Below are 57,671 nucleotides of genomic sequence, written 5' to 3' on the forward strand. Positions count from 1 at the left end.
CGGATCGGCGCTCCAGCGGGAAGTACTGGATGGAGACCAGGTCGAACGCGCCTGCCGGGGGCGGCGTGGCGGTCAGGTCGCCGTGCTTCCACGCCACGCGACCCGCGACGTCCGCGCCCGCCGCGGCGGCGCGGCTCAGCGCGGTGTGCGAGATGTCGACCGCGGTGACCCGCCAGCCGCGCCGGGCCAGCCAGAGCGCGTCGCCGCCCTCACCGCACCCCACGTCGAGGGCCTGTCCCGGCGGCAGGTCGGCGACCTCGGTGACGAGCACCCCGTTGGGCGCACCGCTGAAGAGCCGCTCGCGGCTGCGGTACATCTGTTCCCAGAACTGCACACCGGTGTGTCGGGCCATCGTGACCACCTCCACCGCCAACCTGCCCACTCCCCGCGCCGGAAGGCGAACATCTTTGCCGGATCAGCAAGACGCGGGCTCCTACAACATCCCCGCCGCGCGGAAGAGCCGGTCGTAGATCTCCCGGACGACCTGCTGCTTGCGCGCGTTGTAGTCCATGACGCTCCCCCCGCCGGGCACCGCCGCCCGCTTCGCCCGCTCGTAGCGGGCGCGGTCGTCGGGGTGCGCGCGCAACCAGTCGCGGAACATGCGGTGCCGGATGGCCTCCGGGCAGTCCGGGCCGAACACGTGCAGGTTCACCCTCGGCTCGGTGAGCCGCAGGCACCGGTGCTGGTGGAAGGACGGTTCCCGGATGACCAGGAAGTAGCCGAGGCGTTCGAGCGCGGGGACGTAGGACCGCTCGTCACGGGGGTCGGCGACGGTGAGGTCGATGTCGATGACGTCCTTGGCCGCCAGCCCTTCCACGGAGGTCGAGCCGATGTGCTCGACGTCGAGGGCCGCCTCGCCCAGTGCCGCGCGGATCCGCGCCGACAGGGCTCGGTAGCGGCGTGGCCACTCGGGGTCGTACGGGACGATGGTGACCGTCTCGGGCCCCGGCGGCCCGTTGACCCAGGGGCTCTCGGACGGGTCGGCGTCGTGGTGCCGGGTGATCTCCTCGAAGCTGGGCACCGTCGAAAGGTAGCGAGCCCCGGCGGGGGTGTCGACGTGGTGACCGCGGCCCGCTCAGCCCCGCAGGGCGACCCGCGCGATGTCCCGCCACAGCGCCGGGTCCACCGCTGCGGGCCGCACCGACTCCAGCGCCGCCCGCAGCGCCTGCTTGGCCGCGGCCAGCCGATCCCGGTCCCCCGCGAGGTCCACCGCCTGCACCCGCAGCAGGTGGCAGCGCAGCTGGTCCTCCAGCTCCAGCGCGCCGGTGGCCAGCGCGGCGTCCGCGGCCGACCAGCAGAGCTCCGGCTGCCGCCGGTGCAGCGCCAGCTCGGCGCGCACCGCCTCGGCCCTGGCCGCGATCCGCGGCCACCGGTTCCCGGAGACGGCCCTCACCCGTTCCAGGGCCCGCTCGGCTCCCCCGGTGTCCGGCTCGGGCAGGCGCAGGCCGATCGCCGCGGCGGTCAGCAGCACCTGGCTGCGCAGGAGCCCGCCGCAGTCCTGCTGGTCCAGCAGCTCGAGCGCCTTGGTGATCGACGCGTGGGCCCGCGCGCTGTCGCCCAGCCGCTCGGTCACGGCGGCGCGCGCCCACCACGCGCTGATCGCCAAGCGCCCGCCCCCCGCCACCTCCAGCGCCTCGTCCAGCTGCTCCAGCGCCTGCTCGGCCTCGGCCGCGCGACCGCTGCGGGCGGCGTGGCAGCACAGCGCGACCAGCGCCCGCAGCCGGACGCGCCACCGGTCCGCGATGTCGGTGCTCTCGGAGAGCTCGACCGCGGTGCGCGCGGCGCGCACCGCCTCGGCGCTCAGGCCCAGCTCCCACAGGACCTGGGCGCGCTGCACCTCGACGACGACGTCCACCGCCGGGCCCGGCGACCAGCCCGCGCGCAGCTCGTCCAGCGCCGCCAACGCCTCCGCCGGGTCCGACACGCACATGATCAGCACCGCCCGCAGCCAGCGCACCGACCAGGCGAACAGCGGCGGGTCCTCCTTGGGCTCGATCGCGTCGAGCAGCTCGACGGCCCGCCGGGGCTCGCCCTCGCGGTAGGCCAGCGCCACCTCGCACCAGCGCAGCGCGGCCTGCTCGGTGGACGCGGAGCGGGTCTCGCCGGTCAGCTCGCGCGGGTCGACCTGGAGCACCTCGGCCAGCCGGGCGATCACCGACGGTGACGGCAACCGGTCCCCGGACTCCAACCGGGAGACGTAGCTCATCGACACGCCGGGGCCCGCCAGGTCCTTCTGCGCCAGACCCCGCCGCTGCCGGACCGCGCGCAAGCGCGACCCGAATGGGGACCCCACCGCGCCGCTCCCCGCGTCGGACTTGTTTCCCCCTTTCGGGGCCTCAGCGTCGTTCCGCAAAACTCTGACCAATCGACCGGTGTCCCACGTGCCCGTGGAGAGTATCCACGGCGCGTGAGCCGCGGCCAAGTCTCCGGCTCAATTGGTCGCGGAGATGCGCGCGGGTGCCGCCCCGACGGAACCGCCGCGCACCGCGGGAATCCGGTTGCTTTTCCGACCGATTGCCGCGCAATGCGTCGCGGAATTGCGCGACTCGGCCGGAGCCGATCGCGCCGCCCGCGCTGGGCGGGCGGCGCGATCTCCCGGTCCGGGGTCGCCGGACCGGCGCGGCAACCGCCTGGCGGTCACCGGGGCGGTTCACACCCCGGACACCGCCATCGCCGGGAGTCCTCTGTGGAGCGTCGCGCTACTTGATGAATTCGGGCGATACCTTGGGCGGCCACTCGCCGGGGCTGAGCACACCCGCCGAGTACGCGCGGGACACCAGGGAGGCCCGGTTGGGCACCTTGAACTTCTTCAGCATCGTGCCGACGTGGTACTCCACGCCCTGCTTGCTCAAGTAGAGCTGGACGGCCAGCTTGACGGTGGGCATGCCCGCGGCCACGCCCTCCAGGATGCGGGCGTCCAGCTCGGTCAGGATGCGCCGCCGCTCGTTGCCGGGAGCCGCGTCCGACGACTCGTCCCACCGCAGGGTGACCACGAGGGTGGAAACCATGGGGCCGTGGTCGTGCACGGCGACGGCGGTCAGCGTGCCGGGCACCAACCGGTCGTCCGCGCCCAGGCCCACCACCCGTTCCACGACGCGATCCCGCTTGCCCTGGATCAGCCTGACGAACTGCCTGCGCAGGTTCGCGTGGCCGCCGCGGTGCAGGAAGTCGAGCAGGTTGCGGCCGACCGGGTCGCGCTGCCCGGCCAGGTCGCGGACGAACCGCTGGTTGGCCTCCAGCACGTGCAGCCCGAGGTCGACCACGGCGGCGGCGTCGAGCCGCTCGAACAGCGAGCGGTAGGCCGCCGCGTGCCTGCCCGCGGTCTGGCGGGCGGGCACGTCCACCACGCCACCGTGAGCCGGGGCGATCGCGGCAGTGGTCACAGCGACACCATCCCTTGTGGAGTAGCCGTCGGAAAGCGGGTGCGGCGACGGAGAACGCGATCGGAGTTCACCCGTTGCGGTGCGTCACCGCGTGGTGACAACACTAAGAATGGACTAGACCTTCGTCAACGAGGGAGCGGCCGATCCGAATTAACCTTGCGGTGGTCCCGCACCGGTGGTTCGGTCGACCCGCCGCGGAGGTGCGGAGCGCGGTTCGGTGCGGCTCGTCCCCCGACGACGGGCACCCACGACCCGAGTTCGACCGATCGCCCCACCTGCGCGAACGGCGAGAGGAGCGGGACACCGCACCGCAGTTCCCAACACCCGCGCGCGGCGCCGGGGTACGGACCGCAACACGAGCCGAAACAGCGGACCGCCTTTTCCCAGTTTAATCGTGATATGGATCACAGACAATTGTTCGGGTGTTGCCCGTCGGCTACCCGCGCGATGAATTGCCCGCAGCGCGGGGATCAGCCGAGCAGAGCGGACTTGAGTTCCGCCCGCCCGGACAGGCTCAGCTTCCGGTAGACGTTGGTCAGGTGCTTCTCCACCGCGCGGGAGCTCACCCCCAGCTCCTCGGCGACCGCCTGGTTGGTCCGGCCCGCGGCGGCCAGCTCGGCGACCCTGCGCTCGGCGCGGGTGAGCACCAGCCCCGGCTGCGGCTCGCCGTCGGTGGCCGGGTCGACCAGCCACGACGCGCCGCACTCCAGGGCCAGCGCGCGACCGCGGCGCGCGTGCCGCGGCGCGTCGGCGGACCGCAGCCGACCGAGCAAGCGGCCCAGCTGCAGGTGAGCGCGCGCCAGCTCCAGCCGGTTCTCCGACTCCTCCAGCACGTCCAGCGCGTCGCGGGTGAGCCGCACACCCGCGTCACCCGCGCGGAGCGCGCCCTGCACCCGCAGCGCCCGGCCGACGCCCACCGGCGCACCCCACGTCCGGGCGGCGTCCAGCTCGGCCTCCGCCAGCTCCAGCGCCGCGGCGGCGCTGCCCAACCGGTGCCGCACCTCGGCCGCCCTGACCCGCCACGGCAGCACCAGCGGATTGCGCCAGCCCGCCCGTTCGAGCTGCCGCCCGCAGTCCAGGAACCGCTCCAGCGCCATCGGCAACTCACCTCTGACCGCCGCGCGCACCCCGTGCAGGTACTGGTCCAGCGCGCGCAGCGCCGGGTGGTCCACGCGGTCCGCGCACAGCCCCGTGATCCGCTCGGCCAACTGCAGGTCCGGCAGCTCCAACGCGGCCATGGCCAGCAGGACACCCGAGGTGGTGACCGCGTCGAACCAGCGGCTGCCCATCGCGGTGATGCTCGCCTCGGCCACCGACTCGGCCTCGACCAACCGTCCCGCGCCCATCAGCGCGAGGGCGCGGTCGACCTCGGCGACCGCCAGCGCGACCGGGTCGCGGTGGCGCCGGGCCTGGTGCAGCGCGGCGTCCAGCCAGGGGGTGGCCGCCTCGGCCCGGTCGGCCAGGGTCAACGCGCTGATCACGATGGGCAGCGAGCTGTGCAGGTGCACGGGTTCGGGGGACTCCAGCCGCAGCAGTTGGTGCCCCAGCCCGGCGATCCGGTCGCTGGACTCCCGGCCGGTCAGCGCGGCCGCGTGCAGCAGCGCGGCCAGCAGTTCGCGCCCGGCCGGGGTGCGCAGGCAGCCCTGGTGGTCCAGCCCGTGCAGCCGGTGCGCCGCGGCGAGCAGGTCGCGCGCGTCGGAGTCGTCGAGGTAGCGCAGTCTCGCCTCCAGCCGCAGCGCCAGCTCCCGGTCCACGCCGACCAGCCGCTCGACCTCGCCCAGCGCGGTCGCCACGTCGCGGACGACCTCGGAGACCGCCAGCGGTGCCGCGCCCAGCGTGCTCGGCGCCAGGCGCACCAGCGCGGCGGCGCGCTCGGGAGCGGTGCGCAGCAGGGACACCGCCTCCAGCACGTGCCGCACCGACGCGGAGGTGTCCACCGCGCGTTCCACCGCCGCCAGCTCCACCAGCAGCTCGGCGCGCTCACCGCTGTCGGCGGAGGCGTCCAGCAGGGCGCGGCGCAGGTAGCGCGCGGCGAGTTCGTGCTCGCCCCGCTGCGCGGCCGACTCCGCCGCGGCGCGCAGCACGTCCACCGCCCACAGCTGCTGCGGCGACGACACGGCCAGCAGGTGCGCGGCCACGGCCTCCGCCGGGTAGCCGCCGCGGTGCAGCAGGGCGGCGGCCGCGGTGTGCAGCCGCTCCCCCTCAGCCGCGGTGGTCAGCTCCTCGATCGCGTCGCGCACCACGGGGTGGGTGAACTCCGGCGTCGTGCTCGTGGTGATGAGCCCCTGCCTGGCCAACGACCGCGCGATCTCCCGGCAGGCGATCGGGTCCAGGCCCGCGAGCGAGCCGACCAGCTCCATGTCCGGCGCGTCGCCGAGGAAGCACAGCGCCTCGGCGAAGGCGCGCACCGGGGCGGGCTGGCCGCGCAGGCGGGCCAGCAACCGGTTGCGCAGCGGAGCCGGGCGGCAGGCGCGCACCGCGTCGGCGGCCCGGTCGCCCGGCTGGTACCCAGCCAGGGTCAGGTCGGTCAGGATGGACCGCAGCAGCAACGGGTTGCCGCCGGAGACCGCGGAGCACTCCTGGTCGAACCGCTCGCCTCCCGGTTCGCCGAACCACTGGCGCACCAGCTCGCGCACCGCCGCGGCGGACAACCCGCCCGGCCGCAGCACGCCCAGGGCGCCGCCGACCGCGTTGCGCACCAGCGGCCGCTCGCTGTCCGCGTCGCCGTCGCGGACCACGACCACCGCCAGCACGCCCAGCCCGTCGAGTCGGTTGAACAAGTACCCCAGGCAGCGCAACGACTCCTCGTCGGCCCACTGGAGGTCGTCGACCAGCACCACCACCGGTTGCCGCCCGCTGAGCACCGACAGCAGGCGTCGCAGGCCGTGCAGCAGCGCGTGCTCGACGGGGATCGGCGACTCGGTGTCGCAGGCAGGCTCGCCGCCCCCGACCAGCGGGCGGACGCAGTCGGCCACCTCCCCCAGCACCCGCGCGCGGACCCGCTCGGGCAGCGCGGCGACAGCGGGTTCGAACACTTGGCGGACCACGCCGAAGGAGAACTCCCGCTCCGCCACCGAGGCCGTGGCTCGCAACACGCTCGCCCCCGCCGCCGTGGCGTCGTCGGCCACCGCCCGCAGCAGCGCGGTCTTGCCGATCCCCAGCGGACCGCTGACCACCAGCAGCGAGCCATCGCCCGCCGCGGCGGCCCGCAGCGCCTCGCCGATGCGGGCCAGTTCGGTTTCACGGTCCAGCAGCACGGTCAGCTCTCCTCCCGACCGCCGGGGGCGCACCCGCTCCCGGCACCGCGGCCCACCCGCGCGAGCGGCGCAGCCGCGCACGCCGCGTCGACGCCATCAGCCCCGCTCCGCCACGTCCGGCAGCACCACGTCCGGCAGCACCGCGGGCAGACCGGCCCGCCCGCGAATCCCCAGCTTCCGATAAGCCGAGGTCAGGTGCAGTTCAACGGTCCGCCGGGTCACCCCCAGCGCGCCCGCGATCTCCGGGTTGGCCAGACCGCTCGCGGCCAGTTCGACCGCCCTGGTCTCGGCGGGCGAGAGCCCCGCCCGCGCGAGGACCGCGTCGTTCCGGTGGTGCTCGACCGGCCGCGCCCCGCGCGTCCGCAGGCTGTCGACCGCGCGGGCGAGGGGTCGCGCACCGCAGTCGCGCGTGGTGCGCGCGGCTTGCTCCAGCAGCGGCGCGGCTTCCGCCGCGTTCCCCCGCTCGCGCAGCACCCGCGCCGCGGCCAACTGGGCCCTGGCGTGCAGCAGTCGCGCGGGCGAGTCGCGCAGCACCCGCTCCGCCCGCAGCATCCGCGACTGCGCCTCGGCCCGGTCCCCGGACAGGCTTCCCGCGGTCAAGTCGACCGCGCCGAGCACCGTAGGCGTGCCCCAGGCGGTGGCGGCCCGCGTCTCCTCGGCCAGCAGGGCGCGCGCTCCTCCCGCGTCGCCCAACGCGTCCAGCGCCAGGGCCGCGCGGGCGCGCCAGCCGATCAGCGCCGGGTTGTCCCAGCGCTTGCCCGCCAGCCTGCGCCCGCACTCCTGCAGATCGCGCAGCGCGCCCCGCGGGTCGCCCGCCGCCAACCGCACCTGCCCTCGCGCGTACAGCAGCGGCGCCCAGGCGATGCCCCGCTCGGCGGCCACCGGCAGTTCGGTGGCCAGCACCCGGCGCGCGTCGGTGATCCGCCCGCGCTCCAACGCCACCAAGGCCCGACAGGCCAGCCACAGGGGCTGGGGCAGCACCGCCCACGACGCGGTCGGCAGCTCGGCCCGCGCCTGGTCCAGGCAGCCGTCCGCCTCGTCCAGCCGCCCCGCGCGCAGGGCCAGCCAGGCCAGCCCCAGCAGTGCCGCCGCGGCGGCCACCCGGACGCCCCGGCGGCGGGCGTCCACCAGCACCGCGGTCAACCCGGCCGCCGCCTCGTCCGCCTCGTCGGCCAGCACCAGGGCGGCGCACGCGCTCAGCCGAGGCAGTACCAGCGGCTGGTCGGCGGGTGGCGCGGCCAGCGCCGCCCTGGCCAGGGCGCGGGTGCGGTCCAGGTCGACGCCCGCCACGGCCAGCCGCCACGCCGCGACGCCCGCGCCCACCGGGTCGTCGGGCAGCTCCTGCCGCCGCAGCGCCAGCTCTTCGCCGTCCACCAGCACGGTCGCCACGAACGCGTGCAGCGCGGACAGCTCGGGGTGCCCCGGCTGGTCCTTCGCGGACCTCCCGGTCAGGCGGCCCGCGAGCAGGCGCCGCACGGTCGCCAGATCACCGCGCAGCGCCAGCAGGTCAGCGGCCCGCGCCCGGTCCGGCCCGCCCCACCCGCCGGTGATGATGCGGACCAGCGTGCGGTCACTGCCCTCGGGCCGGTGGCGCGCCTGCGCCAGCGCGAGGTCGAACAGCAGCCGCAGCCGCTCACCGGGCGACGCGGGTTCGCGCAGGGCGCGCTCCAGCAGCGTGGCGGCCTCGGCGTCGCGGCCCGCGGCCAGTGCCCGGCGCGCGGCGCGGTGCAGCACGCCCGGTGCCCAGGACGACCCCACCGCGGGAGCGCCGAGCAGGATGCGCCCCACCACCTGGTCCGGTGCGGCGATCCGGTGCGCCAGTTCGGCGGCCGAGGCGTGCAACGCCCTGCGTGCCCACACCGCCATGCCCGCCAACGCGCGCTCCGCGACGACCGGGTCGGCCGGGCGCATCCGCTCCTGGCCGACCGCGAGACCCGCGGTGCGCAGCTGGTCGGCTTCCTCACGGCGGACACTGCCCGCGATCGAGCGGACGAAGCGCAGCTCCAAGTCGTCGCCGACGACGGCGAGCGCGCGCAGCAGGTCCAGCGCGGACCCGCGCAGTCCGTCGAGCACCGCGTCCAGCCGCCCGGTCCGGTGTTCCGCGACCAGTGCGGCGAACCGGTCGACGCCCGACGCCACGGGCTCGCCCCCGTCCGCGAACTCCCGCAGAGCGGGCACCAGCACGCCGGGCCTGCCCCCGGTCGCCGCCGCGGCGGCACGTACGAACTCGTCGTCGGGCGCGGTCCCGCACACCGCCCGGCACAGCAGGCGCACCCCGTCCTCCGACAGCGGGAGCGGCCTGAGCACGGCGCAGTCCTCGGGCGGGAGCGCCTCCTCGTCGGCCGGGTCGGGCCGCGACCCGTCCGTCGCGACGGCCACCACCAGCGGTGCGTGGTGCAACCGCCGCAGCAGCATCCGCAGCAGCGCGTCGGACTCCGGGTCGACCCACTGCGCGTCGTCCACCACCACGACCAGTGGCCTGCGCCGCGCCGCGGCGAGCAGGACCTGGCACAGCCGGGGCAAGTCGGCGCGATCCGCGGTGCTCCAGCCGTCCGGGTCGGCATCCGGCAGGGCGCTGAACAACTGGGCCGCGACCCCGAACCGGACGTCGGACTCGGGGAGGCGCGCACGGGCCGCTACCACCACCGCGCCCACCCGGTCGGCCTCGGTGACGACCTCCGCCAGCAGGCGGCTGCGCCCGACACCGGGTTCGCCGCGCACCACGACCGCGTGCGACCGCCCCGCCCCGAGCATCCGCACCACCGCGTCGAGCACTCCGCGCTCCGAGTCGCGCTCGACGAGTTCGCCGGAGTCCCGGACCGCCCGCGCACAGGCACCCGCCCCTCTCGTCATGACCGCTCCTCGGGTCTCTCGCTACCGGGGCAGGTCGCAGCGCTCACGGGCCAGCGCGGCGGGCAGCTCGGCCCGGCCGCAGACGCCGAGCTTGCGGTAGACGCTGCTCAGGTGCACCTCCACGGTCCGGAGCGTGACGAACAGGGTTTCGGCGATCTCGCGGTTGGTGCTGCCCGCCGCGGCCATCATCGCCACGCGGCGCTCACTGCCGGTCAGGGTGTCCACGCGGGCTCCGGTGATCGGTCGCATCCGGCCCCCCGCCCGGACCAGCAGCTCGCGCGCCCGCGTCGCGGCCACCGCGGAGCCGCACCTGGTGGCCAGGTCGACCGCCCGGCGCAGGTGCTCGCGCGCCGCGCGGGCGTCTCCCCGGCACAGCAGCTCCCAGCCCAGCCGCTGCTCCGCGCGCTGGTGGTCGTAGCGGGCCGAGGACCCCTCCAGCACGCGGACGGCCTCCTCCAGCAGTTCCACCGCCTCGCCGCGGTCGACCGCGGCCCGTGCCAGCAGGGCCAACCCGCGGGCGCGCGGCACGTCCCAACCGCGCACCAGCTGCTCGCCGTGCTCGACCAGCTCCACGGCCTCGCCCGCGCGGCCCGCGTCGGCCAGCAGCAGCGCCGCCTCGGCCCACCACGGCACGAACAGCGGGTTGGCCACGCCCGCCTCGGCCAGGCTGCGGCCGCACCGCCGCAGCTCGGCCAGCGCGCCCTCCACGTCGCCGAGGTGGCTGCGCACCAGCGCCCGCGCCATGCGGTAGTGGTGGTTCTCCACCACGAAGTCGTCCATGCGCGGTCGCACGAGGCGGGACAGCACCCCCTCGGCGCGCGCCGGGTTGCCGCGGTGCGCCAGGGAGATCGCGACCTCCACCACGGGTTGCACCACGTTGCCGTGCCAGGACTCCTGCTCGGCGATCTCCAGCGCCACCTGCGCGTCCGCGCCGGACTCCACGAAGTCGCCCGCGTTGCGCAGCAGCACCGCCCTGGTGCCCAGGGCCAGGCAGTAGCTCCACACCTCGGCGTGCGCGCGGCTGCGGGTGAGCAGCTTGTCCACCGCGACCAGCCCGGCGGGCACCTCGCCCGCCAGGTCCAGCACGAAGGTCGAGGCCAGCGCGGTCCACCCGCCCAGCGCGCCGTCGTCCAGCAGCACGGCGCGGTTGACCCGCTCCACGGCCAGCGCGGGCGACTCGCCCGCCAGCGCCCCGGCCACCGCCATCATGGCCAGCAGCTGGCGCTCCGCCGGGGTGTCGCCCGCGGGTTCGGCCATCGCGCGCACCCGCTCGCGCACCAGCGGCAGGGTCCGCTTCTCGTCCAGGCCCGCGATCAGGAACGCGGAGCGGACGTGGGTGAGCAGCTCCCGGTCCGCCGCGGCGCAGTCCGCACCCAGCTCGGCGGGGAGCGCGTCCAGCACCTCGCCCAGCACCTCGACCGCCTCGGGCGAGCGCTGCACGGCCAGCGCGGTCATGCCGAACCGCACGGCGGCACGGGCGCGCGCCCGCAGGTCCTCGGCGGTCTCCAGCGCGGTGCGCAGGTGCTCCAGCGCGGCGGCCGGGTCGGTCTGGCCCAGCAGCGCGGCCAGCTGCAACCGCAGGTCGACGTCTCGGGGTTCCGCGTTGACCAGCGGGGTCAGGTAGCGGATGGCGGCTTCGGGGGCGCCGCGCCGCTGGGCGTCGGCCGCCGCGGCGGCCAGCGCGGTGAGCATCCACGGCTCGTGCGGCCGGGGCAGCAGCAACAGCTGCGCGGCCACCTCCTCGGCGGGCCTGCCCGCGTCGTTGAGCAGCCGCGCCGCCCGGTCCCGCAGCCGGTCGCGCGCGGGTGGCCGCAGGTCGTCCAGCAGCGAGGTGCGGACCAGGTCGTGCGCTACCTCGCGGCCGTCCTCGGCCAGGATGTCGTTGCGCCGCAACAGGTCCAGCACCGCACCGGCGGTGTGCACCGGGACTCCGGACAGCGCGGCGACCAGGTCCGCGTCGGTGCGCTCCAACACCGCGACCGCACGAGCCACCCGGCGCACGTGCTCGGGCTGTCCGGCCAGCCAGCCCGCCACCAGGGTGCCGACCACATTGCGACCGATCCGCGCCAGGACCGGCAGCGCCTCGTCGGTGGGCCTCAGGCCCAGCCTGCGCACCTCGCCCAGCAACCGGGCCAGCACCAGCGGGTTGCCGCCGGAGATGCGCCCGCAGGCGGCCAGGAAGTCCGCGCTGGGCGGGCCGTCCGACTCTTGGTGGACCACCTGCGAGACCCCGTCCCCGTCCAGCGGCGGCAGGGTCAGCAGCAGGCCGTCGTCACCGGTGAGGACGTCGCCCAGCAACGGGGTCACCGGGCGGGCGGTCGGGGCGCGGGCGGTGAGCAGGACGCACAGCGGCATCCCCTCGGTGCGCCGCAGCAGGTAGCCCAGCCAGTGTAGGGATCGCTCGTCGGCCCACTGCACGTCGTCGACGGCCAGCACCAGCGGCGCTTCGGTCATCAGGTTGACCGCCAGCCAGTACAGGCCGTGCAGCAGGGAGTGGGTGCGGGAGGTGTCCGGCGACGGCCCGTCGCCGCCCGCGTCCAGCAGGGCGGGCAGCGCCCAGCGGGCCCCGGAGCGCAGCACCGGTGCGCTGCTGGCGTCCGGCGAGGTCAGCCCCAGCGGTCCGACCAGTTCGCGGACCACTCCGTAGGGGGTGCCCGCGTCGATCTCGTGGCACCTGGACCGCAGCACGGTCGCACTCGCGGGCGCGGCGCCCGCCAGTGCCGCGTGCAGCAGGCTGGTCTTGCCGATACCGGCGGGCCCCTGGATCAGCACCACTTGGCGGGAACCCGCGCACGCCGCTTCGAGGCGTTCCTTCACCACCGCCAGTTCGCGTGCGCGACCGATGAGGGAGTCAACGAACCCTGTGGATTCACCGATGCCCCTCGGCACCCAAGATCACCCCATGCCGGATGTTGTCCGTCGACTCGACATGACTGCGCATGACAAGTTGTCATGTAGCGTGCGGGATAGTAGCCCTCACACCTTGGCGTGTGAAGTGCCGATCAGTCCCCGACAGCGCAGGACATCTCCGCCGATGCCTTTCGCCGACAGTTCCACCGCCTTGTCGTGACGTCATCTTCCGCTTTCACCGGTCCACTGATGCCCGCACAGCGCATTGCCCACGCCTACCTCCTCTTCATTACACGCACCTCGCCGCCCGCGCGAGCACGACCGGCCCGCGACGCCGCGCAACGGCCCGAACGGGCAGCAAGAGGACACTCACGGACCAAGAAACGGGCAGTTCCGGCACGTCAGCCGACACCGGACAGGAGCTTGAGACGCACATCACAGGCACTGCGCGCGTACTCGACGGGCGGACCGCCCGCACCGGGGGGCGCGCAGGCGGAAGACGGACGGCCACCGCACGCCGCAGCGCGGCACACCGGGCAAATGCCGAATGACCTGGAGGTGTCGATCGTGAAACCGGACCCGCCGCCGCGAACACCATCCACGGGCTGCCCCCTCTACCACAACCGCGAGGAGCCGACGATTCTCCCGTAGGCGATGTCCGCACCGGATCACCGAAGAGGTCAGCCTCGCTTGACACCTCGTAGGCCGCACTTCCGCAGGTCCGGTAAATGAACCTACCCTGAGTCAGGCGCGTTACCGGCCGAAGTACCGCTCAGCCCTGTGAAGAATGCGGCGAACACTCAGCGGAGCGCGAACCGACAGGATTTCGACAGCATTGGCCCCGCTGGACGGGCCGTGACCGGGGCGGAGCCGCACCGCCGCCACGGGCGGGTGCGGTCACAGCCTCGGGTCCACCGGCTCGGACTCCAGCGCCAGAACCGCGAACACGCACTCGTGCACCCGCCACAGCGGCTCGCCGCGCGCGAGCCGCTCCAGCGCCTCCAGCCCCAGCGCGTGCTCCCGCAGCGCCAAGGACCGCTTCGCCCCCAGCGCGCGCCCGCGCAGCCGCTCCAGGTTCTCCGGCTCGGTGTAGTCCGGTCCGTAGATGATCCGCAGGTACTCCCGCCCGCGCACCTTCACCGCGGGCTGCACCGGACGGCGTCCGTCCCGGACCAGGTTCGCCAACGGCTTGACGACCATGCCCTCCCCGCCGTCCGCCGTCAGCGACTCCCACCACCGGACGCCCGCGGCGACCTGCTCCTCGTCGGTCGTGTCGACCACGAGGTACCAGGTCCTGGAGAACAGCTCGCCCGCCAACCGCCCCAACACCTCCAGGTGCCACAGGTGGTCCCGGTCGTGGAACGTCCGTCCCCGAGCGGCCAGCAGCTGGAACGGCGCGATGCGCACCCCCTCCAGCCCGTCGGTCGGCCAGCAGTAGCGCTGGTATGCCGCCCGGTAGCGCGTCGCGTTGGTCAGCCGGGAAGCAGTGCGCGCCAGCAGCCGCGCGACATCGACACCGCGACCGGCTGCGGCGCCCAAGGTGTCGACCGCGGCGGTGAGCGCCCCGGTGGCGGCCGCTCCGACCGCCGCGTACTGCTCCTTGATCAGCCCTGTCGCCTTGGCGTTCCACGGCATCAGCTCGGTGTCGAGCAGCAGCCAGTCGGTGTCGAACTCCTGCCACAGACCGGCCGAGGAGACCGCCTCGCGGACGCGGGCGAGCAGCTGCTCGCCCAGCGGCGGGTCGAAGAACGCCCGCCCGGTGCGGGTGTGGACGACGCCGGAGTCCCTGGTCACGTGCACCACCGCGCGGGAGCCCATGTGCTTCTCCTGGCAGATCACCTGGCGCACACCGGCATCGCGGTACTCCGCGAACGCGTCCTCCGGGTGCTCCAGCACGTCCGGACGGCGCGAAGTCGCGGTCGGAGGCATGGTCGGCGGCAGGTAGAGCAGCCGTCGCGGGTCGACCGCGAAGCGGCTCATCACCTCCAGGGCGGACGCGGCCTGCTCGGGCCGCACGGTGACGCGGCCGCGGTACGCGGTCTCGATGGTGCGGCGACCGGTGACGTCGGTCAGCTCCAGCACGTCGGCCTCGCGCTCGGGCTCCGCCGCCGCCAGCGGGCGCACCGGCTCGTACCAGGTCTCGCGCGCGGGCACGGACACGACCTCGCGCTCGGGGTAGCGCAGCGCGGTCAGCTTGCCGCCGAACACCACACCGGTGTCCAGGCACATGGTGTTGTTGACCCACTCCGCTTCCGGGGTCGGCGTGTGCCCGTAGAGAACGGTCGCCCTGCCCCGGTACTCGGTGGCCCACGGGTAGCGCACCGGCAAGCCGTACTCGTCGGTCTCGCCGGTGGTGTCGCCGTACAGGGCGAAGTCGCGCACCCGACCGGAGGCGCGGCCGTGGTAGCGCTCCGGCAGGCCCGCGTGCGCGATCACCAGGTCGCCGCCGTCGAGCACGTAGTGGGCGACCAGGTCGTCGCAGAACCGCTCGACGCGCTCGCGGAACTCGGCGGGTTCGGCGGCCAGTTGCGCCAAGGACTCGGCCAGGCCGTGCTTGACCTGCACGTCGCGGCCGCGCAGCGCGCGCACCAGCTTCTGCTCGTGGTTGCCGCACACCGCGAACGCGTGCCCGGCCTCGACCATGCCCATGACCAGGCGCAGCACACCGGGGGTGTCGGGACCGCGGTCGACGAGGTCGCCGACGAACGCGGCACGCCTGCCGCCCGGCGGGACGGCGTCGACCGGGCGGCCCGCCTCGTCGCGCACCAACCGGTATCCCAGCGCGACGAGCAGGTCTTCGAGTTCGGCGCGGCAGCCGTGCACGTCGCCGATGACGTCGAACGGCCCCTTCTCGTGGCGGAGGTCGTTGCGCAGCCTCTCGGTGACGATCCGAGCGCTGTCCACTTCGGACGCACCGCGCAGGACGTGCACGCGGCGGAAGCCCTCCCGGCCGAGGGACTTCACCGACTTGCGCAGCGCGGTCCGCTGCCTGCGCACGACGTGCGCGCCGAAGTCGCGGTCCGGGCGCGCGGCGTTGCGCGCCAGGCACACCTCTTCGGGCACGTCCAGCACGATCGCCACCGGCAGCACGTCGTGGTGGCGTGCCAGCTCGACCAGCTGCGCGCGGTCTCCCCGCTGCACGTTGGTCGCGTCGACGACCGTGGTGCGCCCCGCGTCGAGCCGCTTGCCCGCTACGAAGTACAGCGCCTCGAACGCCGCGGCCGAGGCCGACTGGTCGTTCTCGTCGTCGGCCACCAGTCCGCGGAAGAAATCGCTGGAGAGCACCTGCGTCGGGGCGAAGTGCTCGCGCGCGAAGGTGGACTTGCCCGAGCCGGACGCGCCGATCAGCACCACCAGGCAGAAGTCCGGGATCTTGAGCTCCATCAGGCGTCCTCCCTGGTGAACACGGCCAGCTGGGTCGGCGCGCCGCGATCGGGGTCCTCCGGCCCGACGGGCAGGTGCCGCACGGTGTAGCCGCGGCGGTCGCCCACCTCCCGCGCCCAGTCGCCGAACTGCGCGCGGGTCCACTCGAAGCGGTGGTCCGGGTGCCGCAACCCGCCTGTCGGCAGGGTCTCGAACAGCGCGTTGTACTCGACGTTCGGCGTGGTCACCAGCACTACGCGGGGGCGTGCGACGGCGAAGACCGAGTGCTCCAGCGCGGGCAGCCGCATCGGGTCCAGGTGCTCGACGACCTCCATCAGCACGGCGGCGTCGAAGCCCTTCAACTCGGCGTCGGCGTAGGTCAGCGAGGACTGGCGCAGCGTGATCCGCGCGCGCAGGCGCTCGGGCATCCGGTCCAGGCGCAGCGCGCGGGCGGCCTCCCGCAGCGCCTTGGTCGACACGTCCACACCGCAGATCTCGGTGAACTCGGGCACGGCCAGCAGGTCGCGCAGCAGCGCCCCGCCGCCGCAGCCCAGGTCCAGCACGCGGCGGGCGCCCGCTTCCCCCAGCTGCGCGAGGACCACCGCACGGCGCTGGGCGGCCAGCGAGATCCTGGGCTCGGCGAGCGCGTTGTCCAGCTCCTCCGGCTCGACCTCCTCCAGCTCGGCCAGCCGCGAGAGCGCGGACTCCACCAGCGGCTTGTGGCGGGCCAGGTAGCGGGTGGTGATCAGCTCGCGGTCCGGGTGTCCGGCCAGCCAGCCCTCCCCCGCGCGCAGCAGCTTGTCCACCTCGTCCTGGGCGACCCAGTAGTGCTTGCTGCCGTCGAGGACGGGCAGCAGCACATAGAGGTGCTTGAGGGCGTCGGCCAGCCGGTGGGTGCCGGTGAGGGTGACGTCGGCGTAGCGCGAGTCGCCCCCCTCGTCCAGCGGGATCGGCCGGATGCCGACCTCCCACCCCAGCGGCGTGAACAACCGCTCGACCAGCCGGTGCGGCAGCACCGGCACCCCGACCCGCAGCGGGATGGGCGTGGCGGCCAGGTCCTGGTGGCTCCTGCTGCGGCCGTTCATCGCGGTGCGGAACACCGAGCCCAGCGCGACGGTGAACAACGAGCCCGCCACGTACGGCCGATCGTTGACGTAGTGGGTCAGCGTGCTGCCAGGACCTCGCACGAGCGCCACCGGGTCGACTTCGAGCAGGAGCGCGACGGTGCACTCCTCCTCGTCCGCGCGCGGGTAGAACACGTGCGCGGTGCCCGACGAGGTCGTGAACGACTGCGCCCGGTCGGGGTGCTTGTGCAGCAGGTGGCCGAGGTCGGTCGCGGGCCGGTGGGTCGTGGTCAGCGTGAGCAGCACCGCTGGATTGTCACCGACCGGGCCGTCCGACGCGCCCGATTTACCACCGCGAGGACGGGGACGATCCATCGACCGCGAATGCGCAACGGCCCGACAATCCGCCCCCGGAGAAATCCGGAACGACCCGGACCGGACCGCGCCAGCAACTCGCCGCGGTGACCGGACCGACACCACCATGGGGGTGCCACCGGGCGCGGTAGGCCGGGAGTGTCCGCCGAAATCGGTTCCCCTCACCCGAAAGCGCACTGGCTCCACCCCTGGTGGCCACTCCGCGCTCAGCCGTCACCCCTCCAGACCCTTGGCTTCCCGGGCACCCTGTTAAATGATTTCCCAGCAATTCGACCAGTTCCGGAGAACAGCTTCCACCGGAGCACCGGCAACCGCTTTCCGGAACACTTCCGCCTTTCCACCACCATCCGGACGAGAACGTTCATTGGGGAGGACTCATGTCCCACCGCTCCTCGTGGCGAAGATCCGCGGCCGCCACCGCGGTCGCGCTGGCGACGTGGGCCGCGACGGTGGCCGCGGTCACGGCGCCACCGGCCGCGGCCCAGGTCGACCCCGCCGACGTCGAGGTCACGCTCGGCCCCGGCGCGAGCACCGGGGTGACCAAGACGGTCACCACCCCGCAGGTGCCGCCCAACCCGGACCTGGTGTTCCTGGCCGACACCACCGGCAGCATGGGCGGCGCCATCGCCGACGTCCGGGACAACGCCGCCGCCGTGACCGGAGAGGTGCTCGCCGCCCAGCCCAGCGCGCAGTTCGCGGTGGCCGAGTACCGCGACGCGGGTGACCCCTTCGTCTTCCGGGTCAACCAGGGGCTGACCGGGGACACCGCGGCCGTGCAGAGCGGTATCGACGCCTGGGTGGCGGCCGGTGGCGGGGACTTCCCGGAAGCGGCCATCAACGCCCTGTTCGAGATCGGCAGCGGCGCCATCGCGTTCCGCCCGGACGGCACCAGGATCGTCGCCTGGTTCGGCGACGCGCCCTCGCACGACCCCAGCCAGGGCCACTCGCTGGCCGACGCGATCGCCGCGCTGCAGGACGCGGGCATCCGCGTCATCGCGGTCAACATGGGGCCCTCCGGCGGCGGGATCGACACCGGCGGGCAGGCCACGGCCATCGTGGACGCGACCGGGGGCGTGCTGCTGAACAACGTGCCCGCCGACCAGGTGGCGCAGGCCATCCTGGACGGCATCCGCGCCGTCCAGGTCACCGTCACGCCCACGATCACGGCGTGCGACCCCCAACTGGCCCTCGGCTTCACCCCGGCCACCCGGACCGTTGACAGCGGTGAGAACGCGGTCTTCGCGGAGTCGATCGCGGTGGACCCGAACGCCCCGGCGGGCACTTACCACTGCACGGTCGACTTCCTGGTGGACGGCACCTCGCGCGGGTTCGTCGAGCACACCACGGTGCACGTGCCCGGTCTGACCATCGACGACGTGGTGGTCGCCGAGAGCGACGCGGGAACGACGCCCGCGACCTTCACCGTGAGCCTGGACCGGCCCAGCCCCGCCCCCGTGACGGTGGGCTTCGCCACCGCCGACGGCACCGCGATACAACCCGCGGACTACGCGCAGACCAACGGGTCGGTGACCTTCGCCCCGGGGGAGACCACCAAGCAGGTGACCGTGCCGGTCAACGGCGACGTGGTGGACGAGCCGGACGAGACGTTCACCGTGGTGCTGTCCGCGGCCGCAGGCGCGGCGATCTCCGACGCGACCGGCGTGGGCACGATCGTCGACGACGACCGCGACGGCGTGTTCTCCTGCCGGGCCAGCGCGCTGAACCTGGTCGGCGCCGAGCCCGCGGTGGCCAACCCGGACAACGTGCCGTGCGAGGACGACGCCAAGGCGGTGGCGCAGGTCGGCCTCAACGCCGGGCTGCTGTCCGTCGGCGCGCGGGTGCTGTCGGCCACCACCGACCAGACGCCGGACGACCTGGCCTCCGCGCCGCCCGCCGCGGGCGACAACGCCACCGCGACGGCCAAGGTGGACAAGACCACGATCAGCACCCTGGGGTTGACCATCGAGCTGGGCGTGATCGAGTCCGAGGCGGTGGCCCGGTGCGCTTCCGGTGGGGGCGGGTTGGTGCCGCAGTTCTCCGGCGCCTCCAGCATCGCCTCCCTGAAGATCAACGGGGTGCCGACCGCGGTCGGCACGGCCCCGGTCACCATCCCGCTGGTGATCGGCTCGCTGCGGCTCAACAGCACCGAGACCACCGCCACCTCGGTGACCCAGCGGGCCGTGGTGCTGGACACCCCGCTCACCGACGTGGTCATCGGTGAGGCGCACGCGGACGTCCACGGCACGGGCGCTCACCCGAGCGGCAACCCCTGCGTGGGCTGACGCCCGCGTCGGGACGTGGGGGCGGGCCGACGCGGCCCGCCCCCGCTTCGCGCGCGACGGGTGGACAGCGGGTCAGTCCAGCAGCAGGTCCGCCGCGGTCAGCCGACGGCCGGGCAGCGCGTCGGGGGGCGCGTCCGGACGCGCTCGCAGACCCTCCAGCACGAGGGCCAGGGCGCGGCCCGTGGCCAACTGCGCGGTCGAGTCGGCCATCGTCTGCGGCTGGCGCAGCAGCAGTGCGTAGACGATGGCCACGTCACTGGCGCTCACGTCCGTGCGCAGCGAGCCCTCGGCCTGGGCGGTGCCCACGATGGTCTCGAAGGCGGTGAGCAGCGCGCTGCGCAGTTCGCGGAGGACCGGATCCCCGTGGAGGGTCTTCCGAACCGTCGGGGAGAGCATCGACAGCCGGACGCTCAGCCCCAGTTCGGTCGAATGGCTCAGCAGCCGGACCAGGGCGCTCCAGCCGGTGGGCTCCTCGACCGCCGCGGCTCGCGCGTACGCCAGCGCGTCGGCCATGTTGTCCCGCACCACGGCCCTGATCAGCGCATCGCGGTCGGGGAAGCGGCGGTAGAGGGTGCCGACGCCGACCTCGGCGCGGCGCGCGATCTCCTCCATCGGCACGTCCGGGCCGCGCTCGGCGAACATCTTCTTGGCGGCGCCGATGATCTGGTCCCGGTTGCGGCGCGCGTCGGCGCGCAGCGGTGTGTCGTCCGACGCTGAGAGATCCGCGGTCACCGGGGAATTGTCGCATTCACGGATAAGTGGACGGACAGCTTCCGGATCAGTACCGTGGGTGAAGCGGAATGATCTCCTCCACATGCCTCCGGAAGGTCGTGCCATGACCCGAGCCGTCGACCACCGCGCGCTGAACTTCCCGGCTCAGCGGACCTGCCCCTACGCCCCGCCCCGCGAGTACGCGGAGCTGCGCGAGCACTCCCCGGTCCACCGGATCGAGCTGCCCAACGGCTCCTCCGCGTGGCTGATCACCCGGCACGAGCACGTCCGCGCCGTGCTGGCCGACACCCGGTTCAGCTCCGACCGCGGCAAACCGGGGTTCCCGTCGCTGCTGGCCGGGCAGGCGAGGACGAACCTGAGCGGGTACCCCATGATGATCTCGATGGACCCGCCCGAGCACAGCGCCGCGCGCCGCGCGGTGCTGGGCGAGTTCACCGTGCGGCGGATGCAGGCGCTGCAACCCCGCATCCAGCGGATCGTGGACGACTGCCTCGACGCCATGCTGGCCGGACCCCGCCCCGCGGACCTGGTGACCGCGCTGTCGCTGCCCGTCCCCTCGCTGGTGATCTGCGAACTGCTCGGCGTCCCCTACGCCGACCACGACTTCTTCCAGGTGCACACCACCTCCCTGGTCCGGCTGAGCACGCCGCCGGAAGAGCGCAGCCGCTCCATGGGCGAACTCACGGCGTACCTGAGCGAGCTGGTCAGCGCCAAGCAGGCCGAGCCGGGTGACGACCTGCTCGGCAGGCAGGTGCTCAAGCAGCGCGAGAACGGCACCGAGGACCACGGCGCACTGGTGGGCTTGGCGTTCCTGCTGCTCCTCGCCGGCCACGAGACGACCGCGAACATGATCTCGCTGGGCACGCTGATCCTGCTGGAGAACCCCGCCGCGCTCGCCGCCGTCCGGGACGACCCCGCGCTCACCCCCGGCGCGGTGGAGGAGCTGCTGCGCTACCTGACCATCGTGGAGAACGCGACCTCCAGGGTCGCCACCACCGACATCGAGGTCGGCGGCACCCTCATCCGGGCGGGCGAGGGCGTGATCTGCCTGGGGCACACGGCTGACCACGACCCCGAGGTGTTCGCCGAGCCGGAGCGGTTCGACATCGCGCGCGGCGCGCGCCACCACGTCGCGTTCGGCTTCGGCCCGCACCAGTGCCTGGGGCAGAACCTGGCGCGGCTGGAGCTGCAGGTCGTGTTCGACACCCTGCTGCGCCGCGTGCCGACGCTCGCGCTCGCCACGCCGTCGGACCAGCTGCCGTTCAAGGACGACGCCAGCGTCTACGGCCTGTACGCGCTCCCGGTGACCTGGTAGGGGGCGCGGATGAGGATCATCGCGGACACCGGCCGGTGCGTCGGGGCGGGCCAGTGCGTCCTGGCCGAGCCGACCGCGTTCGACCAGGACGAGCAGGACGGCACGGTCGTGGTGCTCACCGAGCACGTGGCGGGCGAGGCGTTGACCAGGACCCGCCAGGCGGTTCAGCTCTGCCCGAGCGGGGCGCTGTCGCTGGCCGAGGACTGAGGCGGCCCCGCCGTCGCGCGCCGCGTGCTGGGATCCACCGCTGTGGACGACCGGCGGCGGGTGCTCATCGTGGCTTACGACGACGCGCAGGTCCTCGACATCACCTGCCCCAGCGGCGCTCTGGACATCGCCAACCGGTACGGCGCGGCGCCTCCGTACGCCATCGAGCTGGGCCCCCTCGGCAGGCGCGCGGCGCGCAGCTCCACCGGGATCGCGCTGGCGGCCGGGTGCGGGCTGGAGGGGGTGACCGGGCGGCTTGACACGCTGGTCGTCGTGGGCGGCGCGGGTGCGGAGGACGCGGCGGCGGACCAGCGGCTGACACCGCGGGTGCGGCGGCTGGCCGCGCGGAGCAGGCGCGTCGCGTCGGTCCGCACCGGCCTGCCGACCAGGCCCAGATCAGCGTCTTCCCGGCCGCGCCGCCACCGGGTGACCGGCTGGTCCGGGACCTGGCGGGCCACATCGCCGGGCACCTGGCCGAGGACCTGGCGCCCGCCGCGCTGGCGGGGGATGCGATCGCCCGCCGCTGCGGGTTCGGGTCGGCCCAAGTCCTGCGGCGGGGTCTCCGCGGGCATCGACATGGCGCTGCACCTGGCCTCGCTGATCGCCGGGGACACCACGGCGGAGGCGATCCGGCTGGCCGTCGAGTACGACCCGCGCCCGCCGTTCGACTCCGGTGACGCCACCCGCGCCACGCCCGAGCTCAAGGAGCTGGCGCTGCGGCTGCCGGCCGAGTCCCAGGTGTGACACGGCCGCTCACGGCGCACCGGCCTCCGGTCCCGCTTCGCCGGTGCCGACCGGAAATGTGGTCGACAATGCAGGTGCCCCGGCCCGCCGGACCGGTTTTCCGGGAGATCCGAATACCGCCGCGACTGGCGTTGTCCCGAAATCCCCTCCTGCCCACCGCGTGGCACCACCGGTGCGGGCGCACCCCGCGCGAGCAGCAGGAACAGGGCGGACACCCCTCTCCGCGCTGGGTTCGCCCTTTCCCGCGGTCGCTCACGGCACACTCCTCCGAGTGGTTTCCGGCTGCCCTTCCGCGTGAACCGATCCGGTCCTGTTGAACCGCCCCGGACCGGGGGGTACCTTTGCCGCAGATCCTCTTCCACGTCACCGGTGCGCAGAGGTGCGCGCAGAACCACCCGTGTTTCTCCCCCATTCCGGCAGGCGTTGTGGTGCCCCGGTGGCCATCGGGTTGCCCTGGCCGCACCGGGGTAGCCGAGGGGCGACCAGGCGAAGGGAGGCCCACCATGACCGGACCGCAGCAGGAGGACGGTGGCGTCGAGCGCGGTGACGCCGAGGAGTCCAGCGGTGTGCCGCTGACCGAGACCGAGCGAGAGGTCTCGCAGCGCCCGCCGAGCGACAGCCCGGACCCGGACGACCAGTCGTCGGGCTGATGCCCCGTGGAGCACCCCGTGCGGGACTGCCCTCCCCCTGCGGTCGAGCGGGAGGAGTCCTGGCACGGGGTGTTCCGGCGCATCATCGACGACACCCACGTGGCGACCGCCGACGACCTGTCCGACGTTGTCGACCGGGCCGTCGCCAAACTCGGGCTGATGGTGCAGCTGTACCTGACCGACCTGCCCCAGCGGCGCCTGCACCCGGTGCGCGCCGAGACGGGCCCCTCGCAGGTGATCGACTCCACCACCGCGGGCCGCGCCTACCGGACGGTCGAGATCGTGCCGGGGCGCCCGTTCCTCGGGCGGTCGTGCCTGTGGCTGCCGATGCTCAACGGGGCCGAGCGCCTTGGCGTGGCGCACGTCGTGCTGCCCGAGGGCGCCGACCCCAACCACCCCGTGGTGCGGCAGCAGTGCTGGACGCTGGCCGGGGTGCTGGGCCACCTGGTCATGAGCAAGCTGCACTACAGCGACCTGTTCCACGTCGTGCGGCGGACCAGGCCGCTGACGGTGGCCGCGGAGCTGCTGTGGCAGATGCTGCCCCCGCAGACCTTCGCCAGCGACCGCTTGGCCGTGGCCGCGCTGCTGGAGCCCTACGACGAGGTCGGCGGTGACGGCTACGACTACGCCGTGGACGACCACCGCGCGTACGTGGCGATCTTCGACTCGATGGGCCACGACATGCTGGCGGGCCTGACCACCGCGGTGGCGCTGGCGGCCACCCGCAACGCCCGCCGTCAGGGCTTGGGGCTGCTGGAGGCCGCCGGGTTGGCCGACCGGTCCATCCACGTCCAGAGCAGCCGGGCGTCGCGGATGCCGTTCGCCACCGCCGTGCTCGCCGAACTGGACCTCGACACCGGGCAGCTGTGCTACCTGGTGGCCGGGCACCCGCCGCCGGTGCTGCTGCGCCGGGGCCGCGTGGTCAAGACGCTGCACGGGTACCTGCGCCCGCCGCTGGGCCTGGGGCACCTGGTCGACGAGGAACCGAAGCTGGGCCGGGAGCAGCTCCAACCCGGCGACCGGGTGCTGTTCCACAGCGACGGCGTGATCGAGGCGCGCAGCCCCGACGGCGAGCTGTTCGGCGTGGAACGGCTGGTGGACCTGACCGAGCGCAACGAGGCGGCGGGGCTGCCGCCGCCGGAGACGCTGCGCAGGGTGGGCCACGCCGTGCTGGAGCACCAGGACGGCCGCCTGCAGGACGACGCCACGCTGGTCCTGCTGGAGTGGTCCGACGGAGTGCGCACGCGACTGCCTCAGGTGTGACCGTACGGGCGCTAGGCGCGACCGGTGCCCTGTGGTCAACTGGCTTGCACACCTGCCCACAAAACCGAACAAGAAAAGACACCCAGCGTCCATCCGCACCAGGAGGCAACGATGCCCCTGCGCATCTCCCGACGCCTGCTCCCCCTGCTCGTGACCGCGGTGGCGGCCGCCGCGGCGCTCGTCGCGGCGCAGCCGTCCTTACCCGCCACCGCGGCCCCCGGCAGCCCCGCGGCCACGCCCCCGTTGGGCTGGAACTCCTGGAACACCTTCGGCTGCAACATCAACGAAGCGCTGGTCCGCGAGATGGCCGACACCATGGTCAGCTCGGGCATGAAGGCTGCGGGCTACCAGTACGTGGTGATCGACGACTGCTGGTTCAACCCCCAGCGCGACCCCGACGGCACGCTGCAGGGCGACCCGGTCCGCTTCCCCAGCGGCATGAAGGCCATGGGCGACTACATCCACAGCCGCGGCCTGAAGTTCGGCATCTACCAGGTGCCCACCGAGAAGACCTGCGCCCAGCGCGGCGGCGCCTACCCCGGCTCGACCGGCAGCGTGGGCCACGAGGAGCAGGACGCCCGGCAGTTCGCCGCGTGGGGGGTGGACTACCTCAAGTACGACTGGTGCTCCCCGGAGGGTTCGCTGGAGGAGCAGGTCGCCCGGTTCACGCTGATGCGGGACGCGCTGCGGGCCACCGGCAGGCAGATCGTCTACAGCATCAACCCCAACAGCTACCACGCCATCGCGGGCGCGGACTACAACTGGGGCGAGGTCGCCGACCTCTGGCGCACCACCGAGGACCTGCTCGACATCTGGCAGAACGGCAACGTCAACAGCTACCCGATGGGCGTGGGCAACGTCGTCGACATCAACGCGCCGCGCACCGCGCAGGCCGGGCCGGGGCACTGGCCGGACCCGGACATGCTGGTGGTGGGCAGGCCGGGGCTGACGCTGACCGAGTCCCGCGCGCACTTCGCGCTGTGGGCGCTGATGGCCGCGCCGCTGATGGCGGGCAACGACCCGCGCTCGATGTCGGCCGAGATCAGCGCGGTGCTGCGCAACCCGCTGCTGCTGGAGGTCAACCAGGACCGGCTGGGCGCGGGCGGCAGGCGGGTGCGCGACGACGGCGCGACCGAGGTCTTCGCCAAGCCGCTGGCCGACGGCTCGGTCGCGGTGGGCCTGTTCAACCGGGGCGACTCGGCCACCCGCGTGGCCACCACGGCGGCCGAGGTCGGCCTGCGCGGCGACCGCTTCGACCTGGTCGACCTGTGGACCGGTGCGGGCTCGGCCACCACCGGCGCGATCTCCGCCGACGTGCCCGCGCACGGCGTGGCCGCGTTCCGGGTGCGCGGCGGCAGCCCGATCACGGGCACCACCTCGCAGCTGCGCGGCGTCGGGTCCACCCGGTGCGCCGTGGTGGAGGCCGCGTCCACCGCGCCGGGCGCGGGCCTGGTGCTGTGGGGCTGCCACCCGGCCGCCAACCAGTTGTGGACCAGCTGGCCGAACGGCGAGCTGCGGATCTTCGGCGACAAGTGCCTGGACGCCCACGACCAGGGCACCGCGCCGGGCACGCGGGTGGTCACCTGGCCCTGCAACGGGCAAGCCAACCAGCGGTGGCGGCTCAACGACGACGGCACGATCACCGGCGCGCAGTCCGGTCTGTGCCTGGACGTCGAGGGCGCCGCCACCGCCAACGGGTCACGGCTGATCCTGTGGACCTGCCACGGCGGGTCGAACCAGCGGTGGACCCGGCTGTGAGCAGCCCGCGGCGGCGGGGGTGCCCCGCCGCCGCGGCTTCGCACGTCACAGCGCGGGCAGGTACCCCGGTGCGCGCCGGGCTCGCGCGATCCGCTCGAAGGCCGCCGCGCAGCCGAGGACCCGTGCGTCGGCGCCCTCGCCCGCCATGAACGACACACCGATCGGCAGCGGTCCGGCGAACCCGGCGGGAACCGTGGCGTTCGGGTAGCCCGCCACCGCGGCGGGCGTCGAGGAGTCCACCTCGTAGGCGTCGCCGTCGGCGTAGTCGGTCCTCCACGCCGGGCTGTTGGTCGGCGCCATGATCACGTCGAGCTCGTGCGCCGCCAGCGTCTCGTCGATGGACGCGCGGGCCAGCGCGGTCGCGGTCTCCCGCTGCCGCCGGTAGGCCGGGTCGGTGACCGGCGGCGCGACCGCCGCCAGCTCGAACAGCTCCTGGCCGAACCTGCTCAGCTCCACCGGGTCGCGCTCGTTGAACGAGATCAGCTCGGCCAGCGCGCGCGGGGCGCCGGGACGGGTGCGCAGGTAGCGCTCCAGGTCGTGCTTGAACTCGGTGATCAGCGCCGGGAACTCGGCCGCCTCGACCGCGACCTGGTGGGGCAGGGCGACTTCGACCACCGCCGCGCCCGCGCGGCGCAGCACTCGCACTGCGGAGTGCACCACGCGGTCGACGTCGGCGTCCGCGCCCGCCTTGCGCCACACGCCGACCCGCGCGCCGCGCAGCGCGTCCGGGCGCAGCCCCGAGGCGTAGTCGGTGCCCTCGACGTCCAGCGCCGACATCAGGATCGCGGCGTCGACCACGTTGCGCGCCACCGGGCCCGCGGTGTCCTGCCACGCCGAGACCGGCACGATCCCGTCGCCGCTGACCCGGCCGAGCGTCGGCTTGAAGCCCACCACGCCGCTGTGGCCGGAGGGGCACACGATCGAACCGTCGGTCTCGGTGCCCACGGCGACCTGGGCCAGCGACGCGGCCACGGCCGCGGCCGAGCCGGACGAGGAGCCGCACGGGTTGCGGTCGAGCGCGTGCGGGTTGTTGGTCTGGCCGCCCACGCCGGACCAGCCCGAGGTGGAGCGGGTGGACCGGAAGTTGGCCCACTCCGACAGGTTGGTCTTGCCCAGCAGCACCGCGCCCGCCTCGCGCAGCCGGGTCACCAGCGCCGCGTCGCGCGTGGGCGGCACGCGCAGGGCGCGCGAACCAGCGGTGCTCGCCAGACCTTCGGTGTCGATGTTGTCCTTGACCAGCACCGGGATGCCGTCCAGCGGACCGAGGGCGCGGCCGTGCGCGCGACGCCGGTCGCTCTCGGCGGCTTGGCGCAGTGCGCTGGGATCGATCGCCAGCACGGCCCGGACCCTGCGGTCGACGGTGGCGATCCGGTGCAGGTAGGCCAGGGTCAGCCGGACGGAGGTGAGCCCGCCGGACGCCATCCGCCGCGCCAGCCACGGGATGGTGGCCGCGTCGAGGTCGGAACCGAGCTGCCCGGTGGGGTGCCCGGCGGGCGGGACCGGCTGGTGCGACGGGCCGGTCGGGGGCGTGCGGCGGGAGTGCATCCGTCCAGCCCAGCCGCGCGGGCACGCCCGGTCAAGCTCCTGTGCGCCCGGTCTCGTCGCAGTCGGGGTGCAGGCCGGGGCCGTGGTCCGGGTCGGGCACCGGGGCGATGGGGGTGGGGCTGAGGGCGGTGTCGTCCTCGCCCTCCTCCAGCAGCGTCGCCGCCGCGCCCACCACGCGCGGGTCGGGCTCGCCGACCACCTCGGCGTCCTTGTCGGCATAGTCGGTCCTGGCCAGCACGCTGCGCATGGCCTCGATGCGGGCGCGCTTCTTGTCGTTGCTCTTGACCACCGTCCACGGCGCGCACTCGGTGTCGGTGGCGCGGAACATGGCGACCTTGGCCTCGGTGTAGGCGTCCCAGCGGTCCAGCGACTCGATGTCGTTGGGGCTGAGCTTCCACTGCCGCACCGGGTCCACCTGCCGGATCAGGAACCGGGTGCGCTGCTCGGCGCGGGAGACCGAGAACCACAGCTTGACCAGCAGCACACCGTCGTCGACCAGCATCCGCTCGAAGGTGGGGACCTGGCGCATGAACCGCTCGTACTCCTCGTCGGAGCAGTAGCCCATCACCCGCTCCACCCCGGCCCGGTTGTACCAGGAGCGGTCGAACAGCACGATCTCCCCGGCCGTGGGCAGGTGGTTGACGTAGCGCTGGAAGTACCACTCCCCCTGCTCGCGCTCGGTCGGCTTGCTCAGCGCGACCACACGCGCGCCACGCGGGTTGAGGTGCTCGGTGAACCGCTTGATGGTGCCGCCCTTGCCAGCGGCGTCGCGGCCCTCGAACAGGATGACCATGCGAGCGCCGGTGTCCTTGACCCAGTACTGGAGCTTCAGCAGCTCGATCTGCAGCAGGCGCTTGGTGTAGTCGTACTCCTGGCGCGACATGCGCGAGGAGTACGGGTAGTTCTCGCGCCACGTGTCGATCTCGGAGCCGTCCTCGCGGCGCAGCACCGGGTCGTCGGCGTCCTGGTAGTCGACGACGAGTCCGTCGCGCAGCTCCGGGAACAGTTTCGCGGTCTCCGACAACTCTTCGAGCACGGAATGAGACCTACCCGGTGGCGCGGGAAGGCAAACAGGATCACATTCCGATATCGCCGGGTGAAATAGGTGTGAGAACGCGGTGAGGCGGGCATCCCGGCATCGACAGGGACCACGCCGCACCACCGAAGACGGCGTGGCACGAGGACAAGGAACCACACCGTGGGCATCCTGGGTTGGATCGTTCTGGGTCTCATCGCCGGCGCCATCGCCAAGGCCATCATGCCCGGCAGGGACCCCGGCGGCATCATCATCACCATGCTGCTCGGCATCATCGGCGCCATCCTCGGCGGCTTCATCGGTCGCGCCCTCTTCGGCTCCGACATCGGCAGCTTCTTCGACCTGAGCACCTGGCTGCTGGCCATCCTCGGCTCCATCGTGGTGCTCGCCGTGTACCACCTGGTGACCAGCCGCGGACACCGCGCGCACGGGTGACGCACGGATGAACGAATAACCGGACCGGACCGCTGTCCGGTCGAGCGGTGAGGCCCGCCGGGAACACCCGGTGGGCCTCACCGCTTTTCGCCGTCGGCACTTCCGGCAATTCGGACCGCCGCTGGTTCACCCCAGGTCGCCGCGGCACGTCGGATGATTTTTCGCGCCACAGTCGTCAAATGTTCACCACAATGTCGGGCACGGGCGCGCCGAGCTCACCCCACCGGTGAGGGGCCGACGCGCCCCGAGGGCTCGCCCTCTCGCCACCGAGCCAACCAACCCGCCGAAATGCGGTGGTCGCGCGGGCTGCCGAAGAAGATCGGGCGTTCGCGTGTCAGATCCACAGCGGTGGGTAATCCGCTGTCGCCGTGCGCGCGCGTGGTCTGCACGGTAGGACCGCTGTGGCGGACCGGCCAGATCGACGCGGGATCGTTGACCAAACAGCACCCGCGTCGGTCTGGCTCATCCCTCCACCCGCTCCCCGGAGGAGTCCTCAGGCCGCCTCGTCGGCCCCCGTGACCGGACGCCGGAGGTCCACGCGGGCGACGTGCCCGTCGGGCCGGATCAGCGCGGTGGCCACGCCCGCCCAGTCCTCCCGCGCCTCACCTGGCCGCACCTCGTCGAGGTCGAGCAGGACGTGACGTCCGCCCCGCAGCCGGGTGAACAGGTCGTCGTCGTCGAACCGGAAGTTCGGCGCCCGCCTGCCGGTCAGCGGGTGCGCGCCCTCCGGCGCCGGGTAGGCCACGGCGAGCGCGGAAACCTCCTCCGCCAGCGCGCGGGAGAACGCCGGTACGGCGGCGATCTCGTGGCTCAGCAGTGCGCGCAGCGCCTGCCCCTCCTCCGACCAGGCGGTCATCAGCGCGGTCTGGGCCCTGGTGACGCGCAGCAGTTGCGCACCCACGGGGTGGCGCTCGTCGTGGTAGCTGTCGAGCAGGTCCTCGCCCACCTCCCCGCGCACCACGGCGGCCAGCTTCCAGCCGAGGTTGGCCGCGTCCTGCACACCGGTGTTGAGGCCCACCCCGCCGGTGGGGAAGTGCTGGTGCGCCGCGTCGCCCGCGACCAGCACCCGGCCCGCCCGGTAGCGCGCCACCTGGCGGGTGGCGTTGCCGAAGCGGGACAACCACCGCACCTCGCGGACGCCGAAGTCGACGCCGGTGATCCGGGTGACGGCGGCGCAGAGCTCCTCGGTGGTCAGCTCACCGGGGCGGTCGGCGCGCAGGCCCAAGGGGTCCACCCCGACGAAGCGCCAGACCTCGCCCGCCACCGGCACACCGATCATCCCGCCACGGGGTCCACTGGTGATCAGCGGTCCCGCAGGCGTCCGCTCGGGCACCACGTCGCCCAGCCAGCCCCAGGTGTTGGCCTCGGTGCCGGGGAAGTCGATGCCCGCCGCCGCGCGCACGGTGCTGCGCACGCCGTCGCAGCCCACCACGTACCGGGCCCGGAACACCTCCCCGGCCGCTTCGACCGTCACACCCTCGGCGTCCTGGTCGACACCCGCGACCCGCACGCCCCGCCGCACCCGCGCACCGGCTTCCACGGCGTGCCGCTCCAGCAGCTCCTCGGTGCGGACCTGCGGGAGGAAGAGCGTGAACGGGAACGGCGTGTCGAGCACGCCGAAGTCCAGCCTCTCCTCCAGCCCGCCGAAGTGGCTCTTCGGAATGGGCAGCCCCTCGGCGAGGAACCGCTCCGCCACCCCTCGGCAGGCCAGGAGCTCCAGCGTGCGCGGGTGCAGCGTCAGCGCCTTGGAATGCGGGTCGCGCTCGCGCCGGGCCTCCAGCACGGTGACGCCCACGCCCGCCAGGCGCAGTTCGGCGGCCAGCCACAGCCCGGTCGGCCCGGCGCCGACCACGATGACGTCCTCCACCACTCCTCCTTAGTCATTGACCAATATCCCTAGACTAGGTCAATGACCAATAAGCAAGCGGGCCGCCCCAGTCCGCCCCGACTCGACCGCGACACCGTGGTGAGCGCCGCGCTGGCCCTGCTGGACGAGGCGGGCCTGGAAGCGGTGTCGACCCGTGCCGTCGCCGCCCGGCTCGGCGTGCGGATGAACACCGTGCTGTGGCACGTGAAGAGCAAGGCGCGACTGCGCGAGCTGATGGCCGACGCGATCCTCGCCCAGGTCGCCCTGAACGACCTGCCCGAGCACTGGCGCGACCGCGCGGCCGAACTCCCGCGCAGGCTCCGGCACGCCCTGCTGGCCCACCGCGACGGCGCGGCGACCGTGATCGGCACCTACACCGCCGAACCGGGCACGCTGCGCTTCGCGGAGGAACTCGTGGCCGCGCTGCTCGCCGGGGGCGTGGACGACAGGCGCGCCGCCTGGACCACCTGGAGCCTGCTCTACCTCACGCTCGGCCTGGTCCACGAGGAGCAGGCGCAGCCCGAGCCCGGCGACAACAGGCTCGCCGAGGCCCTGTCGCGCGGCGGATACCCGGCGTTGGACAGCGTCCATGCCCACTTGGCACCCGGCGCGTTCGCGCAGCGGCTCGACTTCGCCCTGGACCAGGTCCTCGGACAGCTCCCCTGACGAGATTTGTCTGACAATCTGTCCAACTCTTGGACTGTCTGTCTAGACTGCTCCGCATGACCGCGGACGCGATCCTCAACGCGCTCAAGGATGTGCTGCCCGGCCTGGCGGCGACCTTCGGCCGCTCCTGCGAACTGGTGCTGCACGACTACCGGCAGCCGGACCACTCGGTGGTGGCGGTCGCGGGCGAGCTGACCAACCGGCGGGTGGGCGGCGCGATGAGCGAGATCGGGCTGAGCGTGCTCGCCGAGGGCGACGACGCGACCCCCCAGCTGAACTACCTGACCCGCACACCGTCCGGCCGAGTGGTCAAGTCCTCCACCCTGCCGCTGCGCGACGAGGGGGGTCACGTCTTCGGCGCGCTGTGCGTGAACCTGGACGTCACCGCGCTGCGCCAGGTCGGCGACCTGCTGGCGGACCTGGCCGGAACCGCGGCGACACCCGTGCCGACCACGTTCACCGACGACGTCGACGAGGTCGTGGACGCCGTGCTGCGCGATGAGGAGTTGGCGCTGGCCAAGCCGGTGCACGGGCTGAGCAGGCGGGAACGGCTGCCCCTGTTGCGCGCTCTGGACCGGCGCGGCGTCTTCCACGTGCGCGGGGCCGCGCCCAGGGTGGCCGCCAGGCTGGGCATCTCCCGCGCCTCCCTCTACGCCGACCTGGCCGAGTGCCGCTCCACCGGCACCACGAACACCGACGCCACGAACACCGACACCGTGAACGGGGAACGATGACCGAGACCCCCTACCTGCTGCTGGACGAGGACAAGGTGCGTCGCAACATCGCGCGTCTGCGGTCCCACCTGGACGCGCTGGGCACCCCGCTGCGCCCGCACGTCAAGACCGCCAAGTCGGTCGACGTGGCGAAGCTGCTGTTCGACGGCGGCACCGGCCCCATCACCGTGTCGACGCTGCGCGAAGCCGAGGCGTTCGCCGACGCGGGCTTCACCGACATCGTCTACGCGGTGGGCATCGCGCCCGCGAAGCTGGACCGCGTCCTCGCGCTGCGTCAGCGCGGCGTCGACCTGGTCGTCCTGCTCGACAGCGTCGCGCAGGCCACCGCCGTGGCCGAGGCGTCCAGGGCGGCGGGGACGGCGATCCCCGCGCTGGTCGAGGTCGACTGCGACGGCCACCGCGGCGGCGTGCTGCCCGGCTCGCCGGAGGTCGTGGCCATCGCCGAGGAGCTCGCCGACGGCGCGCGGCTGCGCGGTGTGCTGGCCCACGCGGGCGAGTCCTACTTCTGCTACACCCGTGAAGCGCTGGTGGCCGCCGCGGAGGCGGAGCGCGCGGCGGCCGTGCGGGTGGCGGAGGACCTGCGCGCGGCGGGCCACGACTGCCCCGTGGTGAGCATCGGCTCCACCCCCACCGCGCACGCGGTGACGGACCTGACCGGCGTCACCGAGGTGCGGGCGGGCAACTTCGTCTTCTTCGACCTGGTGATGGCGGGCCTCGGCGTGTGCTCGCCGGAGGACCTGGCGCTGTCGGTGGTCGTCACCGTCATCGGCCACCGCCCGGAGAAGGGCTGGATCATGACCGACGGCGGGTGGATGGCCACATCGCGGGACCGCGGCACCGCGCGGCAGCCGGTGGACCAGGGCTACGGCCTGGTCGCCGCCCTGGACGGCGGGATCTACCCGGACCTGCTGATGACCGACGCCAGCCAGGAGCACGGCACCCTGTCGATGCGGGAGGGCAGCGACCGACCGCTGCCGGACCTGCCGGTGGGCACCAGGGTCCGCGTCCTGCCCAACCACGCGTGCGCCACCGCGGCGCAGCACGACTCCTACCAGGTCGGCGCGAGCACGTGGCGCCGCGTGAACGGCTGGTGACCCGGTGATCTTCATCTCCGAGGCGGAGTCCACCGCCCTGGTGACCCACGAGCTGGCCTACGCGGCCGCCCGCCGGGCGCTGCTGGCCGCGGTGGACGAGGACGCGCACTCGTTCCCGGCGGTGCTCGGGCACGGTTCGGCGCGGGCCAACCGGTTCACCGTCAAGTCGGCCGCCACCGCGGAGGTGGCGGGCCTGAAGGTCGGCAGCTACTGGCCGGGCAACGCCGAGCGAGGGCTGCCCAGGCACAACTCGCTGGTGCTGCTGTTCGACCAGGAAGTCGGCCGGATCGGCGCGGTGATCGAGGCCGGGCAGGCCAACGCCTACCGCACCGCGGCCGCCGACGCGGTGGCCGCCGACGCGCTGGCCCGCCCCGACGCGCGGGCGCTGGCCGTCTTCGGCACCGGCCACCAGGCGTTCCACGAGTGCGCCGCGCTGGCCCGCGTGCGCGAGTTCGAGGTGGTGCGCGTGGTGGCCCGCGACGCGGATCGGGGCGCGGCGTTCGCGCGGAAGCTGGCCGGGCACGGGCTGACCGCCGTGCCCGCCTCCGCCGAGGAGGCGTGCCGGTCCTCCGACGTCGTGGTGACCGCGACGACCTCCCGCGCCCCGCTGTTCGACGCCGCCTGGATCGGGCCGGGCACCCACGTGGCGAGCATGGGCTCCGACGCCAGGGGCAAGCAGGAGCTGCCGCCGGAGCTGCTGGCCACCGCGCGGCTGTTCTGCGACTGGCCCGCCCAGTCGCGGGAGATCGGCGAGTTCCAGCACGCCCCGGCGCACGCCGAGCCGACCGCGCTCGGGCACGTGCTGTCCGGCCGGTCGCCGGGACGCCGCTCCGCCGACGAGATCACCGTCTTCGACAGCTCCGGCATCGGCCTGCAGGACCTGTTCCTGGCGGTAGCGCTGCTGGAGGCGCGCGAGCACCGGGCCCAACCCGGCTCGTGAGGACGCCGTGAGCTGACCGCGCTCCCGGCGGGCGAGCCGGACCCGCCCGCCGGGACGACCTCAGCCCTCCTGGACCGGCTCCAGGACGAACACGGGGATCTCACGGTCGGTCTTGCGCTGGTAGTCGGCGTAGTCCGGGTACGCGGCCACGGCCCGCTCCCACCACACGGCCTTCTCCTCGCCGGTCACCTCGCGCGCGGTGTAGTCCTTGCGGACCGGCCCGTCCTGCAGTTCCACCGTCGGCGTCGAGCGGATGTTGTAGTACCAGACCGGGTGCTTGGGCGCACCGCCCTGCGAGGCGACCACGGCGTAGACGCCGTCGTGCTCGACGCGCATCAGCGGCGTCTTGCGGATCTTGCCCGACCGGTTGCCCTTCGTGGTCAGCACGATCACGGGCATGCCGCGCAAGGTCGTGCCCTCGGTGCCGCCCGAGCTCTCGTACAGCTCGACCTGCTCGCGCACCCACTTCTCGGGGCTGGGCTCGTACTCGCCGGTCAGTGGCATCGGTTCTCCTCACTCCGTACCGCGGTCCGATCACCCATCACAACACCGGACGAGGCCGCGAGCATCCCGGAATGACGTTCCAGAACGGCGCCTCACCGCTGGGGCGGCGCCAGGACCAGCGGCCACTCCACGCCGGAGTCCAGGTCCGCCAGCACCCGCCGCACCGGCGTCCCCGGCGGCACGGCCACCACGGTCGTCGCGTCCGGCAGCCGCTCGCCCTCCGCGGCCTCGCCCCGCACGCGCAGCAGCCGCACCGCTCGCCTGTCCACGCGGGACCTCTCGGTGAACGCCTCCGCGTCGACCCCCAGGGACTCCAGCGCGGCGGAGCGGACCAGGACGTCCACGACCAGGACGCCGTCCCGCAGCCGCCGCTCGGCCCAGCCGTCGGTCCGCGACAGGTGCAGCACCCCGTCCCCCTCGTAGCCGAGCTCGGCCAACCGGGCCACCGCCCGCTCCCCCGGCGTCCCCTCCGGGTCGACGACCACCAGCACCCGTCCCGCCGCGCAGTGCACCTCGGGCACCGCCACCTCCTCCGCTCCGCGAACGGACCGAAGTAGACCACGCGGCTCATTCGACGTGCTGCGTCACCGTCCCCCGGACGAAGTACCGCTGCGCGACCAGGAACAGCAGGACCATCGGCACCGTGGCCACCGTGCTGGCGGCCAGCACCAGCTCCCACTGCGCCTCGCCGCCCTCGCCGAAGCGGTCCAGCACCGCCTTCAGCCCGCGCGGCAGCGTGTACAGCTGCGCCTCGCGCAGGTAGATCAGCGGCTTGACCAAATCCGTCCAGGCGTTCTTCAGCTCGAAGACGAACACCACGACCAGGCCGGGCCTGGCCAGCGGCAGCGCCATGCCGGTGAACAGCCGCCACGGGCTCGCGCCGTCGACCTTGGCGGCGTCGAACACCTCGCTGGGCAGCCCGAGGAAGAACTGGCGCAGCAGGAAGACGTAGAAGGCGGAGCCGAACAGGTTCTGCGCCCACAGCGGGACCTGCGTGGTGGCCAGGCCGATCGCGTGCCACTCCAGGTAGACCGGCACCATGGTCACCGCGGCAGGCAGCATCATGGTGGCCAGCACCAGCCCGAACAGCGGGCCTCGACCGCGGAAGCGGAACAGCGCGAACCCGAACGCCACCGCGGCGCTGCTCAGCGTCACCGCCACCGCGGCGGCCAGGCCCACCACGACGCTGTTGCCGATCCAGGTCAGCAGCGGCACCGCCCGCCACACCTCGACGTAGTTGCCCGGCGAGAAGGGCGCGGGCAGCAGCGCGTTGTCGAACACGTGCGCCCGGTCCTTCAGCGACGCGCTCACCAGCCACCAGAACGGGTAGACGAACGCCACCGCGACCAGGAGCAACCCGAGCAGCACCAGCGCGCGCTTCACGACCGCTCCCCCTCGTAGTGCACGTACCGGCGCGACAGCCGCACCTGCACGGCGGTGACGGCGGCGATGACCACGAACAAGCCCCAGGCCAACGCCGAGGCGTAGCCCATCCGCAGCGAGCCGAACGCCTCCTGGAACAGGTGGATCACGTAGAACAGCGCCGCGTCGCCCTCCTTGGACTGCTGGTCGCGCGCGCCGAAGAACATCGCGTACGCCTCGGTGAACACCTGCAGCGAGGCGATGGTGTTCACCACCACGGTGAAGTACACCGTGCCGCTGATGCCGGGCAGCGTGACGTGCCAGAACTGCCGCCACGGGCTCGCGCCGTCCAGCCGCGCCGCCTCGTAGCGCTCCAGGGGCACCCGCGTCAGGGCGGCCAGGTACAGCACCGCCGTGCTGCCCACCGTCCACAGGCTCATCAGCACCAGGCCCGGCTTGACCCACGCGGGGTCGGTGGTCCAGTTCGGACCGGTGAAGCCGAACCAGCCGAGGAACTCGTTGATCGCGCCGTTCTGGCCGTTGAGCAGCAGCAGGAACATCGCCGCCAGCGCCACCGGCGGCGTCATCACCGGCAGGTACAGCACGGTGCGGAAGAAACCCGCCGCGCGCCCGGCGCGGCGCATCAGACTCGCCAGCGCCAGCGCCAGCACGATCTGCGAGGGCACGTGCAGCACGGTGTAGAACGCCGTGTTCCACAGCGCGGTGGCCACCCGCTCGTCGCGCACGGCCTCCCGGTAGTTCTCCAGCCCGACGAACCGCGGTGGCTTGAGCATGTCGTAGTGGGTCAGCGACAACCACAGGCTGAACAGCATCGGTCCCGCCGTGAAGGCCAGGAACCCGATGATCCACGGCAGCAGGAACAACCACCCGGCGCGCGACTCGCGCCTGCTCACGCTCGCCACGCCGCTACCTCCCGCCCACGCGCCGCAGCGCCCGCTCGGCCTCCCGCTGCGCCTGCGCCATCGCCTCCTCGGCGTTCTGCCCACCGGTCAGCACCCGGTTCACCGCCCCCTCCCAGGCGCGCACCAGCTCGCTCGCCGCCGGGCTCGGCGGCAGCGCGAACGCCTGGTCCTGCAGCGCCAGCACCATCGGCACCCCCCGCTCCAGCACGCGGTTGCCCCTGGGGTCGAAGACCTCGTCGAAGATGCGCTGGTCGGCGACGCGGTTGGCGGTGAACGTGCCGCCGTAGGGCCTGCCCGCCCCGGCCAGCGCGTCCCGCCGGGCGGTGGCCGCGGTGACCCACGTGTCGGTCGCGGTCATGGTGACCAGGAACCGGCAGGCCGCCTCGGGGTGCCGGGCGCCCTTGGGGATCGCCCACGCCTGGCCGCCCGACTCGGTCAGCGGCGCGCCCGAGCGGTCGGTGAACGGCGCGACGGTGACGTCGACATCGGGCGAGTTGGTCGCCAGCGTGTTGATGTACCAGGAGTCCATCGCCATGGCCGCGAGCTGCCCGGTGACGTACTGGTTCGCGGCGCCGAACTGGTCGAAGGTGTCGCGGAAGGCCCGGAACGACGCCCAGCCGCCCTGCGCGGCGACCAGGTCCGCGGTGTAGCGCACCGCCTCGACCACCTTCGGGTGGTCCAGCCGCACGTCCACCCCGCTGCCGCCGACCAGCTCGACGCCGTTGGCCTTGGCCCACAGCGGCAGGAACTCCGGCACCTTGGGGTCGAAGCCGATGCGGCGGGGCCGCCCGCCCTCCACCCGCGCCAGCCGGTCGGTCACCCCCGCCAGCGCCGCCCAGTCCGACGTGGCGACCGCCGCCGGGTCCAGACCGGCTTCGCGCACCGCGGTGTTGTTGACGATCAGCAGCCGGACGCTGGAGAAGTCCGGCAGGCCGTGGACCTCGCTCCCGTAGGTCACCTGCCGCAGCGCCGCCTCGCGGAACTGGCCCAGGTCCACGCCGTGCTCGCGGACGCAGTCGGCCAGGCTGACCACCGCGCCCCTGGCCGCGTAGCCGCCCAGCTTGCGCCGGTCGGCGTAGACCACGTCGGGCGGCTCGCCCGCGGCCACCGCGGACAGGAACTGCTGCTCGTCGAAGGCGCCTTCGGTGATGCGCAGGTCGACGTCCGGATTGGCCCGCCGGAACACCGCGACCCGCGCGGTGGCGTGCTCGTCCGGCAGACCGAAACCCATCGTCACCAGGGCGCGGGGGTCGTCGGCCGGGTCGGCCCCCAGCCCGCCGCAGCCCGCCGCGAGCAGCAGCGGCACCAGGACCGCCGTCCGCCAACGTCCGCCCATGACACCTCCACGTGCCGGGAGGGAGAAGGTCGCAGACCCGGTCCCCGGTGGGGAACAGCAGCACGCGCAGACCGCCCGAACGGCTCAACGCCGGTCGGGGCGAGGCCCTCAGCCGGTGCCCACCTCGGCCCACACGGTCTTGTGGTCCTCGTGCTGCTCGACACCCCAGTCCACCGCGAGCCGCGCGACCACCAGCAGTCCCAGGCCCACGGGCTGCCCACCCGGCCTGCCCAGCACCGGCAGGCGGTGGGGGCTGGCGTCGTCGACCTCGATGCGCACCCGGTCGGCCAGCCGCGCCAGCCGGACCGGCCGCGGCGAGGCCGCGTGCTCGTAGGCGTTGTTGACCAGCTCGTTGCCCACCAGCAGCACGTCGGTCAACCGCTCGTCCTCGACATCCGCCAGCGCCGTGGTGATCCGGCGGCGCAACTGCGCCAGCGGCAGGACCGACCTCAGCGCCAGGTCGACGCGGTCGTCGCAGGCAACTGCCATGTGCTCCACCTTTCCTCGCCGCCCGGTGTACCTCCGCTCGGGCGGGTCCAAACCGCCCGAGCGGGTGCGCCGCCACCGTGGTGGGATACTTCCCACCATGGACGTGTGGAGCAGGAACCATGTGACGGTGACCGGTCCGGAAGGCGGCCGCCCCCTGGTCTTCTCCCACGGGTTCGGGTGCGACCAGAACATGTGGCGGCTCGTGGCGCCCGCCTTCGCCGCCGACCACCGGGTGGTGCTGTTCGACCACGTCGGCGCGGGCCGGTCGGACCTGTCGGCCTGGGATCCCGAGCGGTACTCCTCGCTGGAGGGCTACGCCGCCGACGTGCTGGAGATCATGGCGGAGCTGGACCTGCGCGACGCGGTGTTCGTCGGGCACTCGGTCAGCGCCATGATCGGCGTGCTGGCCTCGGTGGCCGACCCGTCCCGCTTCGGCGGGCTGGTCCTGGTCGGCCCCTCGCCCCGCTACGTCGACGACGGCGACTACCGGGGCGGCTTCAGCGCCGCCGACATCGAGGAGCTGCTGGACTCCCTGGACAGCAACTACCTGGGCTGGTCGGCGGCCATGGCGCCCGCGATCATGGGCGTGCCGGAGCGTCCCGAGCTGGGCCAGGAGCTGACCGAGAGCTTCTGCCGCACCGACCCGGCCATCGCCAGGCACTTCGCGCGGGTGACCTTCCTGTCGGACAACCGCGACGACCTGGCCGCGGTGACCGTGCCCTCGCTGGTCCTGCAGTGCCGGGAGGACATCATCGCCGCCCCGGCGGTGGGCGAGTTCGTGCACCGCAGGCTCAGGGGCAGCGAGCTGGTGCTCCTCGACGCCACCGGGCACTGCCCGCACCTGAGCGCGCCCGAGCAGACCACCGCGGCCATCGCCGAGTTCCTGCGCCGCAGGTCGTCATCGTGATGAGCGTCGCCGGGCACCAGGTCGAGGAGCCCGAAGACCGCGAAGCCTCGTTCTCCGCACTGCTGGAGGACAGCATGGAGGACCTCTACGACAACGCCCCCTGCGGCTACCTGTCCACGCTGCTCGACGGCGAGATCGCCAAGGTCAACGCCACCCTGCTGACGTGGCTGGGGTACCGGCGGGAGGACCTGGTCGGGCGCAGGAGCTTCGCCGACCTGCTCAGCGTCGGCGGCAAGCTCTACCACGAGACGCACTACGCGCCGATGCTGCGGATGCACGGCGAGGCGCGGGAGCTGGCGCTGGACCTGGTGACCGCGGACGGCCACCGGCTGCCCGTGCTGGTCACCGCCACGGTGAAGAAGAACCAGGACGGTGACCCGCTGCTGGTGCGCATCACCGTCTTCGACGCGCGGGAGCGCCGCGCCTACGAGCGGGAACTGCTGCGCGCCCGCCGGGAAGCCGAGCGGGAGCGGGAACGCCTGCAGCGGCTGACCAGCACCCTCCAACGCACGCTGCTGCCCGCCGAGCTGCCCGAGGTGCTGGGGCTGGAGATCGCGGCCCACTACCACGCCGCGTCCAGCGACCAGGTCGGCGGCGACTTCTACGACGTGTTCCCGCTGGACGCCGACCGCTGGGGCTTCTTCCTGGGCGACGTGTGCGGCAAGGGACCGCAGGCCGCGGTCCTGACCTCGTTGACGCGCTACACGCTGCGCGCCGCCGCCGTGCACGACACCGACCCGGTGGCGGTGCTGTCCACCCTGAACAGCGTGCTGCGCCAGCGGCACGACCCCGGCGCACCGCGGTTCTGCACCGTCGTGTTCGGGCTGCTCCAGCCCGACGGCGACGACTTCGCGGTGTCGCTGGCCAGTGGCGGCCACCCACCACCGCTGGTGATCCGCGCGGACGGCGAGGTCGACGTGCTGACCACACCGGGCGGACAGCTCGTGGGCGCGCTGCCCGACGCCCACTTCGTCGCCACCAGCGCGCGCCTCACCCCCGGCGACGTGCTGGTGCTGTACACCGACGGTCTCACCGAGGCCCGCCGGGCCGACGGCCTGATGCTCGGCGAGGACGAGGAGCGGCTGCCCGCCCTGGCCGCGGGCTTCGCGGGCACCGGCGCCCGAGCGGTGGTGGACTCCCTGGCCGAGGTGCTGACGGCCTGGGCGGACGAGCCCTCCGACGACACCGCCATCCTGGCGTTGGGCCCGCGTCCCCCGGAGGCGCGATGAGCGGACTGCGCATCACCACGGCGGCCGAGGGCACGACGCACCGCGTCGTGCTGACCGGCGAACTGGACCACGAGACCGCTCCCGAGCTGGAGCGGACGCTGGCGCGGTTGCCGCAGGCCGCGGGGCACCGACTGGTGATCGACCTGTCCGGGTTGGCGCTGTGCGACTCCAGCGGCCTGACCACCTTCATCGTCGCGCGCGAGCGGGCGCTGGCGGCGGGCACCGGGTTCGAGCTGACCGCCCCGCCCCCGCCGGTGTCCCGGATGCTGCGGGTGACCGGACTGGACCGGGTGCTGCTCGCCCGCCACCCGCAGGACGCCTGACCGGGCCGGTCAGGGGAACGGCCAGGGGTTGGGCGCGCACACCTTGCCGTCCGCCGGGATCACCGCGCCCTGCGGCACCCCCGCGGTGATCCTGACGATCTCGTCGTTGGACGTGCTGAACGTCTGCTGCATCATCACCGGCGCGAGTCCACCGTGGACCGCGCACGGCTGGTGGCCCTGCCCGAGCGCGTGGCCGACCTCGTGGTTGATCACGTAGCGCCGGTAGTTCACCAGGTCGCCGTCGAAGGCGACCGCGCCGCGCACCCAGCGGGCCGCGCTGAGGTCGATCCGTCCCCCGTTGCGGCACGACACGTCCACGGGGATCTCGTAGCCGCAGAGGGCTCGGGCGGTCCGCATGGAGGTCAGCCGCACCCGCATGCTCGCCGGGCCGCTGTCCACCCGCCGCAGCGCGACGCCGCCGCGCGCGGTCCAGCCGCGCGGGTCGGCCAGCGTGTCCTGCACGAACTGGCCGAACGCCTGCTCGTCGACCCGCACGCCGTCCTCGACCTCCACGACGTAGGTGTGGAGCGTGCCGCTGCCGACGGGCGCCGAGGTGCCCGGAACCACGTGCCACGTCCCGGCGCCCTGCTCCGGGATCGGACCGCCGTCGGGCAGTTCCGCGGACGACGCGTAGACGCGCTTGGTGGTCGTGGTCGTGGTCGTGATCGCGGTCGTGGTTGTGGTCGTGATGGCGCTCGTGGTCGTGGTCGCCGGGACCGTGCTCGTGGCCGATGGCGAGGGGATGGCGTCCCGCACGGCCGATCGCGTGCCCACGACCTGCCACGAGCTCAGCACGAGCACCGTGACCAGGCAGGCGATCAGCCCCAAGCGCGTCCTCATGTCCCCAAGATCGCCGGAAATCGTGAAGAACCTGTTTGCGACCTGCTCGACTCCGATGAACGCAGGGCATACTCGCTGGCGTGTGCGCCCACATCATCGTGGCGGAGGACAACCACAACCAGGCCGAACTGGTTCGCCGCTACCTCGAGCACGACGGGCACTCGGTGCTGGTGGTCCACGACGGACGTGCGGCGATCGACCAGACGCGCAGGCACAACCCCGACCTGCTGGTGCTCGACGTGATGATGCCCGCCGTCGACGGCCTGGACGTGTGCCGGGTCCTGCGCGCGGAGTCCGACGTGCCGATCGTGCTGCTGACCGCGCGGTCGACGGAGGACGACGTGCTGCTGGGGTTCGACCTGGGCGCCGACGACTACATCACCAAGCCGTTCCGGCCGCGGCAGATGGTCGCGCGGGTGCGCACCATCCTGCGCCGCGCCGGGCGTGCCCACTCGGCGGGCTCTGGCGTGCTGCGGGTCGGCGACCTGGCGATCGACCAGGTCCGGCACGAGGTGAGCCTGGCCGGGCAGCCGGTCGCGCTGACGCCCTCGGAGTTCCGGCTGCTGGCCACGCTGGCCGCGCAACCAGGGCGGGTGTTCACCCGCGGCCAACTGCTCTACGACGGCTACATCACCGCGCGTACGGTGGACGTGCACATCATGAAGGTACGCCGCAAGATCGAGCGCGACCCGCGCACCCCGGAGCGGCTGCTGACCGTGTACGGCGTCGGCTACAAGCTCGTATGAGCAGGCGGCACAGCCTGCTGGTCCGGTTCTTCGCGGTCTCGGCGCTGATCGCCGCCTGCTCGATCGCGGTCACCGCCTGGCTGGCCACCCAGGCCACCACCGGCAGCATCAGGCAGGAGCAGGGCGAGGCGCTGGCCACCGACGCGACCCTCTACGACGAGTTGCTGGGCTACGCCGCGACGCACCCGGACTGGTCCGAGGTCGGCCCCACCGTGCGGGCCCTGGCCGCCCGGCACGGCCGCCGGATCGCGCTGACCACCAAGGACCGCGAACCCATCGCCGACTCAGGTGGCCCCGGTGCCCCGCCGCTGCCGGTCACCCCCAAGGTCGTGGTCGACCCGCTGAACGTCGACCCGGCGCTCAAGGCGGGCGGGACCGACGAGATCGACCCGCGCGCCGTCGGCCCGCTGAAGCTGACCGAGCGGGAGAGCGCCGACCTCCAGCGCAAGGCCCGCGCCCTGGCCGAGTGCACCGGCGCGCGGATCTCCACCAGGGCGTCCGGCAGACCCCACCTGGAATGGCCGACCTCCGCCGCTCCCGGCCCGCCGTGCACGGTCGAGAAGGACCTGGACCTGCCCGTGCCGACCGAGGTCGCCGCGAACACCGACTTGCTGAACAGGGCCGCCGCCTGCGCCGAGCGCTCCGGCAAGTCCTTCGCCTTCGACCCGCAGTGGCCGCGGCTCACGGTGGACGTGTACCGGAGCGCGGCCCGCCTGCCCCCGGAAACCGCGCAGTGCCTCACCACCGCGCGCCGGGAGCAGCTCATCCCCTACGTGGCACAGCCCGCACTGCTGTTCCTCACCGCGCCGACCGGGGCGGAACCCGCCACGGTGGACCTGTCCACGGCAGGCGTCACGCGCATCGCGCTGACCGGGGCGGCGATCCTGGCGGTGGCCGGGTTCGCGGCGTGGCTGACCGCGATGCAGCTGGCGCGGCCGATCCGCGCGCTGACCTCGGCGGCGCAGCGGATGGGCGCGGGCGACCGCACCGTCCGCGTCGAGGAGGCCAAGGGCGAACTCGGCGAGCTGGCGCGGGCGTTCAACACCATGTCGGCCGCGCTGGCCGAGACCGAGCGCCAGCGCCGGGCGCTGATCAGCGACGTGGCGCACGAGTTGCGCACCCCGCTGGGCAACGTCACCGGCTGGTTGGAGGCGACCCAGGACGGTCTGGCCACCCCGGACCCGGAGCTGATCTCGATGCTGTTGGAGGAGGCCCTGCTGCTGCAGCACCTCGTGACCGACCTCCAGGACCTCGCCCGAGCCGACGCCGGGACGCTGCGCCTGCACCGCGAGGCGGTGGACGCGGACGAGGTGATCGCCCAGGCGGTCGCCGCGCACCGGGCCGAAGCCGAAGTCCAGGGCGTGGCGCTGCGCGCGGAGAGCCGGTCCGGGCTGTTCCTGCACGCGGACCCGGTGCGGCTGCGCCAAGCCCTGGGCAACCTCGTGACCAATGCCGTCCGCTACACCCCCGCAGGCGGCACGATCACCGTCACCGGCCGCGCCGAAGGCGAGTCGGTGGTGGTGGAGGTCGTCGACACCGGTGTCGGCATCCACGCCGAGGACCTGCCGAGGGTGTTCGACCGGTTCTGGCGCGCGGACAAGTCCCGCAGCCGCACCACCGGCGGCAGCGGCCTGGGCCTGGCGATCACCCGCCAGCTGGTGGAGATGCACGGCGGCGAGGTATCGGTGACCAGCACCCCCGGTGCCGGGACCACCTTCCGCCTCGTGCTGCCGCGACTGCCAGTGGTGTGACTGAATCACCCGGTGGTCGTCACCGAGCCGGTCGTGGCAGGCGGCGCGGACTCCGACGAGGGAGGCAGCGGGGAGGATGGCGGCACCGGGCCGGTCGTGGTCGGCGGGGCCGACGTCGTCGGCGTCGGGATCACCACGGCGAACGGCACGCCGTCCACCTCCCGGCAACCGTGCCCATCGCGCTCCACCTGCGGCTTGGGGTACTGGTTGTCGGCGCGGGGGACGCCGGAGGCGCAGCCGTACCACGGCGACTCCAGCGGTTGCCCGTCCTCGTCGTAGAGGTAGACGTCGGTGAGCGCCTTGCCGTTCTTGTCGAACACGTAGATGTTGTCCGGGTAGTCCGGCGTGGCGCTGTACGTCGCCTGCGGGACCGACGCCCGGTAATAAGTGTGGGTGAACACCGCGTCGAACAGGGTCAGGAACAGGCCCAGCGCGAACGCCCCGATGGGCAGGCTGATCCACAGCCAGCGCCGGTCCCGCTTGGCCCTCGGCCCCGACAGCAGGGCCAGCGCGGTCAGCGGCAGCGCCAGGACCAGGAACTCCGAGATGCCCAGCAGGAAACCGGCGGCCAGGATCACCAGCGCCCGCAGCAGCCACCACCCCGGCTGCAGGGTGCGCAGGTAGGCCAGCACCCTGGCCGCTTCGGACCGCTCCGCCTGGGCGATCGCGTCGCGGGCGAACGAGGCCTCCGGGAGGTTGCCGACTTCCCGCACCAGCCCCGCCCGCCCGAACAGCAGGGCCACCGCGATCAGTCCGCACACCGCGACCAGGAAGGTGACCTGTTCGTGCTCGCCGCCGCTCGCGGCGAAGGCGAAAGCGGCGGCCACACCGGCCACCAGGGCGTAGAAGCAGAACCTGGCCAGCGCCGCGCCCCCGCCGCCCGTCGACGCGGGCGCGGCTGCGGGCGGGTACCCGGCGGCCGCGCGGAGTTCCCGCGCGTAAGCCTCGGGGGAGCCGAGGCGGGCGGCCAGCGCCTCGGCGGAGAACTCGTCGCCCAGCTCCTCAGCGACCTCGACCACGTGCGACCCGGCGTCGTCCATGATCTCGCCCACCTCGACGGCGGGCAGGTCGGACAGGGCAGCGCGCATCCGGTCCAGGTAGCGCTGCACCTCGGTGTTGGTCTGCGTGTTCATGCGACTTCCCCCAACAGGTCGTCCAGCGTCCGCGCGAACGACTTCCACGTGTTGCCCGACTCGATCAGCCGGGCCCGCCCCGGCTCGTTGAGGCTGTAGTACTTGCGGTGCGGCCCCTCTTCGCTGGGAACGACGTAGGACGTCAGCAGCCCGGCGTTGTAGAGCCTGCGCAACGTCCCGTAGACCGACGCGTCGCCGACGCCGTCCAGACCGCCTTGGCGGAGTCGGCGCAGCACGTCATAGCCGTACCCGTCCTCCTTGCGCAGCACCGCAAGGACGGCCAGGTCCAGCACTCCCTTCAGCAGTTGACTGGTGTCCATTGACCTCTCCCGGTTGTGTGCTGTGAACACTACTACGGGAAGCGCAGTACTACCGACACCGGTACACCACCTTTCTGTAACAGTCCGTCACGGGAGCTACTGCCCCAGATCACCACATCGAGCAAGATCGCCGCCCCGCTGTCTCACGCGCGAGCGTTCAGCTCTCCGGAACCACGACGGTCTTGCCGGTGAGCGCACCGGCCTCACCCCGTTCGTGAACCAGCGCGGTCTCCGCCAGCGAATGCCGCTCGGCGACGTGGACGCGCAGCTCATCGGCGCCGCCCCGTCCTCATATCGGCGAACTCGAACAGCGGCCCCATCACCCCTCCCCTCCCCGACCGGCGGACCGAGGGGCGCGAGAGCGGGCGTCACCACTGCGAGAGCCCCGCGATCGGTGATCGACAGTGCGTTCATCCCGGCTCCCTTCAGGACCAGTGACCATCAAGCTAACAGCCCGACGGTTCCTTATCCACTCGCACCGGTGTTGATAACCTGAACGAATGAAGGCGACCAGCGGCGAGTTCCAGCGGGCCCGGCGCCCCGAGCAGGTCGAAGCGCGACGAGCGGCCATCCTGAGCACGGCGGAGGCGATGCTCGCCGAGCGGCTGATCGCCGACATCAGCCTGCGCGAGCTCAGCGACCGGGTGGGACTGGCCAAGTCCAACGTGCTGCGCTACTTCGACAGCCGGGAGGCGATCTTCCTGGAGGTGCTGAACCGCAGGTGGAGCGCATGGCTGGACGAGTTGGAACCGCGCTTGCGCGAAGCGGTGGCCGAGCCCGTGCCCTACGGCCGCGCCATCGCCGTGGCGACCGCGGTGGCCCACTCCGTGCTGCGCCACCCGCTGCTGTGCGAACTGTTCAGCGCGATGGCCTCCGTGCTGGAGCGCAACATCAGCGTGGACTTCGCCCGCGTGTTCAAGGCCCACTCCACCACGAACACGCACCGGCTCGCCCGCTTGGTGCGCGCCGAGCTCCCCCACCTCGGCGCCGACGCGGCGACGCACTTCGCGGAGGCCGTGCTGGTGATCACCGCCGGGCTGTGGCCGCACGCGCACCCCACCGACGCGGTGGCGCGGGTGACCGCCGAACTGGGCCTGCCCCCCGCCGAGCAGACCTTTCCCGCCGCGTTGACCGAGAGCCTGGTCAACCAACTGATCGGCCTCACCGCTCGATCGGGTTAACCACCAAAAGACCACCGGTCCGTTGAGATAGGGTCGAGCAGACCACCGGTTCCTTACCGAGGAGTTGCGATGTCGAGCACCACGTCAAGTCCTCCGCGCTCGGCACCGCGGCGTCGCTTGGCCTTCGTCGCGGTGCTGGTCACCGTGGCGACGCTGCTGTTCTGGGTGCCCTGGTTCGGCCTGTTCCCGCCGTCGGCCCAGTGGCCGTGGCCGGTGACGGTCACCAGTCTGCTGCTGTTCGGCACGGCGTACGTGGCGTTCCCCGTCCTGCTGGTCCGCGCCCACGGGCGGCGGCGCTCCGACCGGGCGGCCCGCATCGCCCACCTGATGCTGGGCGTGAGCTGGGTGGCGTTCGCCTGGACGCTGATCACCGACGTGGTGCGCCTGGTACTGCTGGTGGCCGGGGTCGACAACCCGCTGCGGGCGCGGGCGGTCTCGGTGCTGCTGGCGGTGGTCGTCGTGGTCCTGGTGGCGCACGGCTCGGTCGAGGCGCGCCGGGTGCCCAGGGTCAGGCGTGCCGAGATCGTGCTCCCCCGCCTCGACAGGGCGTTCGACGGCCTCACCATCGCGGTCCTCGCCGACACCCACTACGGCGCGATCGACCGCACCCGGTGGTCCCGCGCCATGGTGGCGGCGGTGAACGCGGCGGAGCCGGACGTGGTGGTCCACGTCGGTGACATCGCCGACGGCACGGTGGCCCAGCGCCGGGGCCAAGCGGCCGCGCTGGGCGAGGTCCGCGCCAGCGCGCGGTTCTACGTCTCGGGCAACCACGAGTACCTGTCCAACGCGCAGGCGTGGCTGGAGCACATGGCGGAGCTGGGCTGGACCAGCCTGCACAACCAGCACCGCGTCCTGGAGCGGGGCGGAGCGCGGTTGGTCTTCGCGGGTGTCGACGACGTCACCGGTTCCGCCTCCGGCGAGCCCGGCCACGGGGACGACCTCGGCGCCGCCCTGGCGGGCACCCGTCCGGACGATCCGGTGGTGCTGCTGGCCCACCAGCCCAGCGAGGTCGGCAAAGCCGCCGCGGCCGGGGTGGACCTGCAACTGTCCGGACACACCCACGGCGGGCAGATCTGGCCGTTCCACCACCTGGTGAGGCTGCAGCAGCCGGTGCTGTCGGGGCTGAGCGGGCACGGGGAACGCACTCAGCTCTGGACCAGTCGCGGCGCGGGCTTCTGGGGGCCACCGCTGCGGGTGTTCGCGCCGAGTGAGATCTCCTTGTTGACCCTGCGGGCGCCGCGGTGATCGCCGTGACCGCGTGGAGAGCGGGGAGGAGGGGTCAACTCGTCATGAAGGGGCGCAGCACCGTGCGGAGGTAGTCCAGGGACCACCGGCTGCCTTCGTGGGCCAGGGTGCTGAGCACCTCGCGCAGGAACAGCACCGGCATCCGCTCGCGCCATCGGGAGTCCAGCGGTCGCACTTCCCGGTAGGCGTCGAAGAACCTGGCGGGCGACTTGTCGGCGCAGAACATCATGCTCAGGTCGACCTCGGCCCACATCCACGACACGGCGGGATCGATGAACACCGGTTCGCCGTCCGGCGCGGCCACCACGTTGTTGTGCCACAGGTCGCCGTGGGTCAGCACGGGTGGCGCGGTGGGCACGATGTCGGGGAGTCGGACGCACAGCCGCTCCAGGGCGGCACGATCACGACTGGTCAGCACGGCTTCGGCTTTGGGTTCACCGACGTAGCGCAGCAACCGCTGCTCCGCGAAGAACACGTGGCCGTCGTCGTGCCAGTGGTTGCGTTGCGGCAGCACGCCCAGCCAGCCGTCGTGCGGCCAGCCGAACCTGTCGCCGTGCACACCGTGCAGGGCGGCCACCGCGCGGCCGGCGTGTTCCCAGAACTCCGGTTCGGCGGGCACTCGCGGGGTCAGCGCCTCCAGCGCCAGCCCTCCCCCTCCGACGCCGAGCACGCGCGGGGTGCGCAGACCGTGATCGCGGAGCGCGTCCAACCCTTCGGCCTCGACCTCGTACAGGTCCTCGGGGGTGTCGTCAGTGGTCTTGAGCACCAGGTCGTCGGCATTCGCGCGGTGAACCATCCAGACGGTGTTCACCACGCCGCCCGTCAGCAGTTCCAGGCCGGTCACGTGGTCGTCCAGTCCCAACGCTGCCAGCGCTTCGCGTGCTCGGCGCTCCTTGGGCTCCGGGAGGATCATGAGCACCAGGTTCGCAGGCGGGAGCGGCCCGGTGCCAGAGGGGGTGGCAGGCGCGTTCACGGAGCGGAGAGGGCGATGCGGAAAGGGCGATGACGAGACTGGTGATCCTGGTGGGCTTGCAGGCGTCGGGGAAGACCACCTTCTACACCCGCCACCTGGCCGCCACCCACCTGCACGTGAGCAAGGACCTCTGGCCGCGCGCCAGGCACCGCGAGGCCCGGCAGCGGCGCGCGGTGGCGGAGGGGTTGGCGGCGGGCCGGTCGGTCGCGGTGGACAACACCAACGCTTCTCCCGAGGAGCGGGCGGGGTTGGTCGCGCTCGGCCGGGCTGCCGCCGTGCCGGTGGTCGGCTACTGGTTCCCGCCGGACCCGGCGGGGTCGCTGCGGCGCAACGCCGCCAGGCCGGGTCGGGCGCGGGTGCCCGAAGTGGGTTTGTTCGCCACGCTGAAGCGCCTGCGCCCGCCCACCTTCGACGAGGGTTTCGACGAACTGCACGAGGTGCGCTTCGACGGCGCCGGGGACTTCACCACCACACCGCTGTGAAGCGCTCGCTCAGTTGCGCGACGGCAGCGAGTCCCACCCCTTGGCCGGTTCCGGTCGGCCGAACAGGAAGCCCTGCGCGTAGCCGCAGCCCGCGCGGCGCAGCCAGTCCGCCTGCTCCCGCGTCTCGATGCCCTCGGCCACGGTGACCGCACCCAGCACCTCGGCCAGGTCGATGATGCAGCGCACCACGCCCGCGGTGCGGCCGGTGTCGCCCAGCGCCCTGGTGAACGACTTGTCGATCTTGACCACGTCGAACGGGTAGCGGTGCAGGTAGCTCAGCGACGAATAACCGGTGCCGAAGTCGTCCAGCGCCACCCGCACCCCGGTTTCGCGCACCGCCATCAGCGCCCGCATCGCCGCCTCGTCGGCCCACACCGACTCGGTCACCTCGATGGTCAGCCCGTCCGGCGGCAGAGCGGTGGCCTCCAGGGCACGGCCCAGCGAGGGCAGGAAGCCGGGCGCGGACAGCTGCCGGGTGGACACGTTGACCGTAACGTCCAGCGAGCGGCCCTCCCCGCGCCAGCGCACCGCCTGCGCGCACGCCGCGGTCAGCACCTGCGCGCCCAGCGGCACGATCAGGCCGGTCTCCTCGGCCAGGCCGATGAACTCCTGCGGCGGCAGCAGTCCGCGTCCCGGCCGCTGCCAGCGCACCAGCGCCTCCGCGCCGGACACCGCCGAGCTGGTCAGGTCCACGATGGGCTGGTAGTGCAGCACCAGCTGCTCGGTGCCGATCGCGGCGCGCAGGTCGCGCTTGTCGCGCTGGCGGGCCAGCAGCTCCTCGGCCATCTCCCGGCGGAACAGCCGCGCCCGGCCGCCGCCTTCCCGCTTGGCCACGTACATCGCGGTGTCCGCGTCGTGCAGCAGCTCGTCAGTGGCGGTGTCGGGCGCGGACACCGCGACGCCGATGCTGGCCCGCATCACCAGGTCGTAGCCCAGATCCGACCACGGCTCGCGCAGCGCCGCCAGCGCCGCCGCGGCCAGCCGCAGGCACTCCCGCTCGGTGCCGCCGGGCACCAGCACGGCGAACTCGTCGCCGCCCAGCCGCGCGGCCACCGCGCCCGGTTCGACCGCGTCGCGGATGCGGTGCGCCGCCGCGACCAGGTACCGGTCGCCCGCGTGGTGCCCCTCGGTGTCGTTGACCTCCTTGAACTGGTCGAGGTCGAGCACCAGCAGGCCCGCGTCGCCGTCGGCCAGCGCTCGGTCGAGCAGGTGCAGCAGGTGGGCGCGGCCGACCAGGCCGGTCAGCTCATCGCGCTCGGTGCGGTGGCGCAGCTGGTCCTCCAGCCGTCTGCGCACGCTGATGTCCACCGCCGCGATCAGGGTGCGGTCCGGTCCCATCGCCTGCTCCACGCGCGCCGGGTGCAGCGCCACCACGCGCTCGACGCCGGGCAGCCGCACCTCCACCGGCTGGTCGCGGCATCCCCGGTCGCAGGCCGCGATGTTGGGCCCGTGCGGGCACGGCACCGCGGGGGCCGCCACGCCGTCCCAGCCGAGCAGGTCCCTGGCCCGTTCGTTGTGCAGTCCCGGCGTGCCGTCGCCGTCGACGAGGACCAGGCCGACCGGGCTGGAGTGCAGCACGGCGGCGGTCGTGGCGCGCGCGTCCTCGGCGCGCAGGTGCGCCAGCTCGGCGCGGCGGGCCACCCGCACCACCTGGTGCAGCGCGGCGGATTCCAGCACCAGGCCCGCCAGCGGCAGCAGCATCGTCGGCAGCGTGTCGTGGGGGGCCGCCCCGGTGCCCAGCACCAGCGAGGCGATCACGCCTGCCAGGTAGCCCACCAGCGCGAAGGCCGCCTCCACGACCAGCCGCTCGCCGCGCAGCGCGCGCTTGGTGGTGACGCCGAACAGGAAGCCGATGACCACTTGCGGGGCGGGCAGCAGGAGCAGGGCGGAGGCGGCGATGACGCCCTCCAGCGCGGCGACCCACCGGCTGTCGCCGCGCGGCTTGAGCCACCACGACCCCAGCACCACCGCGACCAGGGCCACGACGGCGAACCGCGCCGGGTGGTCGGCCTCCAGCACGAGGGTGGTCGCCAAGCCCACGCCGCCGACCCACGCCACGACGTCGACCAGTGTTCGGATGCGCCGCAACCCGCGGTCACCCACTGAAGTCGTCACGTGTTCCGTCTCCCCCACCACGGCATCCCGCGCTGCCGGGTCGAAGTTGGCACTATCCGATGCCACGACCAGTTCGGCAACCGCCATCCGGGTGAGTCCGCTCCACCAGGCGGCCCATGGTGGGCGATCTTGGTGACAGAACCGGACAGAACGCTTTTACATCGTTGTAAGCGCAGCTTCGGCGCACTACCGTCCACTCTGCTGGAAAACGCATTCCGGTCCTCTTCGGACAACCCCGGCGCTTCCCGGCGGAGGCCACCATGCCGACTCCCCTGCTGGTCGCACTGATCACCACCGCGCAGCTGCTCAGCCCGACCGCTCCCACTCCCGCCGCGACCGTCTGCTTCCTGGCCTGCGACGCCTTGGACCCCTCGCAGGCCAGGGAGGAGGAGTTCCCGGTGCCGGAGAAGCGGCTCAACGGCCGTCTCCTGGTGCTGCACGTGTCCGACGCCGACGGCATGGCGTGGGGCAGCATCGACGAGGGGACGCCAGGCGACTCGGTGTGGCTGGACCGCTCGTGGGACGGCGGCGTCACCTGGGAGCCCCTGCTGGGCAGGGCAACCGTGCCCGGCACGCGGACGGGCACGCGCACGCTGATGCACAACGTGAGCGACCCTGCCGGGCACCGGCGCGGCCTGATCCGCGCGTGCGGTGACGCGGGAGCGGTGGCGTGCACCGACTGGATCTACCCCGTGGTGTGCGACGTGCTGTGCGATCACGTCGACGCGAGCCTGGCCGCCGGTGACGTCCAGCCGGTCGCCCCGACCACCTTGCACGGCCGCACGATCCGCCTGCACGTGGACGCGAGGGCGATGGCTTGGGGAACGGTCGAGACAGGCGGTCCCGGTGACGAGGTGTGGCTGGACCGCTCGTGGGACGAGGGCGCGAGCTGGCCGGGCGGTTCGTCGTTGGGCCGCACCGCCGTCATCTCCGGCACTTCGACCCGCACGACCATGTTCGCCACGCGCGACCCGCGCGGGCGCCACTACGGCGGCGCGGTCCGCGCGTGCGGACGCGCGGCGGGGAGCAACGAGGGCAGCTGCACGGCGTGGGCCCGCCCAGCTCCGACTCGGGCCGATGGCGCGGCGGAAGCGCTGATGTACTCGTACCGTCCCCACGAGGGGTGGTGGGCCAGCAGCTGGTGGAACTCGGCGGCCACGCTGACCGCGCTGGTCGACTACGCGGCGCGGACCGGGAACCGCCGCTACGACTGGGTCGTGGCGCGCACCTTCGACGTCAACCGGGGCGTCTTCCCCGCCGGGCAGCGCGGCAGCGACCCCATCGAGGGCGACTTCGTCAGCCGGGCCATCGACGACAGCGCGTGGTGGGGGCTGGCGTGGATCGCGGCCTACGACCACACCGGCGAGCGGCGCTACCTGGACATGGCGGCGACCATCGGGGCTTATGTGCACCAGTACTGGGACACCGGGACCTGTGGTGGCGGCGTGTGGTGGGACCGCGAGCGCACGTACAAGAACGCGGTGACCGCGGGCCTTTACGTGCGCTTGGCCGCGTCGCTGCACCGCCGCCTGCCCGGTGATGCGGTGTGGTCTCGGCGCACCCGCACCGCGGCGGACTGGTACCTGGCCAGCGGCATGATCAACAGCGCGGGGCTGGTGAACGACGGTCTGACCGCGGACTGCCGCAACAACGGCTCGACGGTGTGGACGTACAACCAGGGCCTGGGCATCGGCGGCCTGACCGAGGCGTGGCGCGCCACCGGCGATGCCCGGTACCTGGCCGCGGCCCGGCGGCTGGCCGATGTCGCGCTGGTGAGCCCGGTGCTGACCCGTGGCGGGGTGCTGACCGAGTCGTGCGATGTCGGGCAGCGCAGCTGCGACGACAACCAGAAGCAGTTCAAGGGCATCTTCGCGCGCTACCTGGCCGACCTGGCGCGGGTGACCGGCTCGGCGGCCCACCGGGCCTACGCCCAGCGGCAGTCGGACTCGATCTGGACCACCGATCGCGACGCGCTCAACCGGTTGGGGCAGCGCTGGGCGGGCGGCACCCCGAACCAGCTCGACTGGCGCACCCAGGCCAGCGCGCTCGGCGGCGTCCTGGTCCGCTGACCACTTCCGCTGGCGTGCCCACCGGTTCGTCACCGCCCGAGGGCGGACGCCACCTCCTCCCCCAGCGCCGTCGCGAGCGCCGCCATCTCCTCCGGCGGGATCTCCAGGTAGCCGTGGTCCGCCGAGAAGGCAGCGATCTGCTGCCGCTCATAGGGCACGCCCGGCGGCAGCGGTGCGAGGTGCCAGTGGACGTGCCGGTTGCCCTGCTGGCTGCCCAGGCTCAGCACGTACAGCCGTTCGGTGGGGACGAGGCGCGGCAGCGCCTGGCCGACCGCGTGGACCACGCGCTGCAACTCCAGGTACTCCTCCACCGGGAAGTCGCCGATGACGTGCTCGTGGTGGTCGACCGGCGCCACCAGCACGTGTCCCCGCATGAAGGGGAACTTGCTGAGGAACACGATCGCCCGCTCGTCGCGGTGCGCGACGTGGTGGGGGTAGTCGGGGTTGTCCGCCAGCACCTCGCAGATGAAGCAGGCCCTGCGGACCAGCTCCAGGTAGGCGTCCTCGTCCCACGGCACGCGGTTCACCCGATCGATCATGCCGGCACCGGTCGGACCACACCGAGGGATGACGTGGCGACAAAACGGGTAAACCGCCCACCGTGACCGGACAAGTTGCAGTCTTCGCGCCCTCGCCCCAGCTCACCATCACCGTCGAGGACCTCGACGGCACCCCCGACATCCACCTGCACGCGGGCGGCCAAGGAGTCTGGCAGTCCCGCATGATCGCCTCACTCGGCGTCGACGTCGTGCTGTGCGCCGCGCTCGGCGGTGAGACCGGCCACGTGCTGCGGCATCTCATCGACGTCGAGCTGCGCGCGCGGGACGTGGCCGCGCGCAACGGTGCCTACGTGCACGACCGGCGCGAGGGCGAGCGGGAACCCATGGTGCAGATGCAGCCCGATCACCTGTCCCGCCACGAGCTCGACGACCTCTACGAGATGACGCTGGTCGAGTCGCTGCGCGCCGGGGTGGCCGTGCTCAGCGGTCCCAGCGACGACGTGGTGCCCGACGAGCTGTACCAGCGGCTCACCGCGGACCTGCGGGCCAACGGCTGCGAGGTGGTGGTCGACCTGTCCGGCGGCAGGCTGGCCGCCGCGCTGGAGGGCGGGCCGTCGATCCTCAAGGTCAGCCACGACGAGCTGGTCGAGGACGGGTTGGCCGACTCGGCCGAGGTGCCCGACCTGGTCAAGTCCTGCTACCGGCTGGCCGAGTCGGGGGCGCGGGCGGTGGTGGTGTCGCGGGCCGCGGACCCGACCCTGGCGCTGATCGAGGGCGAGCTGTTCACCGTGGAGGTTCCGACGCTGTCCACAGTGGATACCCGTGGTGGTGGCGACTCCATGACCGCCGGGCTCGCCGCGGGCACGGCCAGGGGCGACTCGCTGCACGAAGCCCTTCGGCTGGGCGCGGCGGCGGGCGCGCTGAACGTGACCCGGCACGGGCTGGGCACCGGCAGCGGCGAGGGCGTCGCGGAGTTGACCGGCCGGGTGGAACTGCGTCCGCTGGAGGAAGCGTGAGGGTTGTGGTGACCAACGACGACGGCATCGACTCGCCGGGGCTGCTGGCGCTGGCGGGCACCGCGCGGGAGCACGGCTGGGACGTGGTCGTCGCCGCGCCCGCGCGGGAGTCCAGCGGCACCAGCGCCGGGCTGACCGCGGCCGAGCACGGGCGCAGCGTCGCCGTCGAGCGCCGGGAGCTGGCAGGCCTGCCGGGGGTGCCCGCGTTCGCCGTGGCCGCGCACCCCGGCCTGATCGCGCTGGTGGCCTGCCAGGGCGCGTTCGGCGACCCGCCGGAGGTGGTGCTGTCGGGGGTCAACCGGGGCGCGAACATCGGCCGGGCGGTGCTGCACTCGGGCACCGTCGGCGCGGCGCTGACCGCGTCGATCAACGGCGCGCGGGCCATGGCGGTGTCGCTGGACGTCGGCTTGGGCGACCCCGACGAGGTGGTGGAGTACCACTGGGGCACCGCGACGGCCGTGGCGCGCGGGGTGTTCGAGCGGTTGGTCGCCCTGCCGCCGGGTGTGGTGCTCAACCTCAACGTGCCCAACCGGGAGCGGGTGGGGCCGCCGCTGCGGGCCGGGCTGGCCGAGTTCGGCGCGGTGCAGACGCGCCTCAAGCAGGTCGGGGACGGCGGCATCGACGTGGCGCCGCTGGTGGTGGAGGGCGAGCTGCCGCCGGGCAGCGACGCCGCGCTGCTGGCGCAGGGCCACCCCACCGTCACGCCGCTGCGGTCGGTGGCCGAGGATCTCGAGGTGGAGCTGTGAGCCTCCCCGACGGGTGCGGATCGCGTGCCCGCGCGAATCCGGTCAACCGAGCGCGATGCGCTCGGAAACGAGGAGAAGCGCACAGGTGTGGCAGTGCGCGGAGATCGCCGCGAACGGGGGGTTAATCACGTCCGCTGTGGTGCCGGAGGACTTCACCCAATAATCGGGTCAGCTGCTCCCGCTCGGGAAGTGACAGGGGTGCGAGCAGTTCCTCTTGGACGCGCGCCAGCCGCCGTTCCTGCCTGCGCAGCTGGCGTCGGCCCGCCGCGGTGATGGTGACCGTGTTGCGCCTGCGGTCGACGGGGTCGGGGGTGCGCTCGACCAGGCCGCGGTCGGCCAGCTCGTTGAGCGCGGCGACCACGTCGCTGAGGTGGATGCCGCTGCTGCGGCCCAGGGTGGCCTGGCTGACCGGGCCGATCCGGTCCAGCTCGGCCAGCAGCCGGAAGTGGTGCCCGCGCGCGTCGACCGCGGCCAGCCCGTCGGTCACCAGGCGGTGGGCGTGCAGGGCGGTCTGGGTGATCAGCCAGCTGGGCAGGGTCACCCACTTGGCGGCCGGGTCGGGGGCCGGGGCGCGCGTGTCCATGGCAGCCACCCTAATCAGCTCGTTGGACCGACCAATGTTTCCCGGAAATGGTTGGCCCGGCCAACGTTCCGATCGCGAATGTTGGCCGGGCGAACAGCGAACGCGGTGATCACAGCGGACGCCCGCGGGCCGAGCCCGAGGGCCCGACGGGCAGGTGGGTCCGCACCGCCCGCTCCGACGGGTCGTCGGGGATCGGACGGGACTACGGCATCCCGCTGTCGCGGGTGCGGGACCTCGTCGGCCGGGCGGTGGTGGGCGACGCGGTCAGCGCCGTCCACCACCGGTTCGGATCAGCAGCTCAGCAGGCACCGCGAGTAGGTGGCGGTGTAGGTCGTCGGGGTCGCGGGCGCGATGATGTTGTGCGTCTGCGCTCCCCCGTCGGACCAGTTGCGGTACCGGTAGCGGGAGAACGTCCCACTGCCCTGCGGGCTGGGCGCGCTGATCGAGTTGTTCGACCCGACGATCACCGTGCGGGTGAACGGCGT

Annotated in this window: 50 protein-coding genes (1 of these 50 running past the window's edge); 23 read left to right on the forward strand and 27 right to left on the reverse strand. The window is 73.3% G+C overall.

Annotation, left to right across the window (positions count from 1 at the left end; genetic code table 11):
- From IEZ00_RS37485 to IEZ00_RS32740, 9 genes are all read right to left on the reverse strand, one after another.
- The coding region (locus IEZ00_RS37485; RefSeq protein ID WP_229796335.1) for a class I SAM-dependent methyltransferase at positions 1–352 on the reverse strand (352 nt) is incomplete at its 3' end.
- An 81-nt stretch (positions 353–433) separates the two neighbouring features.
- Positions 434–1,021 carry a GrpB family protein gene (locus IEZ00_RS32705; protein ID WP_189227243.1) on the reverse strand — a complete coding sequence of 196 codons (588 nt, stop codon included), beginning with the start codon at positions 1,019–1,021 and terminating at the stop codon, positions 434–436.
- A 54-nt stretch (positions 1,022–1,075) separates the two neighbouring features.
- Positions 1,076–2,293, reverse strand: a complete 1,218-nt coding sequence (locus IEZ00_RS32710) for a helix-turn-helix transcriptional regulator (protein WP_189227244.1) — start codon at positions 2,291–2,293, stop codon at positions 1,076–1,078.
- A gap of 406 nt (positions 2,294–2,699) precedes the next feature.
- A complete protein-coding gene (locus tag IEZ00_RS32715) occupies positions 2,700–3,383 on the reverse strand; it encodes a helix-turn-helix transcriptional regulator (RefSeq protein ID WP_209619552.1) in 684 nt (227 codons plus the stop codon).
- A gap of 470 nt (positions 3,384–3,853) precedes the next feature.
- The gene (locus IEZ00_RS32720; RefSeq protein ID WP_189227245.1) at positions 3,854–6,640 is read right to left on the reverse strand and encodes an ATP-binding protein; all 2,787 of its coding nucleotides are present in this window, start codon (positions 6,638–6,640) and stop codon (positions 3,854–3,856) included.
- Between the two features lie 96 nt (positions 6,641–6,736).
- Positions 6,737–9,493, reverse strand: coding sequence for an AAA family ATPase (locus tag IEZ00_RS32725; RefSeq protein WP_189227246.1), 2,757 nt, complete (start codon positions 9,491–9,493; stop codon positions 6,737–6,739).
- Positions 9,494–9,514: 21 nt separating this feature from the next.
- Positions 9,515–12,382, reverse strand: coding sequence for an AAA family ATPase (locus tag IEZ00_RS32730; RefSeq protein ID WP_268248879.1), 2,868 nt, complete (start codon positions 12,380–12,382; stop codon positions 9,515–9,517).
- An 858-nt stretch (positions 12,383–13,240) separates the two neighbouring features.
- Positions 13,241–15,727 (reverse strand): polynucleotide kinase-phosphatase, encoded by a 2,487-nt coding sequence (locus tag IEZ00_RS32735; protein ID WP_189227248.1) that lies wholly within the window; start codon positions 15,725–15,727, stop codon positions 13,241–13,243.
- Positions 15,727–17,076, reverse strand: coding sequence for a 3' terminal RNA ribose 2'-O-methyltransferase Hen1 (locus IEZ00_RS32740; protein ID WP_189227249.1), 1,350 nt, complete (start codon positions 17,074–17,076; stop codon positions 15,727–15,729). The genes IEZ00_RS32735 and IEZ00_RS32740 overlap by 1 nt, the downstream gene beginning before the upstream one ends.
- A 446-nt stretch (positions 17,077–17,522) precedes the next feature.
- Here IEZ00_RS32740 and IEZ00_RS32745 point away from each other — a divergent pair, with 446 nt between their 5' ends.
- Positions 17,523–19,427 (forward strand): Calx-beta domain-containing protein, encoded by a 1,905-nt coding sequence (locus IEZ00_RS32745; RefSeq protein WP_189227250.1) that lies wholly within the window; start codon positions 17,523–17,525, stop codon positions 19,425–19,427.
- Positions 19,428–19,499: 72 nt separating this feature from the next.
- Here IEZ00_RS32745 and IEZ00_RS32750 read toward each other — a convergent pair whose 3' ends face one another.
- Complete coding sequence (locus tag IEZ00_RS32750; protein WP_229796336.1) at positions 19,500–20,159, reverse strand: TetR/AcrR family transcriptional regulator; 660 nt, start codon at positions 20,157–20,159, stop codon at positions 19,500–19,502.
- A gap of 103 nt (positions 20,160–20,262) precedes the next feature.
- On the opposite strand from IEZ00_RS32750, the gene IEZ00_RS32755 reads away from it, so the two are divergent.
- From IEZ00_RS32755 to IEZ00_RS32780, 6 genes are all read left to right on the forward strand, one after another.
- Positions 20,263–21,474 (forward strand): cytochrome P450, encoded by a 1,212-nt coding sequence (locus tag IEZ00_RS32755; protein WP_189227252.1) that lies wholly within the window; start codon positions 20,263–20,265, stop codon positions 21,472–21,474.
- Positions 21,475–21,483: 9 nt separating this feature from the next.
- Positions 21,484–21,681 carry a ferredoxin gene (locus IEZ00_RS32760; protein WP_189227253.1) on the forward strand — a complete coding sequence of 66 codons (198 nt, stop codon included), beginning with the start codon at positions 21,484–21,486 and terminating at the stop codon, positions 21,679–21,681.
- A gap of 24 nt (positions 21,682–21,705) precedes the next feature.
- Positions 21,706–22,425, forward strand: coding sequence for a helix-turn-helix domain-containing protein (locus tag IEZ00_RS37900; RefSeq protein WP_189227254.1), 720 nt, complete (start codon positions 21,706–21,708; stop codon positions 22,423–22,425).
- A gap of 503 nt (positions 22,426–22,928) precedes the next feature.
- A complete protein-coding gene (locus IEZ00_RS32770) occupies positions 22,929–23,075 on the forward strand; it encodes a hypothetical protein (RefSeq protein WP_189227255.1) in 147 nt (48 codons plus the stop codon).
- Between the two features lie 18 nt (positions 23,076–23,093).
- Positions 23,094–24,338, forward strand: coding sequence for a PP2C family protein-serine/threonine phosphatase (locus IEZ00_RS32775; protein WP_229796339.1), 1,245 nt, complete (start codon positions 23,094–23,096; stop codon positions 24,336–24,338).
- Positions 24,339–24,449: 111 nt separating this feature from the next.
- Entirely contained in the window at positions 24,450–26,096 is a 1,647-nt protein-coding gene (locus tag IEZ00_RS32780) for a glycoside hydrolase family 27 protein (protein WP_189227256.1), read from the forward strand.
- Positions 26,097–26,141: 45 nt separating this feature from the next.
- On the opposite strand, the gene IEZ00_RS32785 is transcribed toward IEZ00_RS32780, so the two are convergent.
- Together IEZ00_RS32785 and ppk2 are read right to left on the reverse strand one after the other, a co-directional pair.
- The gene (locus IEZ00_RS32785; protein WP_189227257.1) at positions 26,142–27,641 is read right to left on the reverse strand and encodes an amidase; all 1,500 of its coding nucleotides are present in this window, start codon (positions 27,639–27,641) and stop codon (positions 26,142–26,144) included.
- Between the two features lie 31 nt (positions 27,642–27,672).
- Positions 27,673–28,677, reverse strand: a complete 1,005-nt coding sequence (gene ppk2 / locus IEZ00_RS32790; protein ID WP_209619584.1) for a polyphosphate kinase 2 — start codon at positions 28,675–28,677, stop codon at positions 27,673–27,675.
- A 162-nt stretch (positions 28,678–28,839) separates the two neighbouring features.
- On the opposite strand from ppk2, the gene IEZ00_RS32795 reads away from it, so the two are divergent.
- A complete protein-coding gene (locus tag IEZ00_RS32795; protein WP_189227258.1) occupies positions 28,840–29,112 on the forward strand; it encodes a GlsB/YeaQ/YmgE family stress response membrane protein in 273 nt (90 codons plus the stop codon).
- 493 nt (positions 29,113–29,605) lie between these two features.
- Here the strand turns inward: IEZ00_RS32795 and IEZ00_RS32800 are convergent, their stop codons facing one another.
- The gene (locus IEZ00_RS32800; RefSeq protein ID WP_189227259.1) at positions 29,606–30,979 is read right to left on the reverse strand and encodes an FAD-dependent monooxygenase; all 1,374 of its coding nucleotides are present in this window, start codon (positions 30,977–30,979) and stop codon (positions 29,606–29,608) included.
- Positions 30,980–31,021: 42 nt separating this feature from the next.
- On the opposite strand from IEZ00_RS32800, the gene IEZ00_RS32805 reads away from it, so the two are divergent.
- The 4 genes from IEZ00_RS32805 to IEZ00_RS32820 are packed head-to-tail and all read left to right on the forward strand — an operon-like array spanning position 31,022 to position 34,413.
- Entirely contained in the window at positions 31,022–31,645 is a 624-nt protein-coding gene (locus IEZ00_RS32805) for a TetR/AcrR family transcriptional regulator C-terminal domain-containing protein (RefSeq protein WP_189227260.1), read from the forward strand.
- Between the two features lie 56 nt (positions 31,646–31,701).
- Positions 31,702–32,379, forward strand: a complete 678-nt coding sequence (locus IEZ00_RS32810) for a helix-turn-helix transcriptional regulator (RefSeq protein WP_189227261.1) — start codon at positions 31,702–31,704, stop codon at positions 32,377–32,379.
- Entirely contained in the window at positions 32,376–33,473 is a 1,098-nt protein-coding gene (locus IEZ00_RS32815; protein ID WP_189227262.1) for an alanine racemase, read from the forward strand. Before IEZ00_RS32810 ends, IEZ00_RS32815 begins: the two co-directional genes overlap by 4 nt.
- A 4-nt stretch (positions 33,474–33,477) precedes the next feature.
- Complete coding sequence (locus IEZ00_RS32820; protein WP_189227263.1) at positions 33,478–34,413, forward strand: ornithine cyclodeaminase family protein; 936 nt, start codon at positions 33,478–33,480, stop codon at positions 34,411–34,413.
- 60 nt (positions 34,414–34,473) lie between these two features.
- On the opposite strand, the gene IEZ00_RS32825 is transcribed toward IEZ00_RS32820, so the two are convergent.
- From IEZ00_RS32825 to IEZ00_RS32850, 6 genes are all read right to left on the reverse strand, one after another.
- Positions 34,474–34,917 (reverse strand): nitroreductase family deazaflavin-dependent oxidoreductase, encoded by a 444-nt coding sequence (locus IEZ00_RS32825; protein WP_189227264.1) that lies wholly within the window; start codon positions 34,915–34,917, stop codon positions 34,474–34,476.
- Between the two features lie 92 nt (positions 34,918–35,009).
- Positions 35,010–35,438, reverse strand: coding sequence for a hypothetical protein (locus tag IEZ00_RS32830; protein ID WP_189227265.1), 429 nt, complete (start codon positions 35,436–35,438; stop codon positions 35,010–35,012).
- Positions 35,439–35,484: 46 nt separating this feature from the next.
- Positions 35,485–36,300: a carbohydrate ABC transporter permease gene (locus tag IEZ00_RS32835; RefSeq protein ID WP_189227266.1), complete on the reverse strand. Its 816-nt coding sequence runs from the start codon at positions 36,298–36,300 to the stop codon at positions 35,485–35,487.
- Positions 36,297–37,202 (reverse strand): carbohydrate ABC transporter permease, encoded by a 906-nt coding sequence (locus IEZ00_RS32840; RefSeq protein ID WP_189227267.1) that lies wholly within the window; start codon positions 37,200–37,202, stop codon positions 36,297–36,299. The genes IEZ00_RS32835 and IEZ00_RS32840 overlap by 4 nt, the downstream gene beginning before the upstream one ends.
- 4 nt (positions 37,203–37,206) lie before the next feature.
- A complete protein-coding gene (locus tag IEZ00_RS32845; RefSeq protein WP_189227268.1) occupies positions 37,207–38,538 on the reverse strand; it encodes an extracellular solute-binding protein in 1,332 nt (443 codons plus the stop codon).
- 108 nt (positions 38,539–38,646) lie between these two features.
- On the reverse strand, positions 38,647–39,027 hold the full coding sequence (locus IEZ00_RS32850; protein ID WP_189227269.1) for an ATP-binding protein: 381 nt from the start codon (positions 39,025–39,027) through the stop codon (positions 38,647–38,649).
- 127 nt (positions 39,028–39,154) lie between these two features.
- Between IEZ00_RS32850 and IEZ00_RS32855 the strand changes: the two genes are divergently transcribed.
- Genes IEZ00_RS32855 through IEZ00_RS32865 form a run of 3 tightly spaced genes read left to right on the forward strand, consistent with a single transcriptional unit; the run spans position 39,155 to position 41,486 of the window.
- Complete coding sequence (locus IEZ00_RS32855; RefSeq protein ID WP_276530117.1) at positions 39,155–39,934, forward strand: alpha/beta fold hydrolase; 780 nt, start codon at positions 39,155–39,157, stop codon at positions 39,932–39,934.
- On the forward strand, positions 39,934–41,163 hold the full coding sequence (locus tag IEZ00_RS32860) for a SpoIIE family protein phosphatase (protein WP_189227271.1): 1,230 nt from the start codon (positions 39,934–39,936) through the stop codon (positions 41,161–41,163). The genes IEZ00_RS32855 and IEZ00_RS32860 overlap by 1 nt, the downstream gene beginning before the upstream one ends.
- The gene (locus IEZ00_RS32865) at positions 41,160–41,486 is read left to right on the forward strand and encodes an STAS domain-containing protein (protein ID WP_189227272.1); all 327 of its coding nucleotides are present in this window, start codon (positions 41,160–41,162) and stop codon (positions 41,484–41,486) included. The genes IEZ00_RS32860 and IEZ00_RS32865 overlap by 4 nt, the downstream gene beginning before the upstream one ends.
- A 9-nt stretch (positions 41,487–41,495) precedes the next feature.
- Here IEZ00_RS32865 and IEZ00_RS32870 read toward each other — a convergent pair whose 3' ends face one another.
- Positions 41,496–42,326 (reverse strand): DUF3152 domain-containing protein, encoded by an 831-nt coding sequence (locus tag IEZ00_RS32870; protein ID WP_189227273.1) that lies wholly within the window; start codon positions 42,324–42,326, stop codon positions 41,496–41,498.
- Between the two features lie 80 nt (positions 42,327–42,406).
- Here IEZ00_RS32870 and IEZ00_RS32875 point away from each other — a divergent pair, with 80 nt between their 5' ends.
- Complete coding sequence (locus IEZ00_RS32875; RefSeq protein WP_189227274.1) at positions 42,407–43,072, forward strand: response regulator; 666 nt, start codon at positions 42,407–42,409, stop codon at positions 43,070–43,072.
- Complete coding sequence (locus IEZ00_RS32880; RefSeq protein WP_189227275.1) at positions 43,069–44,823, forward strand: sensor histidine kinase; 1,755 nt, start codon at positions 43,069–43,071, stop codon at positions 44,821–44,823. Before IEZ00_RS32875 ends, IEZ00_RS32880 begins: the two co-directional genes overlap by 4 nt.
- 5 nt (positions 44,824–44,828) lie before the next feature.
- Here IEZ00_RS32880 and IEZ00_RS32885 read toward each other — a convergent pair whose 3' ends face one another.
- Positions 44,829–45,956 carry an HAAS signaling domain-containing protein gene (locus IEZ00_RS32885; protein ID WP_189227276.1) on the reverse strand — a complete coding sequence of 376 codons (1,128 nt, stop codon included), beginning with the start codon at positions 45,954–45,956 and terminating at the stop codon, positions 44,829–44,831.
- Positions 45,953–46,276 (reverse strand): PadR family transcriptional regulator, encoded by a 324-nt coding sequence (locus IEZ00_RS32890; RefSeq protein ID WP_189227277.1) that lies wholly within the window; start codon positions 46,274–46,276, stop codon positions 45,953–45,955. The genes IEZ00_RS32885 and IEZ00_RS32890 overlap by 4 nt, the downstream gene beginning before the upstream one ends.
- A 500-nt stretch (positions 46,277–46,776) precedes the next feature.
- Here IEZ00_RS32890 and IEZ00_RS32895 point away from each other — a divergent pair, with 500 nt between their 5' ends.
- Together IEZ00_RS32895 and IEZ00_RS32900 are read left to right on the forward strand one after the other, a co-directional pair.
- Positions 46,777–47,457, forward strand: coding sequence for a TetR/AcrR family transcriptional regulator (locus IEZ00_RS32895; RefSeq protein WP_189227278.1), 681 nt, complete (start codon positions 46,777–46,779; stop codon positions 47,455–47,457).
- A gap of 69 nt (positions 47,458–47,526) precedes the next feature.
- Entirely contained in the window at positions 47,527–48,702 is a 1,176-nt protein-coding gene (locus IEZ00_RS32900; RefSeq protein WP_189227279.1) for a metallophosphoesterase, read from the forward strand.
- Between the two features lie 34 nt (positions 48,703–48,736).
- On the opposite strand, the gene IEZ00_RS32905 is transcribed toward IEZ00_RS32900, so the two are convergent.
- Positions 48,737–49,615 (reverse strand): fructosamine kinase family protein, encoded by an 879-nt coding sequence (locus IEZ00_RS32905; RefSeq protein WP_189227280.1) that lies wholly within the window; start codon positions 49,613–49,615, stop codon positions 48,737–48,739.
- 89 nt (positions 49,616–49,704) lie between these two features.
- On the opposite strand from IEZ00_RS32905, the gene IEZ00_RS32910 reads away from it, so the two are divergent.
- Positions 49,705–50,157: an ATP-binding protein gene (locus IEZ00_RS32910; protein WP_189227281.1), complete on the forward strand. Its 453-nt coding sequence runs from the start codon at positions 49,705–49,707 to the stop codon at positions 50,155–50,157.
- Positions 50,158–50,166: 9 nt separating this feature from the next.
- Here IEZ00_RS32910 and IEZ00_RS32915 read toward each other — a convergent pair whose 3' ends face one another.
- Complete coding sequence (locus IEZ00_RS32915; RefSeq protein WP_189227282.1) at positions 50,167–52,272, reverse strand: putative bifunctional diguanylate cyclase/phosphodiesterase; 2,106 nt, start codon at positions 52,270–52,272, stop codon at positions 50,167–50,169.
- A 260-nt stretch (positions 52,273–52,532) separates the two neighbouring features.
- Here IEZ00_RS32915 and IEZ00_RS32920 point away from each other — a divergent pair, with 260 nt between their 5' ends.
- Positions 52,533–54,341, forward strand: a complete 1,809-nt coding sequence (locus IEZ00_RS32920; protein ID WP_189227283.1) for a glycoside hydrolase family 76 protein — start codon at positions 52,533–52,535, stop codon at positions 54,339–54,341.
- Positions 54,342–54,370: 29 nt separating this feature from the next.
- Here IEZ00_RS32920 and IEZ00_RS32925 read toward each other — a convergent pair whose 3' ends face one another.
- Complete coding sequence (locus IEZ00_RS32925; RefSeq protein ID WP_189227284.1) at positions 54,371–54,880, reverse strand: HIT family protein; 510 nt, start codon at positions 54,878–54,880, stop codon at positions 54,371–54,373.
- Positions 54,881–54,942: 62 nt separating this feature from the next.
- Here IEZ00_RS32925 and IEZ00_RS32930 point away from each other — a divergent pair, with 62 nt between their 5' ends.
- On the forward strand, positions 54,943–55,857 hold the full coding sequence (locus tag IEZ00_RS32930) for a PfkB family carbohydrate kinase (RefSeq protein ID WP_189227285.1): 915 nt from the start codon (positions 54,943–54,945) through the stop codon (positions 55,855–55,857).
- Complete coding sequence (gene surE, locus IEZ00_RS32935; protein ID WP_189227286.1) at positions 55,854–56,603, forward strand: 5'/3'-nucleotidase SurE; 750 nt, start codon at positions 55,854–55,856, stop codon at positions 56,601–56,603. The genes IEZ00_RS32930 and surE overlap by 4 nt, the downstream gene beginning before the upstream one ends.
- A 121-nt stretch (positions 56,604–56,724) precedes the next feature.
- Here surE and IEZ00_RS32940 read toward each other — a convergent pair whose 3' ends face one another.
- The gene (locus IEZ00_RS32940; protein ID WP_189227287.1) at positions 56,725–57,186 is read right to left on the reverse strand and encodes a MarR family winged helix-turn-helix transcriptional regulator; all 462 of its coding nucleotides are present in this window, start codon (positions 57,184–57,186) and stop codon (positions 56,725–56,727) included.
- A 290-nt stretch (positions 57,187–57,476) separates the two neighbouring features.
- Positions 57,477–57,671 carry the final stretch of a PQQ-dependent sugar dehydrogenase gene (locus tag IEZ00_RS32945; RefSeq protein WP_189227288.1) on the reverse strand. It continues 2,094 nt past the right edge of the window, so the window shows 195 of its 2,289 coding nt (coding positions 2,095–2,289); its start codon lies off the right edge, out of view; the stop codon is at positions 57,477–57,479.

The sequence above is a fragment of the Saccharothrix coeruleofusca genome (assembly GCF_014648515.1).
Taxonomy (GTDB): Bacteria; Actinomycetota; Actinomycetes; order Mycobacteriales; family Pseudonocardiaceae; genus Actinosynnema; species Actinosynnema coeruleofuscum.

What these genes read in the sequence shown, in the direction of transcription:
- IEZ00_RS32725 (WP_189227246.1), bottom strand. Translation starts at nt 9,493, where the DNA reads ATGACGAGAGGGGCGGGTGCCTGTGCGCGGGCGGTCCGGGACTCCGGC.
- IEZ00_RS32735 (WP_189227248.1), bottom strand. Translation starts at nt 15,727, where the DNA reads ATGGAGCTCAAGATCCCGGACTTCTGCCTGGTGGTGCTGATCGGCGCG.
- IEZ00_RS32745 (WP_189227250.1), top strand. Translation starts at nt 17,523, where the DNA reads ATGTCCCACCGCTCCTCGTGGCGAAGATCCGCGGCCGCCACCGCGGTC.
- IEZ00_RS32755 (WP_189227252.1), top strand. Translation starts at nt 20,263, where the DNA reads ATGACCCGAGCCGTCGACCACCGCGCGCTGAACTTCCCGGCTCAGCGG.
- IEZ00_RS32760 (WP_189227253.1), top strand. Translation starts at nt 21,484, where the DNA reads ATGAGGATCATCGCGGACACCGGCCGGTGCGTCGGGGCGGGCCAGTGC.
- IEZ00_RS32770 (WP_189227255.1), top strand. Translation starts at nt 22,929, where the DNA reads ATGACCGGACCGCAGCAGGAGGACGGTGGCGTCGAGCGCGGTGACGCC.
- IEZ00_RS32780 (WP_189227256.1), top strand. Translation starts at nt 24,450, where the DNA reads ATGCCCCTGCGCATCTCCCGACGCCTGCTCCCCCTGCTCGTGACCGCG.
- IEZ00_RS32785 (WP_189227257.1), bottom strand. Translation starts at nt 27,641, where the DNA reads ATGCACTCCCGCCGCACGCCCCCGACCGGCCCGTCGCACCAGCCGGTC.
- IEZ00_RS32805 (WP_189227260.1), top strand. Translation starts at nt 31,022, where the DNA reads ATGACCAATAAGCAAGCGGGCCGCCCCAGTCCGCCCCGACTCGACCGC.
- IEZ00_RS32810 (WP_189227261.1), top strand. Translation starts at nt 31,702, where the DNA reads ATGACCGCGGACGCGATCCTCAACGCGCTCAAGGATGTGCTGCCCGGC.
- IEZ00_RS32815 (WP_189227262.1), top strand. Translation starts at nt 32,376, where the DNA reads ATGACCGAGACCCCCTACCTGCTGCTGGACGAGGACAAGGTGCGTCGC.
- IEZ00_RS32825 (WP_189227264.1), bottom strand. Translation starts at nt 34,917, where the DNA reads ATGCCACTGACCGGCGAGTACGAGCCCAGCCCCGAGAAGTGGGTGCGC.
- IEZ00_RS32845 (WP_189227268.1), bottom strand. Translation starts at nt 38,538, where the DNA reads ATGGGCGGACGTTGGCGGACGGCGGTCCTGGTGCCGCTGCTGCTCGCG.
- IEZ00_RS32850 (WP_189227269.1), bottom strand. Translation starts at nt 39,027, where the DNA reads ATGGCAGTTGCCTGCGACGACCGCGTCGACCTGGCGCTGAGGTCGGTC.
- IEZ00_RS32860 (WP_189227271.1), top strand. Translation starts at nt 39,934, where the DNA reads ATGAGCGTCGCCGGGCACCAGGTCGAGGAGCCCGAAGACCGCGAAGCC.
- IEZ00_RS32865 (WP_189227272.1), top strand. Translation starts at nt 41,160, where the DNA reads ATGAGCGGACTGCGCATCACCACGGCGGCCGAGGGCACGACGCACCGC.
- IEZ00_RS32870 (WP_189227273.1), bottom strand. Translation starts at nt 42,326, where the DNA reads ATGAGGACGCGCTTGGGGCTGATCGCCTGCCTGGTCACGGTGCTCGTG.
- IEZ00_RS32880 (WP_189227275.1), top strand. Translation starts at nt 43,069, where the DNA reads ATGAGCAGGCGGCACAGCCTGCTGGTCCGGTTCTTCGCGGTCTCGGCG.
- IEZ00_RS32885 (WP_189227276.1), bottom strand. Translation starts at nt 45,956, where the DNA reads ATGAACACGCAGACCAACACCGAGGTGCAGCGCTACCTGGACCGGATG.
- IEZ00_RS32890 (WP_189227277.1), bottom strand. Translation starts at nt 46,276, where the DNA reads ATGGACACCAGTCAACTGCTGAAGGGAGTGCTGGACCTGGCCGTCCTT.
- IEZ00_RS32895 (WP_189227278.1), top strand. Translation starts at nt 46,777, where the DNA reads ATGAAGGCGACCAGCGGCGAGTTCCAGCGGGCCCGGCGCCCCGAGCAG.
- IEZ00_RS32900 (WP_189227279.1), top strand. Translation starts at nt 47,527, where the DNA reads ATGTCGAGCACCACGTCAAGTCCTCCGCGCTCGGCACCGCGGCGTCGC.
- IEZ00_RS32905 (WP_189227280.1), bottom strand. Translation starts at nt 49,615, where the DNA reads ATGATCCTCCCGGAGCCCAAGGAGCGCCGAGCACGCGAAGCGCTGGCA.
- IEZ00_RS32910 (WP_189227281.1), top strand. Translation starts at nt 49,705, where the DNA reads ATGACGAGACTGGTGATCCTGGTGGGCTTGCAGGCGTCGGGGAAGACC.
- IEZ00_RS32920 (WP_189227283.1), top strand. Translation starts at nt 52,533, where the DNA reads ATGCCGACTCCCCTGCTGGTCGCACTGATCACCACCGCGCAGCTGCTC.
- IEZ00_RS32925 (WP_189227284.1), bottom strand. Translation starts at nt 54,880, where the DNA reads ATGATCGATCGGGTGAACCGCGTGCCGTGGGACGAGGACGCCTACCTG.
- IEZ00_RS32940 (WP_189227287.1), bottom strand. Translation starts at nt 57,186, where the DNA reads ATGGACACGCGCGCCCCGGCCCCCGACCCGGCCGCCAAGTGGGTGACC.